Here is a 56,951-nt window from a genome sequence, read left to right as displayed (position 1 = left end):
CCAGCTAGCTTACTTTATGTGATCGAGCTGATTCAGGATTTATTACCCGCAGGGGTTTTAAATATTATCAATGGGTTTGGGGCGGAAGCAGGGCATGCTTTAGCGACGAACCCACGCATTGCAAAAATTGCTTTTACAGGGTCAACCGAAGTCGGACAGGTGATTATGCGCTCTGCGTCGGAAAATATTATTCCCGTCACCTTGGAGCTAGGTGGCAAATCGCCCAATATCTTTTTTGCTGATGTGATGGCAGCCGAGGACGATTTTTTAGAAAAAGCTTTGGAAGGCTTTACGATGTTTGCTTTAAACCAAGGCGAGGTTTGCACTTGCCCTTCACGGGCATTGGTGCAGGAATCGATTGCTGATGCGTTTTTAGAGCGCGCGATTGAGCGAGTGAAAAAAATCAAAACCGGGCACCCCTTAGATACCGAAACCATGGTGGGGGCTCAGGCCTCTCAGGAGCAGCAGGATAAAATCTTACGCTATATGAAAATCGGCAAAGAAGAGGGCGCGAAGTTATTAACGGGCGGTGAGCCGCGCCAAGAGGAAAATAAAGGCTTCTATATTGACCCGACCGTGTTTAAGGGCAGTAACGATATGCGTATTTTCCAAGAGGAGATTTTTGGGCCGGTGCTAGCCGTCACTACGTTTAACGATTTTGATGAGGCGATTCAGATTGCCAACGATACGATGTATGGCTTAGGCGCTGGGGTGTGGACGCGTTCCATTCATGAGGCATATCGCGCTGGGCGTGCGATACAAGCCGGACGAGTATGGACAAACTGCTACCATATTTATCCAGCACATGCTGCTTTTGGTGGCTATAAAAAATCAGGAATAGGCCGAGAAAACCACAAAATGATGCTTGCGCATTATCAAAATACCAAAAACCTATTAGTAAGCTACGACACTAAGCCGATGGGGCTGTTTTAATCTAAATTAGCGGCGTAAAAAAACAGGGCAGCTTTATTATGCTGCCCTGTTGTGATTTTAAGCCTCGTGGTAGAGCTTACCGCCTTTTTGTACAAACTCGATGGATTTTTCTTCCATTCCTTTTTGTAAGGCCGCTTCGGTATCTAAACCGTGCTCACGTGCATAATCACGTACGTCCTGGGAAATCTTCATACTGCAGAACTTGGGCCCACACATGGAGCAGAAGTGGGCGACTTTCATGGAGTCTTTGGGTAAAGTTTCATCATGGAATTCGCGTGCGGTATCTGGATCTAGCCCCAAGTTAAATTGGTCTTCCCAGCGGAACTCAAAGCGTGCTTTAGATAGGGCATTATCACGAATCGCTGCAGCGGGATGACCTTTGGCGAGGTCTGCTGCATGCGCGGCGATTTTGTACGTGATGATCCCATCTTTTACGTCTTTTTTGTTCGGTAGGCCCAAATGCTCCTTAGGCGTGACATAGCACAGCATGGCTGTACCGTACCAGCCAATCATGGCAGCACCAATCCCAGAAGTAATATGGTCGTAGCCAGGGGCAATGTCAGTGGTCAGTGGTCCTAAAGTGTAAAAAGGAGCCTCGTGACAATGCTCTAACTGCATGTCCATGTTTTCTTTGATTAAGTGCATGGGCACATGGCCTGGGCCTTCGATCATGACTTGTACATCATGCTTCCAGGCAATTTGTGTGAGCTCACCGAGGGTTTTCAATTCAGCAAACTGGGCTTCGTCGTTCGCATCGTAACCAGAGCCTGGGCGCAAGCCGTCTCCTAATGAGAAGCTAACGTCATAGGCTTTCATGATTTCACAGATTTCCTCAAAATTTTCGTAGAGGAAGCTCTCTTTGTGGTGCGCTAAACACCATTTGGCCATGATTGAGCCACCACGTGACACAATGCCAGTCATACGATTAGCAGTCATGGGGACATAAGCCAAACGTACACCAGCGTGAATGGTGAAGTAGTCTACCCCTTGCTCAGCTTGCTCGATTAAGGTGTCACGGAAAATTTCCCATGTTAGGTCTTCGGCAACGCCATTTACTTTTTCTAGGGCTTGGTAAATAGGTACCGTACCAACCGGAACGGGCGAGTTGCGGATAATCCACTCACGCGTTTCATGAATATTTTTACCGGTAGACAAATCCATGATGGTATCACCACCCCAACGGATAGCCCATGTCATTTTTTCGACTTCGTCGTGAATGCTGGAGCCTAGGGCAGAGTTACCAATATTGGCATTGATTTTGACCAGGAAGTTGCGCCCGATAATCATGGGCTCAATTTCTGGGTGGTTAATATTGGCAGGGATGATAGCGCGACCACGAGCGATTTCATCTCGGACAAATTCGGGTGTAATCACAGGTGGGATCGAAGCACCAAAGCTTTGGCCAGGGTGACTACGGGTTAGACGCTGAGCCATACGCTCGCCATCTGGACCACTGTTGCGCAGGGACTCAATATATTGTTCGCGGCGTAGATTTTCGCGAATTGCGACGAACTCCATTTCAGGGGTAATAATGCCCTGACGTGCATAGTGCATTTGGGTTACGTTTTTGCCTGGCTTGGCACGGCGAGGCTGACGGGTAAGCTCAAAGCGCATGGCTTTTAAAGCTGGATCGTCTTGGCGCGCCCGCCCGTAGTCACTGGAAAGTCCATCTAAGACTTCGGTATCGTTGCGTTCCTCGATCCATTTGGCGCGTAGGGCAGGAAGCCCTTTACGAATATCGATTTTGACCTCAGGATCCGTGTATGGGCCACTGGTGTCATAAACCGTGATCGGTGGGTTTTTCTCGTCACCAAAAATACCACCCGTATCGCTTTGAGAAATCTCACGAAAGGGGACACGAATATCAGGACGTGAGCCAATTTCGTAAATTTTACGTGAATTTGGTAAAGGCTTAATGGCCGCTTCGTCTACGGTAGCGGTTTGTGCGGAAAATTCAGGATTTTTAGTCAAGATTCGCTCCAAGGTGAATAAATGGAGCCGAAGGGGAGATATAAGAGTCGCTTATATTTTGGATAATGTGTGGTGCGACACGCTCCCAGCATCGGCATTATCCGTACTGGTACGAAGGGTTTATCTCAACCTAAAGCGCAAGTAGTTGAAAGCTCAACCATTTGCACAATAAGTACCCCCGCGTATCCAACAGTATATAAGATTTCTCTTGGGCTTTAAAATAAATTAGGGATAACCTTAGTTAATAGCATTAAGAAGCTCTCAGTACGCGTCTTAGTGTGCATATTTAGTAGTAGGATAATAAAAACATAGTGGCAGTTTTATTTCTGTTTTTCCCATGTCTCGATTAAGGTTTCAAGTACATTTTCTATTAAAATACGTTGCTGATCAGTTAATTGATTTATTTTATCGGGGCTTACCCGCGAAAAAGGCCACGTTTGACTGTAACTTTGATTCGATTCTTGTAGCGTAGGGTGCATTGCACCAATCCCCTGATCTAGCCAAAGTGGATTTACTCTTAGTGCTTTAGCAAGATTAAATAAATTTCGGGTGTGCAAGCGCGCCCCACTTTCATAGCTCGCAATTGTGCTTTGGGAAACCCCACACAAATTAGCTAATTGAGACTGGGTATAACCTCGTTGAGTACGAGCATACAAAAGGCGTTGAGCAAATGTGTTCACTCCTTTATTGAACGCTCAAAACTCATGACTTTGGTGATTGCTTCTATTACTATTGTGATATTTAAGCTATGTATGTAACGAATGGGTTCATTTGGTAAAAAAGGATGGGGAAATGCTGGCACAGTGTATTCCAACTCTTTACTGGTATGGTGCTGAACAGGCTGAAATGGAGCAAATCTATCAGGCTCATCAACAAGCGCTTGAAGCGACGGGTTTCCAGCTCCAAGTGTTATCTGACCACAAAGCCTTATTTCAAGCCCTCACATCCACACAAAGAAAAAATCATGGTCAGTTTTCCCCGGCAATTTTTCTACTTTCTGCACACTTAAAAGGTGCTTTGAGTCTAATTGCTCGTTTGCGAGCACAGGATCCTTATGTGCCCTTGGTGATTGTGCAGTCTGTTTGGGACGAGGCTACTTTATTGCCATTTTTGTATGGTGGAGTAGACGCATACTGCATTGGTACAGACAGTCCTGAGCTATGGGCTGCGAAATTTTCTAGTCTATTACGACGAATCAGGGTATCAGTGCCTATGTTAGATGTGACGAAAGTTTCTTCAGCGAAGTCGTTCTCTCCGCCTGATCCTATGTGGGCTTTAGCTAACGAGGGTTGGCAGTTATTTAGCCCCGATGGTCGTTCAATAACACTAACATCTACCGAGCGGTTCTTGTTATTAGAATTATGTCGGCAGCCGGATAAACGGGCCTCACATCAACAGATTTTGCGCGCGTTAAATGATGGAGAGGAGGACACCAGCGATCCTGTGATCGCACATAACCGACTAGGAGTCATAATTAGTCGTCTCAAGCGTAAAGGCAGCTTAGAGGGGGTTGCCATCCCCATCCGTTCTGTGCACAAATGGGGATATATGTTTAGTGCCCCCGTACGTATCGAATAGCTAATAGCGGCTTAGGTTTAAATCGTCAACGCGGATGGCAGGCTCTTTGCCGGAAATAATGTCGGCAATCAGTTGTCCACTACCGGCGCTCATGGTCCACCCGAGTGTGCCATGGCCTGTATTCAAATATAGGTTTTTAGCAGGACCTTGGCCAATAATGGGGGTGCTGTCGGGGGTTTTGGGACGCAAGCCCGTCCAGAAACTCACATTCTGCTTCTCTTTGCTGGCTTTGGGAAATAAGTCGTTAAGCACCATTAATAGGGTAGCTTTGCGTTTTGGGTTAAGGGTTTTATCAAAACCAGCGACCTCGGCCATGCCACCAACGCGAATACGCTGATCAAAGCGTGTTAGGGCAATTTTATAGGTTTCGTCTAGCAAAGTGGACTGAGGCGCATAGTCAGGCTCGTCAATGGGTACAGTAATGGAATAGCCTTTTAGTGGGTACACTGGAATGGGAGCAATATTACGCATCAGACGGGTAGACCAGGAGCCTAAGCAGATCAAATAGGCATCTGCGGTAATCAGTCGGTTATTACTAATAACCCCAGTGATCGTGTCCCCCTGACGTTGGATTTGCTGAATGGACTCATTGAAATGAAACTCTACACCTAGTTCTGTCGCTAATTGAGCCAGATTTTGTGTATAAAGATGGCAATCACCGGTCTCGTCTTCGGGTAAGCGTAGGCCTCCTACAAACTTGTCTTTTACTAGCGCTAAGGCTGGCTCGGGGGTGGAAAGTTGATCGCGTTGTAAAAGCTCAAAAGGTACTCCCATTTCTTCGAGTACGCGCATATCGGCCGCTGCCGCTTCCATTTGTTCTGCGGTGCGGAATAATTGTAGGGTGCCTTTTTGGCGCGCTTCGTATTGTATGCCGGTTTCTTCGCGTAATTGGGCCAAACACTTACGGCTGTAGTCTGCAATGCGCACCATGCGCTCTTTATTGATTTTATATCTGCTAGCCGTGCAGTTAGCCCACATTTGTAGCATCCATTTAAGCTGGAACAAGGTACCATCAGGACGAAAACTAAAAGGAGGGTGCTCAGCAAAAAGCCATTTTGCGGCTTTTAAGGGGATACCGGGCGCTGCCCAGGGTGAGGCATAACCAAATGATACCTGCCCTGCATTCGCAAAGCTGGTTTCCATGGCTGGAGCATCTAAACGATCAATCACCGTAACGCTGTGACCTTGTTTGGCTAAAAAATAGGCGCTACTGACACCGGTAACACCTGCGCCTAGCACAAGCACTTTCATGATTTTTCCTTAGTAGTTTGCGTTTATAAGGGGTAGTTAACCACCATATTATCCCGATGGATGAGCTCAGGATCAGACATTGAGCCTAGAATATCAGCAATACGGTGGGAAGGCTCCCCCATAATGCGCCGGGTATCGGCGCTGGAATAGTTGATTAACCCACGGCCGTGTTCTTTGCCGTCTGCATCGATGCAAGCGACGACGTCCCCACGGTTAAAATCCCCTAAGACCTCAGTAACACCAATAGCCAGTAGGCTTTTATGCCCATCGGTAAGGGCTTTGACGGCACCGGCATCTAAGCGAACTTTTCCGCGTACACGTAAATGGCTAGAGAGCCAACGTTGGCGGGCGGATTGTATTGGCAGCTCAGCTCGTAATTCGGTACCAATGCACTCACCGGCAGCCAGACGCACTAAGACATTTGGTTCATGGCCTGAGGCGATCACGGTATGGCCACCGCTATTGGCAGCGCGCTTTGCGGCTAAGATTTTGGTAATCATGCCACCCGTACCCACATTTGAGCCGGCTCCGCCAGCCATTTGCTCAAGTTCCGGGTCGCCGGCTTGTGCATGAGAAATAAAACGTGCTAGAGGGTTATTGCGCGGGTCGGCGCTATAAAGGCCTGCTTGATCGGTGAGGATAATCAGTGATTCCGCTTCGATCAGATTAGTGACCAAAGCGCCTAGCGTATCATTATCGCCCAAACGGATTTCATCGGTAATCACCGTGTCGTTTTCATTAACAATTGGCACCACGCCCAAGTTTAATAGCGTGTAGAGTGTACTGCGCGCATTAAGATAGCGTGTACGATCAGCGAGGTCTTCGTGTGTGAGTAGAATCTGTGCGGTACGAATGCCGTGTTCGGCAAAAGCGACCTCGTAGGCTTGCACCAAGCCCATTTGCCCAACGGCCGCTGCCGCCTGTAGTTCGTGCATCGCTGTAGGTCGGCGTGGCCAGCCTAGTCTAACAATGCCTTCGGCAATGGCGCCGCTAGAAACCAGAACCACTTGTTTGCCTTGGCGATGAAGCTGGGCGATTTGGGCGGACCAGTGCGCTACAGCAGCACGATCAATGCCTTTGCCTTGGTTGGTGACTAAAGAAGAGCCTACTTTAACGACGAGCCGATGCGAGTCGGCGACTACAGATTGTGCGGTGTCGGACATAGAAGAACCATAAAAAGAAAGCAAAGTCGCCTTATTTTACTCGAAATAAGGCGTTGCTTTGCTTGTTGAGCTGGCAATTATTGATCAAGATCGATGTTTTGACGGTTAGGTTTAAACCGAGGATCATCGGGCTCAAAGTCCGGTGCAGCCTCATCGATGGCTTGTTGCTCTTGGGCTTTTTGCTGATCCAACCAGCTTTGAATCTGTAAAACCAGAGGCTGTGTGCCCTGACCCGTTAGGGCGGAGATCCCAAAGACAGGACCTGTCCACCCTAAGCGAGCAACAAGTGCTTTTTTGAAGGCGTCGGGGTCCTCGACCATATCGAGCTTATTTAAAACAAGCCAGCGTGGTTTTTGATAGAGGTCTGGGCTGTATAAGCGCAGTTCTTCAATAATTGCGGCAATATCTGCGCAGGCTTTTTCGATGGGATCAATTTCGGGATCTAAATGACTGACATCGACGATGTGAAGCAGCAAACGGGTACGAGAAAGGTGGCGTAAAAATAAATGCCCAAGTCCTGCGCCTTCGGAGGCACCAGAAATCAACCCGGGTAAATCCGCCACCACAAAGCTATGGGCGGCAGAGCTGCGCACCACACCTAAATTGGGGTGTAGGGTAGTAAAAGGGTAGTCGGCAATACGCGGGCGCGCGTTAGAGACCTGACTGATAAAGGTGGATTTGCCGGCATTAGGCAAGCCGAGCAGACCCACATCCGCTAGAACCTTGAGCTCTAAGCGTAAACGACGCTGCTCGCCTTCCTCGCCGTAGGTAAATTGGCGTGGGGCACGGTTAGTACTGCTTTTAAAATGCAGATTACCGAGCCCGCCTTGCCCCCCTTTGGCTAGGGTGACCGTTTGCCCATGATGGTCTAGGTCAAAAAGGAGTTCGCCGGTGTCGGCATCATAAATGGTGGTGCCGACGGGAAAGCGCAAGGTAATATCAGCACCTGCGGCTCCATATTGATCTGAGCCGCGCCCATGCTCGCCATTTTTGCCTTTGTGTAGGCGCGCATAGCGATAGTCAACTAAGGTGTTAATGTTACGGTCGGCTACGGCAAAGATGGAGCCGCCGCGCCCACCGTCACCGCCGTCAGGGCCGCCTTTAGGGATAAATTTTTCACGTCTAAAGCTGGCAGAGCCGTTTCCGCCCTTGCCGCCCTGGACTTCAATGGTGGCTTCATCTACAAATTTCATAATTATTCCAATATACCGGTAGCGTATTTCCGTTTTGCCCCGTCTTGCCGATGCGCAATATGGCTTAATAACAAAAAACTGCACCAATTGCAGCGGACACAGGTTCCGACTACAAGGGTGCAGTTTTGGTGTTCAGTGTTTGAACGAGGGCTTATTCAGCAGCGATAACGGAGACCGTGCGCTTGTTCATAGCGCCTTGGATGCTGAATTTTACGTGACCATCTACCAAGGAATACAAGGTGTGGTCTTTGCCCATGCCTACGTTAGTACCGGGGTGGAATTGGGTACCACGTTGACGAACAATGATGGAGCCAGCTTGGATAGCTTGGCCACCGTAAACTTTGACGCCTAGTCGTTTAGCCTGTGAGTCGCGTCCATTTCGCGTAGAGCCGCCGCCTTTTTTCTGTGCCATGGTAATGCACTCCTATGGGTTGTATCCGTGATCGTGATCGATGTGGTTAAGGGGTTAGGCGTTAACCGCGTCGATACGAATTTCGGTGTAGTTTTGACGATGACCTTGGGTGCGACGATAGCCCTTGCGACGGCGCATTTTAAACACTTTGATCTTGTCGTGACGGCCTTGTGCAAGAACAGTAGCAGTTACCTTGGCACCATCAACAAAGGGTGCACCCAATTTAAGTGCATCGCCTTCGCCTACGGATAAAACCTGGTCTAGCGTGATTTCCTGCCCAATGTCTGCCGGTATCTGTTCTACTTTCAATTTCTGGCCGACGCAAACACGGTACTGTTTACCGCCGGTTTTTATCACCGCGTACATAGGGTATTCCTATTAAAAATTTAACTAATAATTGAGTCTTTTTTAGCCTAAATTTTGGCTAATTAATGATTATAAATAGCAAAGCCATTGAAATGCAAGCCTTTTTTCTGATTTTGCGACCCAATCACAACAGTTGCTGATCTGCTTCAAATGCAACCTTTTGTATGCGAAAACTCCCATTACCAGTGTGTAGCAAGGCAAGTCGTGAGCACTTTTCTTACATTTGAAATGCCTCGCGACTTCCGTGCCGCGCAAATCGGCGTAGGGTAGTAGTCATGCGGCCATATTTGGTTGTGACCGAATGAGCGCCGTTTTATTACTATGTAAAGGAGTTTTGTTATGAACAAAGACACCCTAGAAGGCAAATGGACTCAGCTCAAAGGTAAAGCTCGCGAAACATGGGGCAAAATTACTGATGACGAGTTTGAACAGGCCAAAGGCGATGCCCAGCAGTTAGCCGGTTTGGTGCAAGAGCGTTATGGCAAAACGAAAGAAGAAGCAGAAAAAGAAGTGAAAAACTTTTACGATAACAACCCTTACTAATTAGTAGGGGGGAGTCCTCCAGTGCAACCTGAGTGCTGGAGGTAAAAATAAATAGGGGGATATTATGCTGAACTATGCATTATTGTTTTTTATTGTAGCGATTGTAGCCGCCGTATTTGGATTTGGTGGCATTGCGGCTGGCGCTGCCTCCATTGCGAAAGTGCTATTTTTTGTCTTTTTAGTATTAGCTGTATTAAGTTTGATCCGCGGTATGATGCGGTAGCGATAAGAGTGAGTTAACGTGGTGGACTTTGAGCCCAAAAGCGAATACGTGGTTCGCTTTTGGGTTTTTTGTTGCGTGGATTAAGCCAGCCAGCGTTTACGGCGTCGATAATGCTTAACATTATGGTAGTCCACCCGATCGGCTCCCCCAAGATAGAATTCCTGCACATCTGGGTTTTCCTTGAGGACTTTGGCTTCACCGCTCATGACCACATTACCATTTTCAATCAGGTAGGCATGGTCGACAAATTCGAGTGCAGCCGCGGCGTTTTGTTCCACGAGCAAAACACTCATGTTATTTTCTTGATTGATCTTACGAATAATCCCAAAAATCTCTTGTACCAAGCGGGGCGACAATCCTAGACTAGGTTCGTCGAGCATAATGAGCTTGGGCTCGGTCATGAGCGCGCGCCCAATGGCAAGCATCTGTTGCTCGCCACCCGATAAGTAGCCCGCCTTGGTTTTTTGAAATTGGGTTAAACGAGGAAAATAATCATAGACCATATCGCGCAGTTGGTTTAAGCGCGCCCGCGAGCCGCCATTACGATAGGCGGCAAGTAAATTATCGTCTGGGGTCAAATGCCCAAAAATACGACGGCCCTCCATGACGTGTACTAGTCCCATGCCAACGCGTTTGGGTGCACCGTAGGGGAGAATATTTTCCCCTAGAAACTCAATGCTACCGCGAGTGACCTCGCCTCGCTCAGGGGCAAGAAGCCCACTGATGGATTTGAGCGTTGTGCTTTTACCCGCACCGTTGGAGCCAAGTAGGGCGACCATGCCGCCCTCATTGACTTGTAATGAGACACCGCGAATGGCTAAGAACACTTTGTCATAGACCACCTCCACGTTGCTCAGTTTAAGCATTAGCGACCCTCCTTAAAGGCGGCGGCATCTTGACGAATGGACTCCCAGACAATGTCTTGATAGGGGTTAGACCACTCATTTAAAGGTGCCCATTTTTCACCATCCCAATGGGATACGCGTCCAAAGCCACCCCCTTGGTGATCTTTTTCACTAAAGGATAGCGGGGGCAGTAAACCATTGGCGTCATAGTCTTTGATCATCTCAAAGCCTTTGCGTAGCTTTTCTCCATCTAAAGGAGCACCAAATTCTTTCATGGCTAAGCGAGCAGCTTCTACCGAGACCGCCATGGTAGCAACACCGATGTTGTAGTAAGAGCGGCCAACGTTTTCTTTAGGGCCGGATCCTTTACCTGGCTCGATGACTTTTGCCATGATTTCTTGAATCAAAGCAGAGTTTGTACCGTTGTCTGTGCCTTCAAATTTACGTATGCCTTTGGCGGTGTCTTTGCCAACGGATTCCATATCCGCTTCGGCGAGCCAAACTACCGAGTGAATTTTTTCAGGGGCAATGCCATTACGAATGGCTTCGCGTACAGAAACGGCTTGGCCGCCACCGGCACCCCAAATAATGACTTGATCAGGACGGAAGCGGCGCACCTCAGACCATGTGGAGGATTGCTCGTTACCTGGGCTGGCGTAAGGGAAGGTGCGCAAGGTAAACCCAAGCTTATCCGAGAGTTTTTCTAAGACGGGAATGGGCTCGCGTCCGAAAGGGGAGTCAATATAAACATGAGCAACTTTTTTGCCTTTTAAGCCGCCTTCGTGTTGCTCCATGTAATCAATCAGCGTAGCAGCTTGGGACCAATAGGTGGACATCACAGGAAAAACATAAGGGAAGGTCTCCCCATCACTGGCATCACCCCGCCCATGAAAAGCTGTAATCATCACCACCTTGTCATCAAGTACGCGGTTGACCATGGCGCGCGCAACGGGGGTACTGAGAAAGTCAAACCAAATAGCGCCATCACGTAGGGCACGGTTATAGGCTTCGATACCGCGTTGGGGCTGGTTACCGGTATCCGAGGTCATATACTCAATTTTATGCCCATCGATACCACCACTTTCATTGACCATGGTGACGTAGTCTTTTTGTCCTTGGGCGTACTCATTGGTTAAAAAAGTATAGACTGCGGTGTAGTCTAAGGGGGCCGCAAATTTAATGGGGTCTTTGGCATGCGCCACACCAAAAGAAAGCATGCCAGCGACTAAAGCGGCGCCCACGGTTAGTTTTTTCATCTGTTGTCTCATCGTTATCCTCCTAGAGGTATCGTTTTTACTTCGTTATAGGAATTACAGCTTTGAGTGGCGGAAAGGCCAAACCAGTAAATAATTACGGAAGTTATCGTAGATTTTGCCTAAGCCAAGGGGTTCAAAAAGCAAGAAGCCAATGATTAGTGCCCCGTAAATCATGAGTGGGATATGTGCTAAAAGGTTAGTGGATACATCTAACCAGCCCATCCCTGAGAGCAGAATCACACCGTTGGTCAGTAAGATGGGGACAAGCAATACAAAGCCGGCGCCTAAGTATGCCCCTAGTACACTGCCTAAGCCTCCCACAAGTACCATGGCGACTAACTGTACAGAGATATTAAAATTAAATTGCTCGGGGGTGACCGCTTGGTAATAGCAGAAGGCCAAGATAGCACCAGTGACACCACCTAAAAAGGAGCTGGTAAAAAAGGCGACCAGTTTATAACGTACAACGTTGACACCAATGACAGCGGCGGCATAGTCTTTATCACGGACTGCGACCAGAGCTCGGCCGATACTGGTGCGTTTGATATTGAGAATCAATAGCGTGACAAAAACTACCCAGAGCAGCGCTAAGTAATAGCGCGCCATATCGGTTTTTAAGGAGATAAAGAAAAAGGTGCTGGCAGGAGTTTGCAGCGTGGCTTGTGCGCCGCCGCTAATGGCGGGCACGTTGATAATGGTCCAGTCGACCAGATATTGCATTGCTAAAGTCGCCATCACCAAATATAACCCCTTGACGCGTAGCGCGGCTGCTCCAAAAACACTACCAATCAGTGCCGAGGCCAAGCCGGCACCAAGCAGGGCGAACTCTAAAGGTACTCCAGCCCGAGTCAGGTGAATACTCGTATAAGCCCCTATCGCCATTACGGAGGCAAAACCAAAGTGCAACTGACCAGCAATTCCCATTAACAGCGTCAGGGAAAGGGCGGCCGCACTGAGAATCAGCCAAGGCATGATGTAGCTAGTAAGATAAAAATTACTAAATACAAAAGGGGCGGCTAGGCCGAGTAGGAGTAAAAACCAAACCTGGCGTCGATCTGCGGGTATAGGCCAAAGACGACGAGCGGTTTCATAGCGAGTATGGTGAATGCCAGATAAACGATAAAACATAATTACACCCTTTCAATGTCTTCGCGACCTAAAATCCCATAGGGACGGAACATGATGGTGAGCAAAATAATGACAGAGGTCACCACATCGCGTGTGCCACCCCCTGCGATTTCGTCCAGGTAGCCAGGGATAACACTGCCTAAAATGCCAACGATTAGGCCGCCAATCAGCACCCCAAGCACACTGTCTAACCCCCCAAGGATGACGACGGCAATCGCAGGGAAAAGTAGTTCGGATAAGGTCCAGTCCACGCCTTGTACAGAGCCCCAGACCACCCCAGCAGCCAAGGCTGAAATTCCTGCAATACCCCAAGACACACCAATGGCACGCTCTACCGAAATACCTACGGACCAGCTGGAAATATGGTCATCGGATACCGCACGCAGTTTTGTACCGGTGCGAGTACGGAAAAACAGTGCAGATGCCCCGATCAGTAACAAGGCAATTACACCACCCACAAGATAGATTCGGTTGATAAACACATCGCCGATGATAATTGGAGCAAGCGAAACCCCAATGCTGATTTGTTTGGGCGCAGCACCTAAGATACCTGGACCAAAGCCGCGCAAGAAAATCTCGAGCCCTAGCGTTAACATCACGATCATGATGATGGGCTGCCCCACCATTTTGCGCAGTAAAAAGCGCTCGGCGAGCATGCCAAAAATGAACATGATGATCGCCCCGATCAGAATGGCAAGCAACATGGGCACGCCGTAGGAGCTTAAAACCCAAACAATGTAGGCGGCGGACATCACCATAGCGCCTTGGGCAAGGTTGGGTACCCCGGCGGATTTATAAATCAACACCACCCCTAGCGCTACGAGGCTGTACATCAAGCCAGTTAGCGCACCGTTAATCAAAAGTTCGAGGAAATACGCCATGGTTAATTCCTTTTGCTAGTCACGTCTTGAATCTGGAGGGTGCGTTTTAGTACACCAGTTTCCCCAGTCTCGTAGACAATAGGAGCTTCAAATTCAATGGATTCGTGGCCGTTATAGATAGCATCGATAATGGCTTTGTAGTTTTGGTCAATCACATTGCGACGCAGTTTACGTGTGCGCGTGACCTCGCCATCGTTAGCATCGAACTCTTTGTGCAAGTTCACAAAGCGACGGATTTGTAATGGCTCTGGGAGCATGTGATTGGTTTTGAGGATTTGTTCACGAATCAAGTCATAGACTTTGGGCTGCTGAGAAAGCTCGGCATAGGAAGAATAGGGCACCCCGTTTTCTGTAGCCCAATGCCCCACCGCCTGAAAATCAATACAAATAATGACCGTGAGATAATCACGATCCTTACCCAGAATGCAGGCGTCTTTAATGTAGTGACTAAACTGTAAGCGGTTTTCAATATAGGTGGGAATAAAGCGCTCTTTTTGGGCGGTGTACACTACTTCAGAGACACGCCCTAACACCACCAGCTGACCGTCCTCTTCGAGATAGCCCGCGTCACCGGTGTGCATCCAGCCATCGCGTAAGGTTTCAGCCGTGTCTTCGGGCTTTTCATAATAGCCGTCAAAAACGTTATCTCCCCGCATAAGGATTTCGCCATCATCATTGATTTTGATTTCTACTCCGGGGAAAGGACGTCCTACAGTATGCAGTTTGACCTCATCAGCGGATTGCGCCGCGGCCAAAGCACAGTTTTCGGTTTGTCCATAGAATTGGCGCAAGTTTAAGCCTAGCGCTCGGAAAAATAAGAACACATCTTCTCCGATGGCTTCTCCTGCGGTATAGGGCTTGGTAACGCGCGATAAGCCCAGATGGTCTTTGACCGGTCCATAAATAAGCTGCTCGCCGACCCAGTACCACAGCTTTTGCCCAAACGAAGGTTGTTTGCCATTCAGTCGTTTGCGCTCGAGCTCAAGGGCAAAATTCATAAAGTGGTGATACATGCGCTGCTTAAAGGGGGGGGATTCGTCAATGCCGACTTGGATACGAGTCAGCATGTTCGACCAAGCTCGTGGTGAACAAAAGTACAAGGTGGGGGCAATTTCGCGCAAATCGTGCTGAGAGGTTTCTTGGCGTTCGGGGATATTTACCACAAAGCGTAAGGCTAAAGCCGCCCCAATGGAGAAAATAAAATCCCCCACCCAAGCTATGGGGAGATACGCCATGTGTACTTCCCCCTCGGAAAAGTAGCCTGCATTCGCCGCATTCCGTGCGCCATATAAGATATGGCCGTGTTTAAGAGGGATTCCTTTGGGGACGCCGGTTGTCCCTGACGAGTGCAAGAGCGCCGCCGTATCATGAATCGAAGGGCGATTAATTAGGTCGTTAAATAACGCGGGTTCGGCGTTAAGGCGCGCTTGGCCGTTGGCAACCACCTCTTTAAACGCGATGGTCAGGGGGTGGTTCTGCTGCTCCAGCCCGCGGGGGTCATCATAAATAATACGGCGAATGCCGCTTTGATCCCCTTGGATTTTGACTACATGTAGCAGTTTATCCACTTGTTCCTGGTCTTCGGCCACCGCAAATGCAATGCGCTCGCGTTCGATTTGACCAGAGAGCTCTTCGGGGGTGGTGTCAGGGTAGGCTGGCGAAGGGATGGCACGCAAGGCAATAATGCCTAACATGGCGAAATATAACGCGGGTCGGTTATCGCCCAAAATCAATACGATGTCATTTTCTTTGACACCAAGCTGTTCTAAACCCGCCGCAAAACCGATGACATGGTCAAGGTAGTCTTGCCACGTATATTCTTGCCAAATACCGTGGTCGCGTTCGCGCATGGCGACTTGCTGAGGAAAATTTTTGGCATTTTCAGCCAGTAGCGTCAGTAAATGGTCTGTGTCCTCCCAGTGTGGGTGGAGCTGGCGCGATAATTCACGGGCATCAAGCTGCTGCATTATCAACCCTCCCAATGTAGGCAGCGACAACTGTGGGGTCGCTAATGGCTTCAAGCGGTTGGCCTTCTTTGATTTTTTCGCCGTTATTCAGCACGACGAGTCGATCACAAATGGCAGTAACTACATCCATATGGTGCTCAATGAGCAAAATAGTGAGACCCAGTGCTTCTTTAGCATCCAAAATAAAGCGAACCATGTATTCTTTTTCTTCTTGGTTCATGCCCGCCATGGGTTCATCAAGGATCAAGAACTGAGGCTCAGCGACCAAAGCACGGGCGAGCTCGACCCGTTTTTGGGTGCCTAGTGGCACTACGTCAACCATTTCATCGCGCACATCCTCTAATTGCAGCAAGTCGATAATTTCTTCGACTTTATAGCGGTTGCTGACCTCTTCTTTTTGTGCAGACCACCAATAGAGCATGGCGCGTAATACACTGGGTTTCATAAAGTTATGGCGCCCTAGCAAAATATTGTCTAAGACACTCATCCCTTTAAACAGAGCGACGTTCTGGAAAGTTCGTGCAATGCCTTGTTGTGCAATTTCATGCGGGCGCATTTTTTGGATAGGGCGCCCCATATAGAGAATCTCACCTTCTTGGGGTGGGAAAAAGCCAGTAATGGCATTTACCGTAGTGGTTTTTCCTGAACCATTTGGCCCCACTAATCCTAAGGTTTCTCCTTTGCGTATTTCCATCGTCACGTGCTTGACGGCGTGTAACCCGCCAAACCACCGACTGATGTTATGACACGCTAACACCACCTCGTTGTTAGGTGCTGTTGACGTTAACGTTGACGTTAAGCTCATGATGTCTTCCTCACAGTGCGACCTTTGGTAGCGTCGCCCAATCTAGGTATAAGTTTTCGGACTAGAGACCGAGTTTTTGAATGGCGTCTGCTTCTAACAGATCTTTAAGTGATTGATTTGGTCCTGCGCTGGGGAATTGGTCATAACACAACACATAACGAGGGATTTTGTAATGGGCGATTTGACCATGGCAGTACTGACGAAGGCCATCGGCGTCTAGCGTATGACCCTCGTGTAGGCGAATGGCTGCGCAGAGCTCTTGGCCCATGCGCGGATCGGGTACGCCAAAGAGGATAAGTTCGGCAATTGCAGGGTGCTGCCGCACAAAAGTGTGGACCTCGGCTAAATAAATGTTTTCCCCGCCGCGGATAATCATGTCTTTGATATTGCCCACGATTTGGCAGTAGCCGTCTTCGTCAAAACGCGCTAAATCACCGGTATATAACCAGCCTTCGCGAATGACTTGTTGGGTAAGATCGGGACGTTGCCAGTAGCCTTGCATGACGTGGTAGCCTTTAACACAAAGCTGACCTACAGTGCCAAGGGGAACGATTTGATTATTCTCATCGAGGATTTTGGCCTCGATATGGGGTTGAACCTGACCCACGGTGCTGACCCGTCGATCAAGCGGGTCATGAACAGAGCTCATAAAAGAAACAGGAGAAGATTCCGTCATGCCATAAGCAATGACAACCTGAGGCATATGGAGCTCTGTAGTGACGCGCTGCATTACCTCAATGGGGCAGGGCGCACCGGCCATAATCCCTGTACGTAGGGAGCTAACATCGCTTTGGGCCAGCATGGGATGATCAAGTAGGCTGACAAACATAGCCGGAACCCCGTATAAGGCTGTGCATCGTTCGGTGTGAATCGTATGCAATACCTTTTCAGGATCAAAGGCTTGATCGGGATAAATCATCGTCGCCCCATGGGCGATGGCAGCCATATTACCCATGACCATACCAAAACAGTGAAATAGCGGTACAGGGATACAAATTCGATCAGCGGGAGTGAGCTGAAGCTGCTGGCCAATAAAGTAGCCGTTATTGAGAATGTTGTGGTGGCTAAGCGTGACCGGTGCGGCTTCGGTACCAAGCGCACTACTAAATTGAATATTGCAGGGCTGATGGCAATGCAATGTGCGCTGAACGGTGTTTACTTGCTCGGCAGAAACGCGCTGCGCAAGCTGTTTGACCGTGCGTAAATCCCACATGCCAGTCGGGGCATCATCATCGATTTGGATCACATGCCGCAATGACGGGATGGCTTGGGCTTGTAGTTGACCCGCCTGGGCTTGGGCAAGCTCTGGCAGCAGCGTTTGCACCATATGGGTGTAGTCACTGCTTTTGAATTTTGCTTGAAATAATAAGGCCTTGGCTTCCACGGCATTTAGCTGTTGTGCTAGTTCGCTGCTGCGGGCAGAGGGGTTAATATTGACCAGAATAATCCCCGTTTTGGCGCAAGCGAGCTGGGTGATAAGCCACGTGCTGCTGTTTTGTGCCCAAATGGCGAGCCGGTCGCCAGTGGTTAGCCCCAAAGTAAGCAGCCCCGCAGCCAAGGTTTGAGTGGCTTGGTGTAGTTGTTGCCAATTGAGACGCAGGCCTTCAGCAGAACTGATGAGCGCATCATGGTTCGCCTGCTTTTGTACGATTTGATCAAAATAATCACCAATGGTTTGGTTGGTGAGTGCAACTTGGGTACTGCCGTGTACATAGCTACTGCGACTCATGCGCCTCCTCCTGCTACAAATACTACGGGTAGTGAATTACTGTTTAATTATGGTGTATTACAGTAACCCCCCAATGGATGTTGCTACATTGGGGATGAGATCTTTTAATTAGAATATCAATATATTGTGGGTTTGGGTATGGGCTTTTATAAGGGGATAATACTGATCGGGTTATAGCCTGTTGACATTTTTTTTTATTTGAAATCAGTAAAAAAAGACTGAATTTTCTCGGGGGTGACCGCCTCTAGCGTTGCGGGATTCCACACAGGTTTTTTATCTTTATCAATGCTCAGGGCACGAACGCCTTCCATAATGTCGCCTCGCTCAAACCAAATACTATCCATATAGAGTTCCATATCGAAACAGTCTTTTAGTGTCATGTGCTTGCCTCGTTGCTGTAATGCTAGAGCCATACACATAGCAATAGGCGAGCGGCTGGTGATGGTGGCTAAGGTTTGTTGTGCCCAGTTTTGGTACTCAGGACGGGATTCATTTTGTAGCGAAGCAACGATATCGGTGACGGTGTTGTGCTGGAAGTGTTGTTCAATAGCCGCCCAATAGGGGTTAAGTTCAGAATCAGGTTGTGTGGAGGGCTGCTGCAGTAGCAGACGTTGAATGGTTTCAAAAGCGTCTGCCTCCCAGTGGATTTGTTCTAGTTCGTGTTGCAGATGGGCCAGATGGGAAAGGGGTAAGCAGTAGTCCGCTAAACCCACGGTGAGCGCGTCGGTGGCATTGAGTGTATTACCCGTAATGCCCATATATGCCCCAGCTTGATGCGGTAAGCGTGATAAAAAATAACTGGCACCTACATCAGGGAAATAGCCGATGGCAACTTCGGGCATACCTAAGCGTGTTTGCTCACTGATTACCCTAAAGTCAGCGCCTTGGAGTAACCCCATTCCGCCGCCTAAAACGAGCTGGTGAGCAATAACTATTACGGGCTTTTTATACGTGTGCAAAGTGTAATCCAGCGCGTATTCTTCTTGAAAAAAAGTGACGTTTAAGGCCGGATCTTTAAGGTGGTTGTGATACATATCACGAATATCTCCGCCTGCACAAAACGCTTTTTCGCCGTTACCGCGTATACATATGGCATAAATATCTGGGTCGTGTTGCCAAGCGTCGAGCTGCTGTTGCATGGCTCGAATCATCTCGATATTAAGTGCATTAAAGGCTTGGGGGCGATTTAAAGTCAGGTAGCCAATATGATTATGAGTATGAGTGAGAATAAGATCGGTAGCCGTCACAGTGTTGTCTCCAGGTAAATAAAACACCTATCCCAATGGGGAGGATGGCACCGTGAGTGATATGCACTACTGCCCTGTTGTTACAGGGCAGGAAAAGCAGTGAGGATTAGGAGCGATAATCAGCGTTAATGCTTACGTAATCGTGAGAAAAGTCACACGTGTAAACGGTTTCACTGTGCTCGCCGCGGGCTAAGTCCACACGCACGAGAATCTCGCTTTGTTCCATAACACGTTTGCCATCGGCTTCAAGGTAATCGGGATTGCGCCCCCCGTCAATGGCAACCAGTACATCCCCTAGCCATAAGCGGAGCTGGCTGACATCCAGATCCGTGACACCGGCATAACCAATTGCTGCCAAAATCCGACCTAGGTTGGGGTCAGAGGCATAAAATGCGGTTTTAACTAAGGGAGAGTGAGCAATTGCGTAAGCGATTTTTCGTGCTTCTTCAGAGGTGGCGGCCTTTTCTACGGTAATGGTGATGAATTTAGTGGCGCCCTCGCCGTCGCGCACAATTTTCTGTGCTAAATCGATGGCGGCTTCCTTGAGAGCCTGAAAAACCTGAGCATAGTGCGGGTTGGCTACGCTATCAATATGGATGCCACTTTGACCCGTAGCGGCGATCACAAAAGAGTCATTCGTAGAGGTATCACCGTCGATGGTGATGCGATTAAAGGATTTGTTCGCAATAGCGCGTGTCATTTCTTGGAGTAGGTCAGGCGCAATGCCTACGTCTGTGGCCAAAAACCCTAGCATAGTGGCCATATTCGGGCGAATCATACCCGCCCCTTTACTAATACCTGTAATGGTGATGGTCTGGTCTTCGAGCTGGAGCTGTGTGGAATGGATTTTGGGTTGGGTATCCGTGGTCATAATGCTGTAAGCAGCATTAAACCAATTGTTATCCTGTAGGTCGGCAACCGCGGCGGGTAGGGCACCAAGTAGTTTTTCCATGGGTAAGGGCTCTAAGATCACGCCAGTGGAAAAGGGCAGTACCTGAGAGGGGCGTAGTTGTAAAAGCTCGGCTACGGTTTCGCAGGTTTTACGCGCATCGACTAAACCGGGCTCGCCCGTGCCGGCATTAGCATTACCCGTATTGATGACTAAGGCTTGAGGGTCTTTGTCAGAGGCCAAATGGGCTTCGCAAAGCTGAACGGGTGCGGCTTTAAAGCGATTGGTGGTGAATACGCCAGCAATGGCTGTATTCGGGGCAAACTGAAAAATCGTGATGTCTTTGTTGCCAGCCTTGCGGATACCAGCGGAGGCAATACCAATTTTTACCCCTTTGACCGCATGGATTTCTGATTGGGGCGGAATAACAAGATTAACAGCCATAACACACCTACAAAAGCGTTGATAATAGAGATGGATCTATATTACCGCGCTTTTAGCTTATTGATTAGGGGTTAGGCGTTGTGAAAAGATGAGAAAGCATTTTGAGCTCGTTTAGGCTGCTTAACATGTTTTGTACGGTTTGGTCAGAAAGTTGTCCAAAGAGATCACATACCCATTCATTGTGAGCAGCATTGATTTCTGCCAGGTGTACGCGCCCCTTTGCGGTGAGCTTAAGCAGGGAGCTACGACGGTCTTGTGGTAGTTTTACGCGCTGTACATAGCCATCTTTGACGAGCTGATCGGTAATGCCGGTGATGTTGCCATTGGTTACCATCATGTGACGCGACAAATCGCTCATCTTGATACCCTTAGGGAATTTTTCTAAGTGTGCCATCAAGTCATAGCGAGGTAGGGTCGTATTGAATTCTTTGCGTAAACGACTACGAATTTCATTTTCAATCAAGCGGTTGCAGCTTTGGAAACGTAGCCAAGTCCGTAAATGGTCGCAAGCGGTAGGATTTAAACGACTTTCAAGGTCAGGAAGCTCGGTAAGAGTGGTTTCGGCTGGAATGTCATTAATCATCATTATTATGCCCCCCAATATGTCATACCATTTTTAAATTGAACATGGTATTGATTCTATGGGGGGCAAAATGATTATGCCTTGCGAATAATCAAGAGAGAATCAAAGAGTTAGTCTTTAATCTGCTTGAAAACTTTAGCGGCGGCATCGAGCGTGGCTTGAATCACCTCGTCGGTATGAGCGCCGGAGGTAAACGAGGCCTCAAAGGCCGATGGTGCCCAATACACGCCCTCATCGAGCATGGCGTGAAAGAATTGGTTAAATTTTGTGGTGTTGCTGGCAGAGACTTCGGCAAAAGAGGTAGGTATGGTTTCGCTGAAATACAAGCCAAGCATGCCGCCGACGGAATCAGTACAAAAAGTGATGCCTTCGGCTTTGGCTGCGGCTTCTAGGCCTTGTGCTAATTTTTGGGTTTGTGCAGCAAGCTGTTGATAAAACGCCTCGTTATCTAGCAGTTTTAAGGTAGCGAGACCAGCAGCTACCGCCACGGGGTTACCGGATAGCGTACCGGCTTGATAAACGCCGCCCAACGGGGCAATGGCATCCATAATATCGGCTCGGCCACCAAAAGCACCGACAGGCATACCGCCGCCAATCACTTTAGCGAGGGTAGTCATATCCGGTTTAATGCCGGTTAGGCCTTGTACACCTTGTGGCCCTGCCCTAAAGCCGGTCATGACTTCGTCAAAAATTAAAACGGACTGGTGTTCGGTACAGAGCTCGCGCAGGGTTTCTAAAAAACCGGCGACGGGTTTGATTAAATTCATATTACCAGCTACCGGCTCAACAATGACGCAGGCAATATCTGAGCCATGCTCTGCAAATGCGGTTTTAACGGCTTCGATGTTGTTGTAGTCTAGAACTAGGGTATGACGAATAAAATCTTCGGGTACGCCTGCCGAGGTGGGATTGCCAAACGTTAGCAAGCCCGAGCCGGCTTTTACCAACAAGCTGTCCGCGTGACCGTGGTAGCAGCCTTCAAATTTAATGATTTTGTTGCGACCGGTATAACCGCGTGCTAAACGAATTGCACTCATGGTGGCTTCGGTGCCAGAGCTAACCAAACGAACTTTTTCAATAGAGGGCAAGCGCTGACAGATTAGCTCGGCCAGTTCCACTTCGCCTGCTGTGGGCGCACCAAAGGACAAGCCATCGGCAGCCGCTGTTTGTACGGCTTTTACCACGTCAGGATGGGCATGACCCAAAATGGCTGGCCCCCAAGAGCCAACATAGTCAATGTATTGTTTGCCTTCGGCATCCCACACATAAGCACCTTGGGCGCGGGCAATGAAGCGTGGTGTACCACCCACGGAGCCAAAAGCGCGCACGGGCGAGTTCACTCCGCCTGGAATATGCTGGCAAGCGCGATCAAAAAGTTCTTTATTGGTAGACATAAAAAATCCTGTTAATTACATTTGAAAAAGGCGGCTAAAGGCACGGGCTTCGGTGTAGATGTCTTCGGCTTCAAATAGACTGCTGATAACTGCAATGCTATCTACACCGGCCTCGATTAAAGGTGCGGCATTGGTTGAGGTAATCCCACCAATTGCCACTACCGCAGCACGTTCATTTTGAGCAAAGCGCTCGCAAAGCGCTCGCCCCTGTTGCAAAACAGTGAGCGTGGCACGTGGGGCGTTAGGTTTAACCTGTGAGGGGTACACCGCACCAAATGCCACATAGTCGACACCAATTTGCAGGGCTTGTTCGGCAAGGTCAAGACGGTCATAGCAGGAGCTACCCAGCCATTGCTGGGGAGCGAGCCCGGCTCGGGCATGACGCAGCTCACCGTCCTCGCGGCCTAAATGGGCCCCGGCCACACCGAGCTCGCGAGCGCTTTGCCAGTCGTCATTGATAATGAGCGGTAGCCCCAGTTGTTGACAAAGCGTTTGTACAGCCTGACGCTGTTGGTGGTGTAAGGCCGTTGGAGCGAGCTTACGACGCCATTGCAGCACTTGCATGCCCCCATCATAAGCAGCACGAATCGCGTCCAGTAGGCGCGCAGTATCCTCCCATTCGGGGGTGATACCGTATAAGCCACGTGGAAAGCGTAAGGGTAAAGAGGCTGTCATTCTAGTTCCGGTTCAGACCTTGGTTTATAATGCGAGCGCCCATTCCTGCTTGAAAAGCATGGGGAATGGCATCATGTATATGGTGGATTGCTGCAGCACAGGCCTCGGCCATTGGTAGTCCTTTGGCCAAAAAAGCGCAGATGTTGGTGCTTAATAATCCTTCGGTGTCTTGCAGCCGTGCTGATGGCACAGGGCTTTGCCATTGCTGTTGTAAACCATCTTGATTATAAAGCTGGTGCAAAACTGTAACGGACTCAGGCTGGGGCAGTGAGCAAAATACCCATTCGGTACCACAGTCCAATAAACTGTTGATCGGGTTGTTTTGCTCGGGCAGCAGCCCGTCTGCCTGCCATTGCATCAGAAGGGTCTGGTCAGCCACGACCAAATCGGCTTGTGGGACGACGAGCTGACAGATGGCGTCGGTAATCTCATCCACATCGGCATTATTGCTTAAAATACTGTCGTCAGGGATGGATTGTAGGTGGAGCACCAAGGGCAAATCCGGGTAGTCCGCTGCGATTTGCGCTAACACGCTGGCGGTATCAATGCTATAAATAGGACCGGCTTTGATACTATGTACCGACATATCCTCAAGTAAGCACCGCATTTGATCATACAGAATATCCGGTGCTGTAAGGGTGATTTGTTCCGTGTGAGTCGTATCTTGAACATGTGATGCGGTGACGATACTCAAAGCGTGACAACCGACAGCGGCGCAGCTGATGGCATCGGCAGGCAGATACATAGCCCCCGTTGGGTCTAATGGTGCAAAAATCAATACGGTGGGCGGAGGGGTTGCAGTCATAGCAGCCATGAAAATGAAAAAATGCGAAACGATTAGCGTGAATCAAAAATAAACAGGTACTATCTTTTGTTTATTTTCAGTATTATCAGTTCATTTTAATAGATTGCCTCTTGTTTCGGGCAATCCTTGTTTTTTAGTGAGTTTTATTATGAGTACATGGATGTGTTTGATCTGTGGATGGATCTATGATGAGGAAGCCGGTTTACCCGAAGAGGGCATCGCTCCAGGCACCAAATGGGAAGACGTCCCCCCTAACTGGGTGTGCCCTGAGTGTGGTGCGCGTAAAGAAGACTTTGAAATGATTGAAGTCTAACGTATCCATGTCTTTAACGCCTTATTCCCTTGGTTGTTTTGATTCCAGGAGATTGTGATGCCAACCACAACAACATCGTCTCACCTACAGCGCGTGGATTTTTCGCGGCAGTTGCTGGTCGCCATGCCCGGCATGGTGGGAGGAAGCTTAGCGGATACGGTCATCTATATCTGTGAGCATAACGAAGAGGGCGCTTTAGGGATTGTGATCAATCGACCGACAGATTTAACTTTGGGCGACCTACTTCAGCGCATTGATTTAGACCTATCACTAGAGATTGGGGTGCGTCAAGACACACCGGTGTTTTTTGGGGGGCCGGTACAGACCGATCGTGGTTTTGTGCTGCATCAGCCTGTAGGGGATTACAGCTCGAGTATTCGTATGGGGGATGTGGCGTTAACGACTTCGCGTGATGTATTGCAAGAGGTGGCAGCTGGTGGTGGTCCTGATCAGCTGCTGGTCACTCTGGGTTATGCAGGCTGGGGCGAGGGGCAGCTTGAAGAGGAAATGGCCCAAGGGGCTTGGCTCCATGTGGAGGCCAATGTGGATATTTTGTTTACTATCCCCGCTTCGGAGCGTTACCAAGCCGCGTTAGCGCAGCTTGGTATTGATCCTATTATGTTGACAGGAACTGCAGGTCATGCCTGAGGCTGCAACATTACTCGGCTTTGATTATGGCCTTAAAAAAATCGGTGTGGCCATAGGCAATACCCTAACCGCACAGGCGCGTCCGTTGACAATTTTACGTCCTGTGACAAAGCAAGAACGTTTCGCTCAAATCGAGCAGTTATTAGAGGAATGGCAACCTGATGCTGTCGTAGTGGGGCTGCCATTAACCTTGGATGGGCAGGAGCAGTATAGTTCGCTGCGTTGTCGGCGCTTTGCGCATCAACTGCATGGGCGCTATGGCCTGATGGTGCACTTAGTCGATGAACGCGGCTCAAGTCTAGAGGCACAGGCTATTTTAGCGACGCATGCTGACGATGATGCAGTGGCAGCGGCGGTGATATTACAACGGTGGTTGGATCAAAAAGCAGAATGAGCGTGTGGCGATTTGTATGGCGCCTTAGCGCGCTTTTTTTGTGGGTAGGGCTGGGGCTGCTTTTACTTGCTTTAGTTTTTCCTTTTTTGCAGCAAGCAGGGCGTAATCAGCAAATTCGGTGGTGGTCCCGTGGATTATTGCACTGGTGCGGAGTTCGCGTGGATTATATAGGGCAGGTGGTGACGGCCACACCGGTGTTATTTGTGTCTAATCATGTGTCATGGTTAGACATTTTTATTTTGAATGCTCAGCGTGCAACGGCTTTTGTGGCAAAAAGTGAAATTCGCCGTTGGCCGGTATTGGGTTGGCTAGTAGCGGGGGCTGGTACGGTGTTTATCGAGCGCGGGCAGCGCCAAGCCATTAAGTATGTATCAGAGCAAATGCAGGCGTTGTTTAGACAAAATCAAGCGATTGGATTGTTTCCTGAGGGCACAACTTCTGATGGTTTGGCAGTGGGCAGTTTTCATGCAAGCTTATTTGAAACCGCATTGAGCACAGGGGTGGATATTCAGCCCTTAGTGTTGCGTTTTTATGATGGTGAACAGCGCAGCCCCCGAGTGGCGTTTGTCGGGGAACAAAGTCTTTTGCAAAATATGTGGTTGCTTTTAAGTCGCCCCGGAGTGCGGGTGGAGTGTGAGTTTTTAGCCGTATTGCCGCATGCGCAGAATCGACAGCAGGGGCGCGTGGAAACAGCACTTCAAGCTCAGACCGCTATCCAAAAAGCGCTTTAGCACTATGCTAGTTTGGGCGTAGGGGACCGTCTTGGTTGGCGACTTGTACAATTTGGCGTGTACGTAAATCCACCGCCGTGAGCTGCCCGCCCCATAAGCATCCGGTATCAATCCCCATCACATCGGCACGCATATATAAGCCTAGTGTCGACCAGTGGCCAAAGATTACAGGTGTTTCGATTTGGCGGTTTTCCATATCAAACCAGGGCGTGAGGCCTAGTTGGGCTTTGGGGGCGCCTTTATATTGATGGTCGATTTCACCTTTGGCTGTAAAATGCCGTAAGCGTGTTAGCGCATTAACGGTGTAGCGTTGTCTTGCGATGGGCTCCAAATCGTTTGCCCACTGGCTGGGCTGATTGCCAAAGAGTTGAGCAATATGGTCCTGCCAATGAGGGCTTTGTAATGTTTGCTCAACCTCATGGGCTAGGTGTAATACTGTCTGCAAGGACCAAGCAGGGTGTAGCCCTGCATGAATGATAAGGTGACCGGCATGGTGCAGCGCTAAGGGTTGGTGGCGTAACCAGTGAATCAGCGCATCGGCATCGGGAGCGGTTAGCACCGAAGACAATGTATCCGATCGATTACATTTGCGCTGACCAGCCGCTACACCAAGTAAATGCAGATCATGGTTGCCGAGTACCGTTTGTGCGCGTTTTCCTAGAGCTTGAATTTGACGCAATACTCCGACAGAGTCAGGACCTCGATTGACCAAATCCCCTACAAAAATAAAGTGAGCGTTGGGGTCTTGCAGTGCAGGTTGTTGGAGTAAGTGACGTAGGCTTTGTGCGCAGCCTTGTATATCGCCGATGACCCAAATAGAAGAACGGTGTGTCATGCCGCATGCTCCGAAGTGATTTTTTTACGCCAGCGGTGCTTATTTTCAATAATAAACAAAGCCAGTAGCGCCAAACACAAAGCCAATAAGCTGGGTAGTAAAGCCGTAACCCAAGGTTGCCAACGGCTTAGCATGCCAACGTTTAAGGCGAGCTGGTTCATCATAAAAAAGCCGACCCCGATTAAAATGCCAATAAAGATTTTACTGCCCACACCACCACGGCGTGTCTGCATAAAGCTAATGGGCGCGGCAATGGTAATCATGACCAATAGCGAAAAAGGGTAGGCAATTTTGCGCCATAAGGCCACCGTTTGGCGGTCGGATTGCAACTGGTTACTGTCTAAGTAATCAATATAATCCATCAGGTCATTGATCGTCATGCGCTCAGGAGTGAGAATACGAGCGAGTAAGCGCTCTGCACTTAAGCTTGTGTTTAAACGTAGATGGTCAATGCTTTCACGAATGAGTAAGGGTTCAGTACGTACGTATCCTTGCTGTAAGGCATCTAAGACATTTTCAGGAAGCTGTGCATGTTGCACTTGTTGTAGATGCAGTTGACCGTCTTGGAAGTAACCGCTTTTTGCTTGAATATAAGCGCGTAGATGCTGTTTTGAGTTAAATTCAAAAACCGTAATTTCTTGCACCGTGGATTTATCGGCTAAGCGACCGATATTGATGAGACGCATTGTGTCTTGGCTCTCGTTTTCTTTAAACCAGTAGCCACTATGTAAGCGCCCTCCACCCGCACGCCCCAGCAGTTTTAAACTGCTTTCGCTGGCTTGGATTTCCGCGCGTGGGGTGATGTATTCGGATAGGGCTAATGCCCCTAGCATGGCTGGAATCGTGATCACCCACAAAAGTAATAGCAGCTGTAAACCACTAACACCCGCAACACGCAGCACAACAAGCTCATTCCGTTGTGCTAGTCCAGCCAATGCTAATACCGCACCGATGAGCAACCCAATGGGTAAAAGTTCATAGAGTTGGCTAGGTAAGCTAAGCGCTTGTAGATATAACAGATTGGTTAGGCTAAACGTGGCGCTTAATTTGTCTAAATCCTCGATTAAATTAAAAAAGCTAAATAAACCAATCAGAGCCAGTAAGACGACTGCACTGGAGCGGTAAATTTCGGATGCAATGTAACGGCGAGCGGTGCGCATAAAGTAAATCCATTAAGGTATGCGAACTTGGCGCATACGTTGCATGATGGTGTTAGTGCGGCGTTGTAAATAAGGGGTGTTGCCATTCCTGTCATAAAAAACAGGGTTAGGTAGCATAGCAGCAAGCCGCGCCGCTTGGCTAGCGTTGAGCTGTTTGGCATCTGTTTTAAAATAGCGCTGTGCGGCGGCTTGGACGCCAAAGTCTACTTGCCCCCACTGGGCCATATTTAAATACAGTTCTAATATACGTTGCTTAGGCATCACGTATTCGATCATATAGCTTAAGATAAGCTCTTGGCCTTTACGTGTATAGCTACGGGACGTAGAAAGAAAAAGATTTTTAGCCAATTGTTGCGTTAGGGTAGAGCCACCACGACGTCGTTCGGACCCCTGAGCCGCCTGTTTTTTATTGTATTCCCACGCTTGGCGTATGGCCTGCCACTCGACTCCGGTGTGATCCAAAAAATTGGCGTCTTCGGAGCTAATCACCGCGCGTTTAATATGTGGGCTGATTTGATCATAATCCACCCACTCAAAACGTAGCTGTACGTTTGGATCGTCTTTGCGTAGCTCGCTTAGGGTCTGACGCATCACGGCACTGGAGTTAGGATTATAAAAATTAAACCAGACGATACGCACCAAAAAGCTTAGCTGATACAGCAGTACCAGCGCTATGGAGACGAGTAAGACAACGGCGAGCCGTTTGGCAGGGCTAGGGGATGTGTGTTTCATGACTCCAATTGTTGGCGTAAAAAGGTCAGTACTGGGGCAGGATCTGGACGTTGTCCATGCCAAATCGCAAAGCTTTCTGCTGCTTGGCCAACGAGCATACCTAAGCCGTCAGCACTGTGGCTGGCGCCTTGTTGTAAGCAGCTTTGCATAAATGGCGTAGGCTGAGCCCCATACACCATATCGTAAGCCAACGCCTGTGAGCTAAAACTAAGGGGTACGTCTAATGGGTGGCGCGCTTGTAGGCTGCTCGAGGTGGCATTGATAACGATATCCCAGATGCCCTGGGTGTTGTCTAAACCGCCGGCCTCTAAAGCTGAAGTCGTATGTGCTAAGGGGCTGATGAGTTGTTGGGCTTTGGCTGCTGTGCGATTAACCACACGTAGTTGCTTGACCCCTGCTTCGATAAGAGGAAGAAGCACGCCGCGCGCTGCACCACCCGCACCAATCAGCAATACACGTTGCTGCTTTGGATCAAAACCTAAACGGATTAAGTCTTGTACTAAGCCAATACCATCAGTATTACAACCATGCAGTTGGCCATCTTGCATCCAGAGAGTATTGATTGCACCTGCTTGTTGGGCACGGGGGCTGATTACATCTGCTAAAGCAAAGGCCTTTTCCTTGAAAGGGACCGTGACATTTAAGCCCCGTCCACCTTGAGCAAAAAAACCACGCACATGATCAGAGAAATCATTGTCATTTGCTAAGAGACGCTGGTACTGCAGAGCCAATCCACACTGCTTGGCAAAGGCATGATGAATCTCTGGAGAGCGGCTATGCGCAATGGGATTGCCGATGACGGCACATTGTAAGGGATAAGAAGTCATGGTGATTGCGTACTAAGTTGACCTTGGGTGAAATGCCAGCTCCGTGTGATCGCAAGCACATCAATCTCTGCTTTCATTTCTGGACTAAATGCTTCAAAAGGAGCAGCTAAACGAATAATGCGCTGAGCCGCTACATTAAATAGCGGATTGTGAGCTGGCTGATGAATATCGACCTTGAGTAAATGTCCTTCATTATCTATGTATACCGTCATTTGTAAACGGTCAGAGAGCTGTCCCTTGGCTTGTTCCGGATAATGCTCTGTGCCTAAGCGTTCGACTTTAGCGCGCCAAGCCTCGATATACGCCGCATAGGGCGAGGCTTTGGTCGTAGGTGCATCAAAATGAATGCGTGGTTGGGCATTATGGTGTTCGATCTTGGCTTTAAGCACATGAATTTTTTGTGCAAGCTCATTTTGATGAGTGGTTTCCTGAGCGGCGTGAAGGGTTTCAGTCTGATTTTGGGCAGACTCTTGTTGCGCATGCTGCCACTCGGACTCGAGTTGCATCAGCAATTGTAGTTGTTCTTGTTCTGCTTGGCGCAAGCGCTCGCGTAGCGCTTGTAGCACGAGCTCATTGGGGGTGGGTAGGGCTTGCCCACTAAATGGTGCGCTGGCGGCATTGGTAGGCTGCCCGCTCCCTCCACCAGCGGACTGCCATTGTGCTAACAGCAGTGCTTCAAGCACAGGCTCATCATTTTTGTAGTTAATGAGAGCCACTTCTGGTTCGTTGGATAAGCGTAAGGAATGGTTGGTGGGCCAAAAAAGATAAAAAAAAGCGCCATGAATGGTGAGCGATAAGGCAATAGCTAACCAAAGGTAATCAAAAGGAGATAAGAGGCGCTTTATCATCATTCGAGCAAAGGAGCCTGATCGGGTTCAGGTAGAGGAAGAATTTCACGAACGCGACAGCTAACGGTAAGCGTTAACTCGTCGGTGGTGAGTAAGTCCAGTATAACTTTTTGCCCACGTGTCACTTCTGTTAGGCTAGGCACACGCGTTATAAAAGGTGCAATATCAAAGCGTACAAGATCCTCTTTGATGACAGTGGCGGGGATTTGTTCAATTTGTTGCTGTTTTAGCCAACGTAATACCCAGTAGCGTTCAAGGCGTTGTTGGAATTCATTCCATGCCGTATATTGCGCATCAAACGCCCCAATAATTGCAAATAAATCGGCTTCTTTAGGTTTAAAAGGCGCAACAAGCCGCGCCGATACCCCATGTTCAGCCGCCGCCATAATTTGCCACTGATTGACTAAATCCACATAGCGGCGTAACGGAGAGGTTGACCAGGCATATTGTGGCACACCAATGCTTTCGTGAGGCAGGGCATGGGTCGACATGCGGGTACGCATATTTTGTTGTGAGCGATAAATCCCAGGTACATCGTATTGGGCGAGTAAGCCACCCCAAAGATTATTAGCCAAAATCATCATTTCAGCGGTGATTAAGCCCAAGGGGGCATTGCGCACACGTGGTATGAGGTGCACGATGCTATCGGGGTTGTCGGGCTCCCCTTCGAGTTCAAATAAAAACTCAACCCGATTATTGTTCTCGGGTTTGCCTCGAATCTGTTCACGCTGCTTGGCTAAAAACTGGGTCACGGCCCATAAGGGGCGTATCCAGTCGGCATAGGGCAGGTCCTGATTAGGGTCATTAAGCGCTTCTAGGGTAACGAGTGGATCAAGATCGTTTTGCCGTAGATTTTCTTTGACTTGAATTCGTTCCAGGCGTGTATGGTGTTGGAGAATTAGGCCTTGCTCCAGATCAATGTCCACGTATAAGGACACAGCAGGGCGCTCTAACCCAGCATCCAAAGAAAACTGACGAATCACATTTTCGGGCAACATGGAAACTTTTTGCCCGGGGGTATACAGAGTGGATAAGCGTTTGCGCGCTAGTTGATCTAGCTCGTTATCACGCTGTACTGCTAACCCTGGGGTAGCAATATGAATACCTACGCGCCACTGCTGTGAGCCAATGGCTTGAATAGAAATAGCATCGTCAATCTCGGTGGTGTTAGCGTCGTCTAAAGAGTAGGCTTGTACTTCGGCCAAGGGGAAGTCCTGCCCCCAACCATTTTTTAGCTCGATTTCAGGAAAATCGGTGCCCTTAGGAAAATAGTGTGAGAAAAACCGATATCGATGAAGGGCTAAGGGGCTAGACCAGGCATTTAAATCCAGCAATAACTGTTCTGGGCTAATCGCTAAATGCTGTACGGCAGCATCAAAGGCTTTCCACTCTATACTATTTTTATCGGGTGAAGTGAGCAGGTGATTGGCAACAGCGGCGATCTCGGCGGGTAGCTCGCCAGCGATCATGGCTTGCGTCCAAGCTTCTTGTTGTTCTGCTTGCTGACGTTTTTTTTCTATAGCTGCCAAAGCGGCTTGAAGAATGTCCTTGGGGGCGGCTCGGTATAAGCCTTTGCCCCGTCGGTGGAAGTAAGCGGGCGCACTATGCAAAGCCAAGATCAAAGCCGTTTTCTCGACGGCGCTAGGTGGGTGACCAAAATATTCTTGAGCAAAATCCACCGCATGGAACTCGTCTTCGGGTGCGCACTCCCATAAAAAATCAATATCAAAATCCGCAGCGAGTTGTTCTGCTTGTTCTAACAGTAAAGTGGGTTCAGGCGCACTAAATTCAAAAAAAACATTATTTTTACGAATTTTACTGCGTTTGCCAGTGGCTGACTCTACCTGTAACGTGGTATCAGCTTGAGAAAAAATTTTTTCGGCTTTGAATTTGCCGTTGTCTTCAAAAAGGACGTACATAAGAACCTTGGGTGTTAGAACAAAAAGCAGAGTGTCAGCTACACAGGGTAGGGTCTATAAAGTGTAAAACAGGGTGTAGGTAAAGATCAAAATCCGCGATACCGTGATCACTGCCAAAAATGAGTAGGCCTTGGCTGCCATGAAAGGCCTGGAGCATTTCTTGGTGGTTTAAGACCTCGTCACCACTGGCCGCGAGTAAATAATAACGTTGAGGGCTGCTAACCTGCTGTGGTTGCATGGCGGAGAGCTCATCAACATACTGTGGCAAAAACTCAAAAGGCTCATCAGAGTGGTACATTGTGTGGGTACCCACCTGCGTGGCTAAATCACGAGGAGCGTGAACCGCAGGATTAAGTAGAACGGCCTTGCAACCCCATTGCTCTGCGAGTACATGAGCATAAAACCCACCTAATGAAGAGCCGATGATTACGAGCTCTTGGCTCGGATTGGTGAGTTGGGCTTTTTGGATCAAGTCATTACACAGGGCAATAGCGGCCGCTGGGCTTGCCGGTAACTGGGGGCAGACCCAACGATGGCTTTGGTTTTTAGCCTGCATTACATGTGCTAGTACTTGCGCTTTATAAGACTGGGGAGAGGAGCGAAAGCCGTGAAGATAAAGAATCATATCAACCTTTACTCTGAAAAACGGTGGTCTAAGCCATTGAGAATATGGTCATGCACACCCCCAAAGCTGCCATTACTCATAATTACAATATGATCATGGGGTTGCGCGTGAGCCACCACGGCTTGGACCAGCTGATTGAGATCCTGATATACCGTGGCTTTGCTGCCTAAAGGGGCAAAGGTAGCGTGGGCATCCCAGTTGAGCGCGTGCTTACCTTGGGATTCGCTATAGCAAAAAGTATGATCCGCATCAGCTAAAGCGCCGGGCAAGCGAGCCGCCATGGCGCCGAGCTTCATGGTATTGGAGCGCGGCTCAAGCACGGCAATAATGCGCTCTTGATCGGTTATTTGTTGGCGTAAACCGGCCAGCGTTAAGGCAATCGCCGTGGGGTGGTGAGCAAAATCATCGTATACACGGATATGATTTACTGTGCCGCGTAGTTCCATGCGTCGCTTAATACCCTGAAAATGGCTAAGCGCCTCGCAACTTTGTTGAGGGGAAATTCCTACATGGTGGGCGGCGGCAATGGCGGCAAGCGCATTGAGCCGATTATGCTCACCGCTTAGGTGCCAATGAATGTGACCTTGTGGTTGCTGATTAAAATCAACGCGTACAGACTGTGGGTCGATTTGTTCGGCGTACCAACCAGTGGGGGAGTCCAAGTAACTGACGGGTGTCCAACAGCCGCGCTCAAGCGCACGGTCTAATGCAGGGCTGTCTTGGGGACGAATAATCAGACCATGGCTAGGAATTGTACGCACCAGATGATGGAATTGGGTTTCGATAGCGGCCAAATCCGCAAAAATATCCGCGTGGTCAAATTCTAAATTGTTTAAAATGGCAGTGCGCGGTCGATAGTGGACAAATTTAGAGCGTTTATCAAAAAATGCGGTATCGTATTCATCCGCTTCGATGACAAACAACGACTGTTTGGCATCAAAACGAGCGGATACCCCTAAATCAGGTGCGACGCCACCGATTAAAAAATTAGGTTGGCGCTGATGGTACTCCAGAATCCAAGCTAACATGGAACTGGTGGAGGTTTTACCGTGGGTGCCAGCGACAGCAAGCACATGCTGTGAGCGTAGTATATTCTCGCCCAACCATTGTGGCCCAGAGGTATAAGGTAAACCTTGGTCTAAAATGGCTTCCATCAGTGGGTTGCCACGACTGACTACATTACCAATCACGAATAAATCAGGCTTGAGCTGAACTTGATCGGCATCATAGCCTTCGATTAAATCGATCCCTTGCTCTTGCAGCTGGGTACTCATTGGGGGGTAAACACCCGCATCGCAGCCTGTAACACGATGCCCAGCAGCACGGGCTATCAGTGCTAAGCCCCCCATAAACGTACCGCAAATACCTAATATATGAATATGCATAAAACCTCCATTTGCTCCCATTTTAGACAACATTTGCTTGCTATAAAGCAAAAATGGAACTTTTTATAGAACCTCAGTTCTAAATAGAGCAAAAACCAAAGGAAAGGATACTGAGATCGTCATGTTTTTACGCCGTTTAGCTGCTTTTTGGATCACCATTCTCTTTGCGTTGGGGCTAAGACCTGCGTTAGCACAGTCTGTGTTCGAGTTAAGCGTTGATGACCTGAATGGCGAAAGCACCGCGTTATCACAATACACGGGAAAACCCTTGGTTGTTAATTTTTGGGCGACATGGTGCCCGCCTTGTGTAGAGGAAATGCCTGACTTAGAGGCGCTGAGTCAATCGCATACAGATGTACAGTTTGTTGGTTTAGCCATAGATACACAGCGTAATGTCAAAAGATTCTTACAGGAAATACCCGTTTCGTATGATCTTTATGTGCCGGGGCATAGTGGCGTCAAGCATATGCGTGCGCTCGGTAACCCCAAAGGGGGGCTGCCTTTTACTTTGGTGATCTCGGCAGATGGTACGGTGGTGCATCAGATTCTTGGTCAGATCGACAAAAAGGATTTAGATAGCAAAATCAATAATTTGAAAAAAACCCCTTAACTTGCCGGCAAACAACGGCTTTTTCGTTTAAACTACAGCCGTATCTTGGGCTTTTTTATGTTAAAAATGCTTGTTTTTATAGACAAACAGGGCTTTTTGGCGTAAAAAAGCGATCTATAATTATCACGTTATTAAGCCATGGCTCGTCATATACTTGTGATACATGGACCCAACTTAAACTTGTTAGGCCAGCGTGAACCGCATATTTATGGTTCACAGACCTTGGATGATATTAACCAGCATCTACGGCACGTGGCAGCAGACTTAGGGGGTACGTGTAGCACTTATCAAAGCAACTCCGAAGGCGCTCTGGTGGATCGTATCCATCAAGCGCGTCATGAACAGATCGATTACATCGTAATCAATGCTGGCGCGTACACGCATACGAGTGTGGCGATACGTGATGCTTTGGCGGGCGTTGCTATTCCCTTTATCGAGGTACATTTATCTAATGTGCATCAACGCGAAACCTTTAGGCACCATTCCTATTTATCGGACTTGGCTAAAGGTGTTATTGTGGGTTTAGGGGCTTATGGCTACGAAGCCGCATTGCGTTATGCTATGGCTTAATCTTTCATCCAATTTTAACAGCACCCTGACCGTTTTTAGTGATACACGGCAGTGGTGTGGCAGGAAACATGCATGGATCTTAGAAAACTTAAAACCTTAATTGACCTCGTTGCAGAGTCTGATATTTCTGAACTCGAAGTCACCGAGGGTGATGGCAAGGTCAGAATTGTTAAGTCGGCCCCTGCTGCACCTCAACAAATGGTATACGCCACAGCGCCTGCTGCGATGCCGATGGCTGCACCAGCTGCTGCCGCTCCCGCCGCAGCACCCGCCGCAGAAAGTGCTCCTGCTGTGCCCGAGGGCCATGTGGTAACAGCACCAATGGTGGGTACATTTTATCGCGCTCCGAATCCTGGAGCAGCTCCATTTGTAGAGGTAGGCCAAAGCGTTCAAGAAGGTGACGCGCTCTGTATCATCGAGGCGATGAAGCTGCTTAATGAAATCGAAGCAGATAAAGCCGGTGTTATTAAAGAAATCCTTGTTGAAAATGGTGCGCCCGTCGAATACGGTCAGCCCTTGTTTGTGATTGGCTAATTTCATGTTTGAAAAGATCCTTATCGCTAACCGGGGGGAAATCGCCCTACGCATCCAGCGCGCTTGTCGCGAAATGGGTATTAAAACCGTAGTGGTGCACTCCGAAGCAGACCGTGATGCCAAATATGTACGTTTGGCCGATGAATCGGTTTGTATTGGTCCGGCGAACCCCCGCGAAAGCTATTTAAATATGCCCGCTATTATTGCGGCCGCCGAAGTCACGGATGCAGAAGCCATTCACCCTGGATATGGTTTTTTGGCTGAGAATGCAGACTTTGCTGAGCGTGTCGAAAAAAGTGGTTTTGTGTTTATTGGTCCTCGTGCTGATACGATTCGCCTGATGGGTGACAAGGTCACTGCGAAAAAAACCATGATCGAGGCTAATGTACCGGTGGTACCAGGCTCGGCAGGGGCATTGCCCGATGACCCAGAGGAAATCATTCGCATTGCTCGTGATATTGGTTACCCCGTCATTGTCAAAGCTTCCGGTGGCGGAGGCGGGCGCGGTATGCGTGTTGTTTTCACCGAGGGGGCTTTATTGAATGCGGTGGCGACAACTCGTGCTGAAGCCGAAGCGGCATTTGGTAACCCTGACCTCTACATGGAAAAATACCTGCAAAATCCTCGCCATATCGAGATCCAGGTGTTAGCCGATGGTAATGGTCATGCAGTTTGGCTCGGTGAGCGCGATTGCTCTATGCAGCGCCGTCACCAAAAAGTGATCGAAGAAGCACCTGCTCCCGGTATTCCGCGTAAGCTGATCGAACGCATTGGTGATCGCTGTGTGGATGCATGCCGTAAGCTCAACTATCGCGGTGCGGGGACGTTTGAGTTTCTCTACGAGGATGGTGAGTTTTATTTTATCGAAATGAATACGCGCATTCAGGTAGAGCACACCATTACCGAGATGGTTACCGGTATTGATTTGGTGCAGCAGCAGATCCTGATTGCTGCCGGTGAAAAATTCACTTTGCGCCAGCGTGACATCCAATTCAAGGGGCATTCTATCGAATGTCGTATCAACGCCGAGGACCCATTCAAATTTATTCCTAGCCCTGGACATATCTCCAAATGGCATACACCAGGGGGCCCAGGGATTCGCATGGACTCGCACGTGTTTGCTGGCTATACCGTGCCTTCGAACTATGATTCCATGATTGGTAAGCTGATTAGCTATGGCGAAACGCGTGAGCAGGCGATTGCTCGCATGGACATTGCTTTATCAGAAATGATCGTCGAAGGGGTGAAAACCAATATTCCACTTCATCGTGAACTCATGCAAGACCCACAGTTTCAGTCGGGCTCGTTTAGTATCCACTATCTTGAAGAAAAATTGGCAAAACGCCCTTAATGGCGAACTCGCGGTAAAATATAAAGCAGAGGCTTGCCTCTGCTTTTATTTTTTGGAAAACACCTTATGCGTGAAATCGTTTTATTATGTGCGGAAGAGCAGGCAGAACAGGTTTCTGATGCCTTGCTTGAACTAGGCGTTTTGTCTGTTTCAGTAGAAGACGCTGATGAAAATACCGATGCGGAGTCCCCGCTTTATGGCGAGCCTGGTTTAGAACCCGAGGTCTTTGCTTGGCGACGTAATCGGGTAGTGGCGTTGTTGCCCGAGGACGCGGATGCTGCCGAAATGGTTCAGCAGTTGCGCGACCACCAGATCTTAGATATCGACGAGGGAGACTGGCATGTACGAGATGTACCAGATAACGACTGGGTCCGCTTAACGCAGTCCCAGTTTGGTCCGATCGAGGTCGGTGAGCGTATTTTGATCGTACCGAGCTGGCACGCCGAAGACGCTGTGGCGCAACAAGCGCAAAGCGAAGGCAAAGTGTGTATTCAGCTGGATCCAGGCTTGGCTTTTGGCACAGGGAGCCATCCCACCACACATCTATGCTTAGAGTGGTTATCAGAGCATTTGCAAGCCGGACAAACCGTTTTAGACTATGGGTGTGGTTCAGGCATTTTAGCGATTGCAGCAAAGAAGCTGGGTGCTGGACATACTGATGGGGTGGATGTGGATGAACAAGCGGTGTTTTCCACACAGGCAAATGCGCAAAACAATAGTGTGTATGTGAATGCGATGTTGCCAGGAGACCTGCCCGAGCAACAATATGATGTAGTGGTAGCGAATATTTTAGCTAACCCCCTGAAAATCCTTGCGCCGATGTTAGCAGCACGCGTTAAACCCGGTGGTTTTTTAGTGTTGGCCGGTATTTTTGAGTGGCAAACGGCAGAGATGCAAGAGGCTTATAGCGATTATCTGCATTTAACCCCTTGGCGTGAACGCGAGGGTTGGATTGGTTTGGTGGCGCATAAGCAAAACTAATCGTTAGGCTAAGGGCTCATGATCGAGTTAACTACCCAATGTCCGCAATGTCATACACGCTTTGATTTAACGCTGGCGCAGCTGCAACAGCGTAAGGGATTATTTCGTTGTACACATTGTGCGTATATTTTCGATGCGTATGATTCGGTGGTGGAGCCACAGGCAGCAACCATAACAGAGCCGACAGCTGTTACCCCACCGTCATCGCCGAGTGGTCTTAGGCACCATTTTATCGGGGAGGCCCCCTTAGCCTCAGGCGTACCCCTGCCTCAAAAAGCATCGGCTCCTGAAACGCGTGTTCCTCTATCCGAGCCACAGCGGCATGGCGCGCCACCCAAAGTGGTAGACACAGAGCCCACAGAGTCGCCGGTGCGGGTGGTATTGGATCACTCTGAGCGGCGCCAACAGTTAACTGAACCCGAATGGTATGTAGGCGAGCGAGTCGAGCTAGACGTTCCCCGTCGGTCTTTGCCAAGTGCCGCGCCTGTCTCGGTGTGGGGGCGTTTATTTTGGCAACTGTTGGTTGGCGGATTATTTATCATCACCGTGATGCAGTTGGTTTATGTGTATCGAGCCCAGATAGCAAATAGCGTGGCATTTACACGACCAGTCTTACAGACCCTATGCGATGCGGTGGGTTGTGATGTGCCTTATATGCGCGAAGTCGAAGCCATCGAGGTTTTGCATAGTGCTTTGCAGTTGCAGCCAGCTACTGAGCCTTCTAAAAAAAGCACTTACTTACTACAGTTACAACTAAAAAATCATCTCGCATGGCCGCAAGAGTGGCCGACATTGGTGCTAAGTTTTACGGATGCTTCGGCGGCAGTGTTAGCGACAATAGCTGTTACACCGGAGCAGTATTTGCCAGCTAGCCAGCGTTTACGTCCTTTTGCAGCAGGGCAGCAATATGCTGTACGACTACCTGTGACCATTCCTAATAAAAAAATTAACGGTTTTACCGTGGAAAAATATTATCCATAAAGGTTTTTATATTTATGTCTAAGCGGATTTTAGTATGCGGGTCTTTGGCGTTTGATTCGATTGCTGTCTTTGAAGGGCACTTTAAAGATCATATTTTGCCAGATAATGTGCAAGCGCTCAGCGTGTCTTTTTTTGTGCCTGCGTTACGTAAAGAGTATGGAGGGTGTGCGGGTAATATAGCGTATAACCTACACCTATTGGGCGCTCAAGCGGTGCCGGTAGGGGTGGTTGGAGCCGATGGCATCGAATATGTTGAGCGCTTTAAACAGCTGGGTATTGATACGAGTATGATGCAAGTGCGCGAGGACTTATTTTCTGCCCAGTGCTTTATTACGACAGACTTAGATAGTAACCAAATCGCTTCATTTCACCCTGGGGCGATGCTGCATTCGGCGGCCAATGATTTATCTGGTCAGCAGGCGGCGTGGGCGATCGTGGCACCAGACTCCAAAGACGGGATGTTTGCTCACGCAGAACGCTTACACGCCCAAGGTACGCCGTTTATTTTTGACCTTGGGCAAGCCATGCCTTTATTTGAGGGTGAGGACTTAGCGCGGATGTTAGCGTTATGCTCTGTGCTAACCGCTAATGAGTACGAGGCTGAAGTGATTGTGCAACGGACGGGGCGCTCCATGGCGGATATTGCCAAAAATTTACAAGCTGTTGTTGTCACTAAAGGCGCTAAAGGTGCTACGCTATATGTGAATGGTGAAACCGTGGAGATTGCACCGGTTCCTGTGTCAAAGGTAGCCGACCCCACAGGGTGTGGTGATGCGCATCGGGCGGGCTTACTGCATGGTCTGACCGAGGGCTGGGGCTGGTATGAGTCCGCTTGCTTGGGCAATGTAATGGGTAGTTTGAAGATCTCCTCTAAAGGCCCACAAAATCATCAGCCGACAGCGGCACAGATTCAGCAGCTTTTGCAGCAGCACTATGATATAGAAAAAACCATCGGTGCGTAATCAATAGGGCCTAAAGGCCCGCTGGAGTTGTTATATGATGGAACAAACACAAAAATCGCGTTGGCGTATGCTGTGGTTAGGTATGGCTGTCGCTAGTGCGGTATTGGTATCGGGTTGTGCGAATCAATCCGCTTCGGGTTCAGTGTATACCTATGGTCAAGCACAAAATGAGCAAATTGTGCGCTTAGGTACGGTACAGTCTGTGCGCTACGTTACGATTCAGTCAGAGCAGCCCTCGGGGTTTGGGGGGGTGTCCGGTGCCGCTGTGGGCGGGGTGGCTGGTAGCACAATTGGCGGTGGGCGCGGTAATATTCTTGCTACGATGGGCGGTGCCATCCTTGGTGGGCTTGCTGGAAATGCGATTGAGAATAAAACGCAAAAACGTCAGGGCATAGAGATTACAGTGCAGATGGATAATGGTGAAACTCGCGCTATAGCCCAAGAGGCCGATGTGATGTTTACGGCTGGCCAGCGTGTCAGAGTGCTTAGCGGGAACGGCCCGACACGTGTAACGCCGCTTTAATCGCGTTCTTATTTGCCATGAAAAATCGCCCTATGTAAAGGGCGATTTTTTTATTCGGGTTTAGAGCCCGCCTAGGGCCATGCTTAACCGCTGCACCACCATATTGGCGACTTGTAAAACGAGTAAAACAATCAGCGGAGAAAAATCGATAGCGCCCGTAGCAGGAAGATGGCGACGTATGGGTTCCATAATCGGTCGCGTCAGTGCCTGTAATAAAGGCATAGCAGGAGCAGTGGGATTAACCCAAGATAAAATCACCTGGATCAATATCAACCACAATGCTGTATTTAGCCCCCATTTAATCACGGTGAGCACGCCAGCTAACGCAAGGCCGACAAGCTGAGAAGCAGCCACAATAGACTGATGTAAAAGGAGCAAACTCACAACCAAATACACTACAGCACAAAGCCAGGCAGCCAGCAAGCTAGGAAGATCCAGATAGCGTCGAGGGGATACGAGCTTTTTTAAAGGTTGCACAGCCCAGTCTGTGACTTGAATAACCGCTTGTGAATAGGGGTTAAAGGGAGGCATTCTGACGGCAAATAGCCAGGCTCGGAAGATAAATGCAATACCTAGCAGTGATAAGCCGATATGCACAATAAAGTACAAAATATCATTAAACATGCTGTAAGTGTCTATGGTTAGTCTTCGTCTTCATTACTGTATGGGTAAGGCCAGTGTCCGGCGGGGTTCGGTTCGGTTTTTACTGGTTGGGCAGGGGGTAGTTCAGAAACCGTCATGCTTGGTTCTCCTTTTTAATAAAATAAAAAAGCGTAGATATAGTATACCTACGCTTATGGGCTCACGTCAGTTAATTGATTAAGCGGGAGCTTGGGTTAACTGGGGGGAAAAGGGAGCATTTTTGGATTTTTCGAGTAATTGAACGAGTGCGTCATGTTTAATCGGGCCAAAACCACGAATGGTTTGCGCATGACGTACATAAGTTAGACACTGCTCAAAGTTATGTGTGGAAAGTTGTTGAGCGATGTCCTCAAGGCGCTGCATAAAAACATCGCGTGCTTGGCGCTCTAAACGTCGTTCAGCTTGGTAGCCAAAGGGGTCGAGCCAACTACCGCGTAGAGCTTTGGCTTTGGCAAGAACAGGGAATAGGGCTTGTACCCATTGCCCGAGCTGACGTTTAACTGGGCGACCGTGACTACCTAAACGGCTGATCCAAGGGGGAGCCATATGAAAGTTCAATTGAAAATCTCCCTCAAACTGCTCTTGGAGCTGCTGTTTAAAAGAAGGAGCACTGTATAAGCGTGCTACCTCGTATTCATCCTTGTAAGCCATGAGCTTATACAAGCTGTGTGCTGCTTGTAAGCTAAGCGTCTCTGACGTGGGGTTCAGGCGTTGTTCGGCTTGTTGCAAGCGCTCAATCAGCGTTTGAAAACGTTGGGCGTAGGCCGCATTCTGGTAGGCTTGCAAACGTGGTACATACAGGGCTAAAGCTTCAGCCACGGTGGTCGGGCGTTGTGTGTGACTAGGGGCTGGAGCGAGGAGCTGTTGCACTTGCTCTGGCGCAGCGACCCATAAGCGCCCTACATCAAAAGCAAGTTGATTGGCTTGTACGGCAACCCCATTTAGCTCAATGGCGCGCTCAATAGCTGCCAGTTGTAAAGGGATGGCGCCGTGTTGCCAAGCAATGCCAAGCATTAGCATATTAGAAAGAATGCTGTCTCCAAATAGTTGTTGTGCCAGGTCGTGGGCATCGACATGGATGCTGTTTTGGGCGCCGCCGTGCTGTACGAGCTGCTCTACGAGCGCTTTTCGTGGGAGCTGCACATCCGGTTGCCGTGTAAATTCAGAGGTGGGCGCTAAATAGCTATTGATAAACAGTTGCGTTTTGTTGGGGGCAATACATTGGGACGCTGCAGGATGGCTGGCAGCAACACTATCGCATAAAACGGCCACATCCGCTTGCTGTTGATCAATGCGTACCACACCTGCCGGATGTTGGTCTTTGGATAAACGGACATGACTAATCACTGTCCCGCCTTTTTGAGCTAAGCCTGTCATATCTAAGACCGAAGCCGCACGTTGCTCTAGGTGGGCGGCCATCGCGACAATGGCTCCAATCGTAATCACACCTGTGCCGCCAATACCGGCAACGATCAAGTTACAGGAAGCAGGAGCAATGGTGGGCACTGCCACGTGCTCAAGCGCTTGCTGGATATGATGATGTAAATGCTGGCTGTCCATGGTAGTGGCTTTTTTAGGCTCGGCATTTAGCACGGAAACAAAACTGGGACAAAAGCCTTCCACACAGCTGTAGTCTTTGTTGCAGCTCGATTGGTCAATTGCACGTTTACGACCGAGTTCAGTTTCTAAGGGGATAATAGATAAACAGTTGGATTGCACACCGCAGTCACCACAACCCTCACAGACCTCTGGGTGAATATAGATACGACGTTTAGGGTCAGGGTACGCCCCTTTTTTGCGACGTCGACGCTTTTCTGCAGCGCAGGTTTGATCGTGGATTAATACGGTTACCCCTGGAATTTCACGAAGCTCGCGCTGCAAGCGGTCCAGCTCTTGGCGTGGATAGACGTGAACACCAGCCGGCAAAGGCACACCCTTGTAGCGGCTAGGTTCATCTGTGGTGATGACCACTTTTTGGACACCCTCACCGATCACTTGCTGACAAATCCGTGGTACCGAGATAGGACCATCTACGGGTTGGCCCCCCGTCATGGCTACCGCATCATTAAAGAGGATTTTATAGGTGATATTGGTTTTAGCGGCAACGGCTTGGCGAATAGCCAGATAGCCAGAATGAAAATAGGTGCCTTCACCCATGTTTTGGAAAATATGAGCTTGATCCATAAAAGCAGAGGCACCTATCCAATCTGTTCCCTCGCCCCCCATCTGTGTCAACCCCTGTGTGTCTCGATCCATCCACGATGCCATGTAATGACAGCCCACACCTGCTAAGGCTTTGCTACCCGTTGGGACTTTGGTGGAGCTGTTGTGGGGGCAGCCAGAGCAAAAATAAGGGCGGCGGCTGAGTCCAAAATGATCTAAAGCTTTAACGGTGGGGGTAGGGCAATGCGAGTGAAGTTGATGATCCCATTGGACCAGCTGATAATGGTTAAGCCATTCACCCAGAGCATTTTCAACAATAGATGGACTTAATTGTCCAAAACTGGGGACAAGTGGCTTATTTGTGGCGAGCTGCTTGCCATGGATAGTAGGCCGCTCTGGTAGATCGAAGAGAAGACTTTTGATTTGCGCTTCGATAAAATCGCCTTTTTCTTCGATAACAAGAATATGGTCCAAGCCTTGGGCAAACGCATAGAGGCTATCAGGCACCATAGGCCACATCAGCCCCACTTTATAATGCCGGATTGGGGGTAGCTGATGCTGAGCGCGTAGCTGTTGTATGGCTTCTAGGGTGTCCAGCGTACTTTTGCCGGTGGTGATAACACCGATTTTTGCATCGGGTGCTGGATCAAGTAGTTTATCTAAAGGGTAGTGGCGCGCAAATTCTTGTACGGCTTGTAAACGATTTTCTATATGTTGCTCAATGGTGGGCGTTAAAAAATCGCGAGCATTATAGCTACGGGCAAACTTAGAAGGGGTGTTCACCAAATCAAAGGTTGGCACCTCTAAAATGGGCACAGAGCGTCCGCTTTCTACAGTTTCTGTAATGGCTTTAAAACCAACCCAGGCCCCCGAGTAACGGGATAAAGCCCAGCCCCATAAGCCAAAATATTCGTATTCCTCCACGGAGCTAGGGTGCACAATGGGCATACGCAAATGACGCAGCGCCTGTTCGCTACTATGAGGAATGGAAGAGGAAACTCCAACATGGTCATCGCCAACGACCACGAGCACGCCCCCCTGATGGCTTGCCCCCGCGGCATGCCCATGATGCAAAGCGTCGCCAGCACGATCCACGCCAGGCCCTTTGCCATACCACATGCCAAAAACACCATCGACTTTTTTTTCTGGGTGGGTGTCAAGCTGTTGGGTGCCCATCATCATGGAGGCGGCTAAGTCTTCGTTAATCGCAGGTTGAAAGCGAATGCGTGCTGCATCTAATTCTTTTTTAAAACGCCACATGGTGGTGTCTACACCACCTAATGGCGAACCACGATAGCCCGAAACAAAACCAGCGGTATGACGCCCCTCGGCGTGGTCGCGACGAGCCTGACTCAGTAACAGGCGCACTAATGCCTGGGTGCCTGTTAAAAAAATACGCCCCGAGGTCGCCGTGATCGAGTCTTTTAGTTGATAGTCTTGATTGATGTTATTTTGCATGATGAAAACCTCCACTCCTATAGCTTTCATCATAAGGATTTACCTGTAGATTATTTTTGCGTTGTTATTGCGTAAAATCCCTATAAAACGAAACAAACATTTCAAAAAGGAGGGAATATGGATACGATCAATTTAAAAATCTTGCAATGCTTGCAAAAAGATGGTCGTGCCTCGGCTCAGCAGGTGGCCGATCAAGTGGGGTTGTCAACGGCACCGGTATGGCGGCGTATTAAAGCGCTCGAAGAACAAAAGGTCATCACTGGCTATCATGCTGCAGTAGATAGAAATAAAGTAGGGCTCCAAAGCTGCATGTTTACTCAGATTAGTTTAGATCGGCATTCAGCAACGATGGTTGATACATTTATTCAAGCCGTAAAAGACACACCAGAAATACTGGCTTGTTATGCGGTAACAGGGGATGCGGATTTTCTGTTAAAGATTGTGGTTCCCAGCCCAGAAAGCTATGATGATTTTATGCACCGGTTTTTTTTCAATCTGCCTGGTGTGAGACAGACGCGTACGATTGTGGCGCTTAAAGAAATCAAAAATCAAATGCAGTTACCTTTGTTTTAATGCCGTCCCCCACTTTTTATAGGGCTAGGTTAGAATTTGATTTTCTCATGGATTTTTAATAGGACAGGGTATGATGCCGTTACGTATGTTGCGAGGCTTAGGTGTAATCATAGTTGGCGGCGTGGTGGCAGCGTGTGGTTCGTTTCCGCCTCCTCCTGCACCAGCGCCTGAAACGGATCCCACGCAGGTTTGTCAGCCTGTGGCCGCGGAGGATCCCTTGGTGGGCAATTGGCTCAGCAAACGGAGCCAAAAAGGGGTGGTGGGTGAGCTGCGTACTTTATTTACTCTGCAGGCCGATGGCCGCATGCTGTATACAGAACAGCTTAAGCGTCCGCGTCAACCATCACAGGGGCTGAGCGAAAGCGGTTGCTGGTGGCGAGACGGTGATGTGTTGGTGTTAAAAACTTTAGAATCAAATGGGGTGCCGGTTGATGCAGACGATCCGATTTACACCAATACGTATGCGATTAGTCATAGCAGCACGGACAAGCTACGTTTGCGTGGTAGCGATGGCATAGAGCACAGCACAGAGCGTACCTCACAAGGTTATCGGTTACCTTTTTAATAAAAATAGGCGCTGTGTTCAGCGCCTATAACACCACGACGCGATTAAGCCGTGATCTGGTGCAGACGCGCTAAAACGGCCTCTTTACCAATCAGTGCCAATACAGCATCAACCGCTGGGGTTTGTTTTTGCCCTGTCACCGCGACACGTACTGGGATACCTAATTTTGGCATTTTAATATTATTGGCAGCCAAGGTCTCTTTGATAACAGCGGCGATGTTCTCTGTGTGCCAATCTTCTACAGCAGTCAAGCGTTGCGCAAAATCACGCAAAATGGCTTTGGCATCCTCGGTGAGAATCTCAGCTTGGAGCTCTGCGCTAGCGGGGCTAAAAGGCGCACAAAACAGCATGGCACCCTGAGCAAGATCGTTTAGGGTCTCGGCACGACCTTTTAACAGATCCATCACAGCGGTTAAATTGACCGCGTTGGGGCTACCACCTAGCTTTTCAATACGGGGAGCAACCAAGTCGGCTAGCTCGGCGCTGTTGCGCTGTTTGATATAGTGCGCATTGACCCAATTGAGCTTTTTGGGATCCCACTGCGAAGCCGATTTACTGAGACTTTTGGTGTCAAACCATTCGATGAATTGCTCTACGGAGAAAATTTCATCGTCCCCATGGCTCCAGCCTAAGCGGGCCAGATAGTTCACCATGGCTTCAGGTAAATACCCTTGCTCATGATAATCCATAATATTGACCGCCCCGTGGCGCTTGGAGAGTTTTTCACCATCTGGGCCCAAGATCATGGGGACATGACCATACACGGGAACCTGAGCGCCCAAGGCCTCGAGAATGACGATTTGCCGTGGGGTGTTGTTGACGTGGTCGTCACCACGAATAACATGGGTGATGCCCATATCCCAGTCATCGACCACAACACAAAAGTTATAAGTGGGGGTGCCATCGGCGCGAGCAATAATCAGGTCGTCGAGCTCTTCGTTGGCAATGGTGATACGCCCTTTTACCAAATCATCCCAGCTTGTGACCCCGTCTTTGGGGGTTTTAAACCGCACAACCGGTTTGCGGTCTGCAGGAATAGGGGGCAAGGTTTTTCCGGGCTCTGGGCGCCATGTGCCATCGTAGCGGGGTTTTTGACCCAATGCGCGGGCTTTTTCGCGCATGGCCTCTACCTCTTCGGGGCTGCTATAGCAATAATAGGCATGACCGCTCTCTAGGAGCTGGTCAATGACTTCGCGGTGACGGTCGGTGCGTTGCATTTGATAGAAGGGGCCTTCATCTGCATGCATGCCTAGCCAGTCCATACCCTGTAAAATGGCTTGCACAGCTTCAGGAGTAGAGCGCTCAAGATCCGTGTCCTCGATACGTAGCACAAATACCCCATTGTGGTGTTTGGCAAAAGCCCACGAAAATAAAGCAGTACGAGCTCCGCCCAGGTGCAGGAAGCCTGTGGGCGAGGGAGCAAAACGAGTACGAATAGTAGTAGTCATAAATCTAATAGCAGCCAAAAGAAGAGAAAATCCACCTTAAGGGTGAATTGATATGGTCTTATTTTAATAGACTGTGGCAAATCTCGCAGAACTAACTGCTTTGATAAGGGAATGGTTATGGTGTTAACACATCGTTTCGCCGCATTGTTTGATCCGAAAACGGTAGTGACCGTGTGTAGTCCCGATTGTGCGGAGCATTTGAGCTTTCATGAAAACGCGGCCGTATATCGGGTATGTGCGCCCGCAGGGCAAGGGAAACCTCTACAGGGACTAAAGGCCATCCATAGTGAGCGAGTGGATTTGGGGGTGATATGTGTGCCGGCCGAACAGCTACTCGAGGTATTAAACCAGCTAAGCCCCTATCAACCGCGGTTTTTGGTGCTGTTAACCCACCCAAGTAGTCAGCTCTATAGTGCAGAGATGCAAAAGCATTTGGGCGCGTGGGCTAAACAGCAGCATTGCAAAGTGTTGGGGCCACGCTCTTTGGGTTTGATACGACCGCCTGTAGCATTAAATGCCAGTATTCAGCCACGTTGGCCCAAAACAGGTAAAGTGGCTTTGATCTCGCAATCACGCACTGTTACTACAGCGGTGTTAGATTGGGCTGAAGATGCCAACGTTGGGTTTTCCACCGTGGTGGACCTTGGCGAAGAAACCGATATTGATTTGGCGGATATGTTGGATTTTTTAGCCACGGACAAACAAACCGATAGTTTGGTGTTGTACTTACATAGTTATCCCACATCACGCCGTTTTGCTAGCGCCCTGTATGCTGCTGCGGCCACAAAGCCTATTATTGTGCTAAAAGCAGGGGGGCAGGATAACAGTGTGGCGCTGCGAGCCCGTGAAGAGGTGTTTAATGCGTTAATGCGACGTGTGGGCGCTATCCGGATTCGCTATCTGATGCAGCTTTTTGCTGCAGTTAAAATCCTTAGCTTAAAAAGACGGCTAAAAGGTTCACGCATTGCGATTATTGCCAATGGTGATGGGATTGCCCAGTTAGCATTAGCGATTATGCGCCATAATGCTACCGTTCACTTAGCACCATTAAGTGCAGAAACCCAAGCGGCTTTAGCTGCGGTGACCCTGACAACTGACCAAATCACAAACCCCATTATTCGTTATGCTCCGATCACGGTGGATGTGGTCGAGCAAGTCATCCCAGTGTTGATTAAAGATAAGCAGGTAGACGGGGTATTGGTGCTCATTGCGCCAGACCCTTATGCTGACCTAGAGGCTGTGACCGAAGCACTGATTTCCATCAGTCTTAAGCAGTATAAGCCGGTGGTCAGCTGCTTGTTAGGGGAAAAAACCATGCGCCCATTACGACAGCGTTTGGACCAGGCGGGGATCCCCGCTTTGCGCACTGCTGATGCTGCCATGGAAGCCCTTAATATTTTGGCTTCGTATCATTATAACCAGCAGCTTGCTCAGCAAATTCTGCCAGCGTATCCGCTGGGGCGTCCAGCGAATATCGAGGCTGCTAGGCAGCTTGTACAGTCGTTACAAGAACACGGAGTGCGGCATCTGGATGAAATGGACAGCGCCCAGCTTTTAGCGTGCTTTCATGTGCCGATATTAACGCAAGCCAGTCCCTATACCGTACCCACTCTGCCGCCGGTCTGTATTCACATGTATACCGATGCCCAGTATGGGCCGTTTATGGTGTTTGGGGCCGCCTATGGGGATTTGGATTTTATTAGTCAGCGCACGGCCGTGGAGCTGCCTCCTCTAAATCGAAATCTAGCTCGATTGTTGATTGAGCGGGCGCCGATTTGGTATGAACGTTTACACGATATCGCCGGCGAGTCTATTTTTACGCAGCTACAGCAAACCCTAGAAAAAATTTCCGAGCTCATCAGCGAATTGCCCGCGATCAAAAGTATCCAGATTGACCCGCTGTGGCTTAGCCCTAGTGGTTTATATTGCTCGCAAATTAAAATTGAGCTGCACCCGCAGGTGTCATGGTTAAGTCCAGAAAATCTCGGCTACCCGCATATGGCCATTCACCCGTATCCTCGTCATTTAGTGCAGCATCACCATTTTGATGATGGACAGCCGTGGGTTTTACGCCCAATTCGCCCCGAGGATGCGCAGCCCCTACAAGACTTTGTGCGGGGTTTATCGGCAGAGTCCCGTTATATGCGCTTTGTGTCAATGATGAAAGAGCTGAGCCCATCGATGTTAGCGCGTTATACCCGCATTGATTATGATCGCGAGCTGGCCCTGATAGCAACCATTGATAGTGGGCAGGCGGGCACGGAGCAAGTCATTGCTTTTGTGCATTATTTACGTAATAGCGACGGTCGTGGGGCGGAATATGCGTTGGTTGTTGCCGATGACTGGCAGCGCTATGGATTGGGAACGCAGCTGATGCGAGCCTTAATACAAGAGGCCAAACAACAGCGATTGAGCTACATAGATGGTTATGTATTGGCGACCAATGATGGCATGTTGGGGCTATTAGCCAAACTCGGCTTTAAAAGCGAGGTGGATCCTTATGATCCGGGTTTGCGCCGAGTTTGGTTGGATTTAACGAGTTAGTCTACACGGACTAAAACACGCTTTAAAAACTGGGAGATGGCGCTGACCTCCTCGGCGCACACCGAGTGCGGCATAGGGTAGGTATGCCATTCGATGTCATAGCCTAGCTCGTTAAGACGCTGACGTGATTCTTCGGCACGTATTAATGGAACCACGGGATCCTGCTGCCCATGAGCCATAAAAATAGGCGTGTTTTGGTTGGCAGCGTGGCGCTCAGCAGCGACCTTATCGGCCAAGGGAAGATACCCCGATAAACACACCATCCCAGCGAGTTTTTCCTCAAGGCGTAAGCCCGTCTGTAGTGTCATCGCACAACCTTGTGAAAAACCCGCCAGTACTATGCGCTCAGTGGGGATACCCCGTGCGTTTTCACGGGCGATCAATGCTTGTACAAGCTGTTGCGACTCGCGTAAGCCTTTTTCGTCCTCGTGGCGTACTAAGTCCATCATGTATAAATCATACCAAGCGCGCATGGGCATGCCGCCGTTGATCGTGATAGGCATAATGGGGGCGTGAGGAAACACAAAGCGGATAGGAATATCATCGACCTTGAGTTCGGGCACAATAGGGGCAAAATCATTGCCGTCAGCGCCTAAACCATGTAGCCAAATAACAGAAAACTCAGGTTGATTTGAGGTGGTAATTTCAATACATGCTAATTCGGTACTCATGCCTTCTCCGCTTGTTCAACAATGGTTTTAATCGTTTGAAAAAGTTGACGATAGTGCTTACGGCTGGGCGCTTTGTTTTCGGGCAGGGTGGCATTTTGTTGTGCCTCTTTGCGTGCGCTACGTACCGTGGTCCTAAAGGATTGAGGATCAGCCAAAGGGAATTCGTCAAAAAATTGGGTAAGCGCCTTATCATCGCGTAACAGCAAGTCGCGCAAGGCTTCGATGCGGTGCATGGCTTTAGCCTGTTCTTTGGAGCCATTTTCCCAAATATCGAGCTGGTGTCGAATGGCATCAGCATCTTCATGGCGCATTAACTTGCCCACGTATTGTAATTGGCGTCGTTTGCCCTCACGTGCAGTAATACGTTGCGCATCCTTGATGGCAACCCGTAAGGTCTCACTTAGGTTAAGCTTATTAAGTTTTTCATTTGATAACTCGATGAGTTGTTTGCCCAACTCTTGTAGAGCATGCATATCACGCTTTACTTGTGATTTGCTCGGGCCATAATAGCCATTTTCATCGGGTTCTAAGTATTTTTCGGTCATAATAAAAATAAGTACCAGCGGAAATTGAATGCCGCTTTATTTTAAAGAGTATCCATGAGCCAGTCTTCTATTTCTTCTTTGCCCATATCTGAAAACCAATCTCGTTTTTGTCAGCTCGCTGAAGACGTTTTGGTGTATGCAAAACAACTCGGGGCTTCTGATGCCGCCGTGGAAATTGCTGAAAACCAAGGTCTATCTGTGGCCGTGCGTCACCAAGAGGTGGAAACGGTGGAGCAAACCCGAGATCGCTCCCTTAGTGTAACGGTTTTTGCTGGCAATAAGCGTGGTTCGGCGTCGACGTCGGATTTTTCCCCTAAAGCTATCGAGGATACCGTAGCGGCGGCTTGGCATATTGCGCGTTACACGGCCGAGGATCCGATGGCTGGTTTACCAGACCCCGAGGATCTGGCTTTGGACTACCCAGACTTATCTTTGTTTACCCCATGGCAGATTGATGCAGGCTTAGCCGCGCGCTTGGCTGTGCGCGCAGAGCGAGCGGCGTTGCAAGCTAGCCCGCTCATCACCAACAGCGAAGGGGCGTCGGTAGATACTAATGTGGGACATTTTGTGATGGCCAATAGCCATGGGTTTTTAGGTGGCTACCCGTATAGTCGTTACAGTATTTCAGCTACGCCTATTGCCGAAAATGATCAAGGGATGCAAAGAGACTATTGGTACACTGTAGCGCGTAAGCCACGTTTGTTGGATACGCCGGAATCGGTAGGGCGTATCGCCGCTGCACGTACCGTGGCCCGACTGGGGGCAAAACGACTTAAAACGGGTAAATACCCGGTGCTTTTTGATGCCTCGCTAGCAGCGGGGTTACTGGGCTCTTTTGTCCGAGCGGCAAGTGGGGGAGCTTTGTACCGTAAGACTTCTTTTTTGCTCGATCAACTCGGTAAAGCGGTGTTTGCTCCTCACATCCAAATCGTGGAGCGTCCCCATGTTGTCGCTGGTTTGGGTAGTGCGCCGTTTGATTCCGAGGGGGTAAAAACTACTGACCGCGTGATCGTAGACCAGGGGGAGCTCCATGGTTATTTTCTGTCTTCGTATACGGCGCGTAAACTTGGGATGAAAACAACGGGTAATGCCGGAGGCGCCCATAACTTGCGTTTACTATCGTCCTATACCCAAGCGCAGGATGACTTAGCAGCCATGCTTAAAAAAATGGGAACTGGGCTGTATGTGACGGAACTGATCGGACAGGGTGTTAATTACGTCACCGGTGATTATTCTCGTGGCGCTTTTGGTTATTGGGTTGAAAATGGGGAAATCCAGCATGCGGTTGAGGAAATTACTATTGCTGGCAACTTGGCGCAAATGTACCAGCAAGTGGTTGCAGTAGGGGCAGACGAGTTGATCCGCGGTGGCAAACAAACCGGTTCGATTTTGATTGGACAGATGGCTGTTGCGGGGAACTGATGTTACATTTAGCTCATAGCACAACCTAATTACCCTGTGCAAACCCTAGTTACAGATCATATTGGCACGGTGTATGATCAAAGATCGGCCGTGTCATTTCCGGTCATTTATTAACTTGAACGCCACGGAGGATCTACGCGATGCAGCGTCGTTCATTTCTTAAAAAAGCCGGCTTGACCGCCGTCGCAGGCTCTGCCGCGGTAGCTGCGCCAGCTATTGCCGAAAGCCTACCTAAAATCAGCTGGAAGATGACTTCCACTTATGGCCCTTCTTTGCCCGCTTTGTACTCTGCCGCTGAGCTTTTTGTCAAAATGGTCGAAGAGGCGTCTGATGGTAATTTCTCCATCCGTCTTTATCCCGCTGGGGAAATTGTTCCCGGTTTCGAAGTCATGGACGCAGTAGAAAACCGTACAGTAGAAGCCGGTCAAACCGCTTCTTACTACTTCTACGGCAAAGACCCTTCTTTCTGTTTTGATACCGCTGTGCCGTTTGGCTTAAACTCACGCCAAATGAACGCTTGGATGCACGAAGGAGACGGGCTAAAGCTAATGCGCGAGCTTTTTGCTACGCGTAATATTGTTAACTTCCCATTTGGTAACACGGGTACCCAGATGGGTGGTTGGTATCGTAAAGAAATCAAATCCATTGAAGACCTAAAAGGCTTGAAAATGCGCACGGCCGGTTTTGCGGGCGAGGTCTTAGCGCGTCTGGGTGTGGTGCCTCAGCAGGTTCCACCAGGGGATATTTACCCCTCTCTAGAAAAAGGGACATTGGATGCGGTAGAGTTCGTTGGTCCCGTGGACGATGAAAAGCTCGGCCTGCAAAAAGTCGCTAAGTATTACTATTACCCCGGTTGGTGGGAAGGCTCTGCTCAAGTATCGCTCTATGTAAACAACGATGCTTATAACGAGCTACCTAAGGCGTATCAATCCTTAGTAGAAACGGCTTCTCGCGCTGCCGGTGACAAAATGCTTACCGTTTATGACTCACAAAGTCCAGGTGCATTGCGTCGTCTGATCGCAAGTGGTGCTGTATTAAAAGCCTTCCCTCGCGATGTTATGGATGCATCTTTTGCCGCTGCCAACGAGCTATATAAAGAGTTCTGCGACAAAGACGAGCGCTTTAAACGTATTTACGAAAACTACATGAGCTTCCGTGATGAGCTTGTGCCATGGTTCCGTGTTGCTGAAGGCTCTTACGATAACTACTTAGGTATCGCTCTGGCGAACCGCAATAAATAAGCCCTTTGTGGTCAAAAACCCCCATTCGTTATGGAATGGGGGTTTTTTTATTGTTTTTGTTTTTTTTGTGTTAAAATTTTGTGTTTACTCTTTAATCGTGTTGGCACGGGCGAATCATAACGTCTTGGCGAACAAGATTAAATATGATTGTTTATGGCGTAATGCCTTTTTATTAGGAACCTATCATGAAGACCTTTGTGGCCAAACCCCATGAAGTCCGTCGTGAGTGGTTTGTGATTGATGCCAAGGACAAAGTCCTCGGTCGTGTGGCCAGCGAAGTTGCACGCCGCCTACGTGGTAAACACAAACCTGAATACACTCCGCACGTTGACACGGGTGATTATATTGTTGTGATTAACGCAGCAGAACTACGCGTTACCGGCAATAAAATGCAAGACAAAAAATACTACCGTCATACCGGTTATGTTGGTGGTATCAAAGAGACCAACTTCGAAACCATGCAACAGCGTTTCCCTGGTCGTGCTTTAGAAAAAGCCGTCAAAGGTATGCTCCCCAAAGGCCCATTGGGTTACGCCATGGCCAAGAAACTCAAGGTTTATGCTGGCGCCGAACATCCCCATGCGGCCCAACAGCCTAAACCCCTGGATATCTAAGGACAGGTCATGATCGGTAATTGGAATTACGGTACCGGGCGCCGCAAATCTTCGGTGGCTCGTGTTTTTATCAAAAAGGGTACAGGTGCTATTGTTGTAAACGGTAAACCTGTAGACGAATACTTTGCTCGCGAAACCGGCCGCATGATTGTGCGCCAGCCTTTGGTTTTGACTGGGCTACTAGAAAACTTTGATATCAAAGTTAACGTACACGGTGGCGGCGAAAGCGGTCAGGCAGGTGCTGTACGTCACGGTATTACCCGTGCTTTGATTGATTTCGACGAAACGCTCAAACCTACACTTAAACAAGCTGGTTTGGTTACGCGTGATGCTCGTGAAGTCGAACGTAAAAAAGTCGGTTTCCACAAAGCACGTCGTCGCAAACAGTTCAGCAAGCGCTAATTTTTTGCGTATGCGCCAGCTTTGGCTGGTGTATGTACAAAACCCCGACTCTGGTCGGGGTTTTGTTTTTTGATCTCTATGCTGAGAAATCCCCAAAAAAATCACAGATCCTATATCATAAACAGATGATTGATTTATTTTTTCTCATATAAAAAGGGGAACCATGTCCACATCTGCTCAGCCTACAAAAATAAAAGTTGGTATTGTTGGCGCCACGGGTTACACCGGTGTAGAACTATTACGTTTACTTGCTCAGCACCCGCATGCTGAAATCACGGCGGTGACTTCCCGCCAAGAGTCCGGTATGCCTGTAGCAGATATGTTCCCTAGCCTGCGCGGCCATGTGGATGCGGTGTTTAAAACACCGGACGAGGCGGCCTTGGATCAGTGTGATGTAGTGTTTTTTGCCACGCCTCATGGGGTGGCCATGAAAGAAGCGCAACAGCTTGTAGACAAAGGGGTCAAAATCATTGACTTAGCAGCGGATTTTCGTCTGCAAGATACCGCACTCTTTGAAAAATGGTACAAAATGCCGCATGCTTGCCCTGACATTTTAAAAGAGTCGGTTTACGGACTGGTCGAAATCCATAGAGAAAAAATCGCGCAGGCTCGTGTCGTGGGGAATCCGGGCTGCTACCCCGTTACCGTTTTATTGGGCACCGCACCGCTTTGGAGCCCTGAAAAAGCGTTGGTCGAGGCCCGTGTAGTGGCTGACTGTAAATCTGGGGTATCTGGCGCAGGGCGCAAAGCCGCTGTAGGCAGCTTGTTTTCCGAAGCCAGCGATAACTTCAAAGCTTATGGGGTAGCAGGGCATCGCCACCACCCAGAGATCTCTGCACAGTTAAAAGCACTCAATGGGGGCAAAGACGTCCACTTAACCTTTGTTCCGCACTTGGTGCCAATGATTCGTGGCATGTTCTCTACGTTGTATTTACGTATTTTGCCAGAGGCCATGGGTACAGACTTTCAGGCGCTTTACGAACAGTTCTACGCTAATGAGTACTTTGTTGATGTCATGCCAGCGGGTGCTGTACCAGAAACCCGCTCTGTACGCGCCTCAAATAAAATCCGCATTGCTTTGCAGCGTCACGATGATCAGCTTATTGTGATGGTGGCGCAAGACAACCTCGTCAAGGGGGCATCTGGTCAAGCCGTACAGAATATGAATTTGATGTTTAACCTGCCTGAGCAAACAGGGCTGGAGCACGTGGCAATTTTGCCTTAAGTCTTGTTGCTATTTGATTGGAACTAAATCAGGGGCAAGGCGTCATAATAGTAAGACGTCTGCCTCTTTTTTTACTTTTCTTGTGAAGCCATTTTCTTTTTTTTTCTTTATCTTTGGGCTCCTGCTCGGTGCGACGGGAGTGGGTCTTCTAGGCTGGAAGGACGATGCTGAAAGCGGTGCATTACGCGATCAATTACAGCAAGTCCAGCAGGATTGGCAGCAAGCTCA

At 49.1% G+C, this 56,951-nt stretch carries 58 protein-coding genes (2 of these 58 only partly in view); 25 read left to right on the top strand and 33 right to left on the bottom strand.

The genetic code is table 11. The features are described from left to right. Positions 1-933, top strand: the 3' portion of a protein-coding gene (gene exaC / locus ABD980_RS00820; RefSeq protein ID WP_345368908.1) for an acetaldehyde dehydrogenase ExaC. The gene continues 579 nt to the left of window position 1, outside the view; 933 of the gene's 1,512 nt are visible here — the last part of the coding sequence; its start codon lies off the left edge, out of view; its stop codon occupies positions 931-933. Positions 934-990: 57 nt separating this feature from the next. Here the strand turns inward: exaC and thiC are convergent, their stop codons facing one another. Together thiC and ABD980_RS00810 are read right to left on the bottom strand one after the other, a co-directional pair. Continuing rightward, on the bottom strand, positions 991-2,904 hold the full coding sequence (thiC, locus tag ABD980_RS00815) for a phosphomethylpyrimidine synthase ThiC (RefSeq protein ID WP_260650012.1): 1,914 nt from the start codon (positions 2,902-2,904) through the stop codon (positions 991-993). Positions 2,905-3,224: 320 nt separating this feature from the next. Further along, positions 3,225-3,584 (bottom strand): helix-turn-helix domain-containing protein, encoded by a 360-nt coding sequence (locus ABD980_RS00810; protein WP_300647161.1) that lies wholly within the window; start codon positions 3,582-3,584, stop codon positions 3,225-3,227. A gap of 112 nt (positions 3,585-3,696) precedes the next feature. Between ABD980_RS00810 and ABD980_RS00805 the strand changes: the two genes are divergently transcribed. After that, positions 3,697-4,482, top strand: a complete 786-nt coding sequence (locus ABD980_RS00805) for a winged helix-turn-helix domain-containing protein (protein WP_345368906.1) — start codon at positions 3,697-3,699, stop codon at positions 4,480-4,482. Here the strand turns inward: ABD980_RS00805 and ABD980_RS00800 are convergent, their stop codons facing one another. From ABD980_RS00800 to rplU, 5 genes are all read right to left on the bottom strand, one after another. Next, complete coding sequence (locus ABD980_RS00800) at positions 4,483-5,733, bottom strand: D-amino acid dehydrogenase (RefSeq protein WP_300647163.1); 1,251 nt, start codon at positions 5,731-5,733, stop codon at positions 4,483-4,485. Between the two features lie 23 nt (positions 5,734-5,756). Beyond that, positions 5,757-6,896, bottom strand: a complete 1,140-nt coding sequence (proB, locus tag ABD980_RS00795; protein WP_300647164.1) for a glutamate 5-kinase — start codon at positions 6,894-6,896, stop codon at positions 5,757-5,759. A gap of 77 nt (positions 6,897-6,973) precedes the next feature. Next, positions 6,974-8,089: a GTPase ObgE gene (gene obgE / locus ABD980_RS00790; protein WP_300647165.1), complete on the bottom strand. Its 1,116-nt coding sequence runs from the start codon at positions 8,087-8,089 to the stop codon at positions 6,974-6,976. Positions 8,090-8,240: 151 nt separating this feature from the next. Continuing rightward, positions 8,241-8,501: a 50S ribosomal protein L27 gene (gene rpmA / locus ABD980_RS00785; protein WP_260650018.1), complete on the bottom strand. Its 261-nt coding sequence runs from the start codon at positions 8,499-8,501 to the stop codon at positions 8,241-8,243. Positions 8,502-8,555: 54 nt separating this feature from the next. Then, positions 8,556-8,867, bottom strand: a complete 312-nt coding sequence (rplU, locus tag ABD980_RS00780; RefSeq protein ID WP_260650019.1) for a 50S ribosomal protein L21 — start codon at positions 8,865-8,867, stop codon at positions 8,556-8,558. Positions 8,868-9,206: 339 nt separating this feature from the next. On the opposite strand from rplU, the gene ABD980_RS00775 reads away from it, so the two are divergent. Both ABD980_RS00775 and ABD980_RS00770 read left to right on the top strand, forming a co-directional pair. Continuing rightward, positions 9,207-9,410: a CsbD family protein gene (locus ABD980_RS00775; RefSeq protein WP_300647166.1), complete on the top strand. Its 204-nt coding sequence runs from the start codon at positions 9,207-9,209 to the stop codon at positions 9,408-9,410. 64 nt (positions 9,411-9,474) lie between these two features. Continuing rightward, positions 9,475-9,633, top strand: coding sequence for a DUF1328 family protein (locus ABD980_RS00770; RefSeq protein ID WP_260650021.1), 159 nt, complete (start codon positions 9,475-9,477; stop codon positions 9,631-9,633). Positions 9,634-9,713: 80 nt separating this feature from the next. Here the strand turns inward: ABD980_RS00770 and ABD980_RS00765 are convergent, their stop codons facing one another. The 13 genes from ABD980_RS00765 to thiD all read right to left on the bottom strand — a co-directional run bounded on the left by ABD980_RS00765 (position 9,714) and on the right by thiD (position 24,281). Then, on the bottom strand, positions 9,714-10,499 hold the full coding sequence (locus ABD980_RS00765; RefSeq protein WP_260650022.1) for an ABC transporter ATP-binding protein: 786 nt from the start codon (positions 10,497-10,499) through the stop codon (positions 9,714-9,716). Further along, the gene (locus ABD980_RS00760; protein ID WP_300647167.1) at positions 10,499-11,746 is read right to left on the bottom strand and encodes an ABC transporter substrate-binding protein; all 1,248 of its coding nucleotides are present in this window, start codon (positions 11,744-11,746) and stop codon (positions 10,499-10,501) included. Before ABD980_RS00760 ends, ABD980_RS00765 begins: the two co-directional genes overlap by 1 nt. 42 nt (positions 11,747-11,788) lie before the next feature. Continuing rightward, complete coding sequence (locus tag ABD980_RS00755) at positions 11,789-12,862, bottom strand: branched-chain amino acid ABC transporter permease (RefSeq protein WP_300647168.1); 1,074 nt, start codon at positions 12,860-12,862, stop codon at positions 11,789-11,791. Between the two features lie 2 nt (positions 12,863-12,864). After that, positions 12,865-13,743, bottom strand: coding sequence for a branched-chain amino acid ABC transporter permease (locus tag ABD980_RS00750; RefSeq protein ID WP_260650025.1), 879 nt, complete (start codon positions 13,741-13,743; stop codon positions 12,865-12,867). Positions 13,744-13,745: 2 nt separating this feature from the next. Continuing rightward, entirely contained in the window at positions 13,746-15,710 is a 1,965-nt protein-coding gene (locus ABD980_RS00745) for an AMP-dependent synthetase/ligase (protein WP_300647169.1), read from the bottom strand. Next, a complete protein-coding gene (locus tag ABD980_RS00740) occupies positions 15,697-16,515 on the bottom strand; it encodes an ABC transporter ATP-binding protein (protein ID WP_260650027.1) in 819 nt (272 codons plus the stop codon). Before ABD980_RS00740 ends, ABD980_RS00745 begins: the two co-directional genes overlap by 14 nt. 61 nt (positions 16,516-16,576) lie before the next feature. After that, a complete protein-coding gene (locus tag ABD980_RS00735; protein ID WP_345368896.1) occupies positions 16,577-18,244 on the bottom strand; it encodes an AMP-binding protein in 1,668 nt (555 codons plus the stop codon). A 194-nt stretch (positions 18,245-18,438) separates the two neighbouring features. Next, entirely contained in the window at positions 18,439-19,491 is a 1,053-nt protein-coding gene (locus tag ABD980_RS00730; protein ID WP_300647173.1) for an enoyl-CoA hydratase/isomerase family protein, read from the bottom strand. A 106-nt stretch (positions 19,492-19,597) separates the two neighbouring features. Further along, positions 19,598-20,824, bottom strand: coding sequence for a bifunctional glutamate N-acetyltransferase/amino-acid acetyltransferase ArgJ (argJ, locus tag ABD980_RS00725; protein ID WP_300647174.1), 1,227 nt, complete (start codon positions 20,822-20,824; stop codon positions 19,598-19,600). 64 nt (positions 20,825-20,888) lie between these two features. Continuing rightward, on the bottom strand, positions 20,889-21,410 hold the full coding sequence (locus ABD980_RS00720; protein ID WP_300647175.1) for a MarR family winged helix-turn-helix transcriptional regulator: 522 nt from the start codon (positions 21,408-21,410) through the stop codon (positions 20,889-20,891). Between the two features lie 107 nt (positions 21,411-21,517). Then, complete coding sequence (hemL, locus tag ABD980_RS00715; protein ID WP_345368893.1) at positions 21,518-22,801, bottom strand: glutamate-1-semialdehyde 2,1-aminomutase; 1,284 nt, start codon at positions 22,799-22,801, stop codon at positions 21,518-21,520. Positions 22,802-22,816: 15 nt separating this feature from the next. Then, complete coding sequence (gene thiE / locus ABD980_RS00710; RefSeq protein WP_345368891.1) at positions 22,817-23,476, bottom strand: thiamine phosphate synthase; 660 nt, start codon at positions 23,474-23,476, stop codon at positions 22,817-22,819. A 1-nt stretch (position 23,477) separates the two neighbouring features. Further along, positions 23,478-24,281 carry a bifunctional hydroxymethylpyrimidine kinase/phosphomethylpyrimidine kinase gene (gene thiD / locus ABD980_RS00705; RefSeq protein ID WP_345368889.1) on the bottom strand — a complete coding sequence of 268 codons (804 nt, stop codon included), beginning with the start codon at positions 24,279-24,281 and terminating at the stop codon, positions 23,478-23,480. Between the two features lie 148 nt (positions 24,282-24,429). Between thiD and ABD980_RS00700 the strand changes: the two genes are divergently transcribed. From ABD980_RS00700 to ABD980_RS00685, 4 genes are read left to right on the top strand one after another with little or no spacing between them, the layout of a single operon-like run. Beyond that, positions 24,430-24,594, top strand: coding sequence for a rubredoxin (locus ABD980_RS00700; protein ID WP_077733889.1), 165 nt, complete (start codon positions 24,430-24,432; stop codon positions 24,592-24,594). Between the two features lie 57 nt (positions 24,595-24,651). Next, positions 24,652-25,242, top strand: a complete 591-nt coding sequence (locus ABD980_RS00695; protein ID WP_260650035.1) for a YqgE/AlgH family protein — start codon at positions 24,652-24,654, stop codon at positions 25,240-25,242. After that, positions 25,235-25,636, top strand: a complete 402-nt coding sequence (gene ruvX, locus ABD980_RS00690) for a Holliday junction resolvase RuvX (protein WP_300647178.1) — start codon at positions 25,235-25,237, stop codon at positions 25,634-25,636. The genes ABD980_RS00695 and ruvX overlap by 8 nt, the downstream gene beginning before the upstream one ends. Then, entirely contained in the window at positions 25,633-26,367 is a 735-nt protein-coding gene (locus tag ABD980_RS00685; protein WP_345368883.1) for a lysophospholipid acyltransferase family protein, read from the top strand. The genes ruvX and ABD980_RS00685 overlap by 4 nt, the downstream gene beginning before the upstream one ends. Positions 26,368-26,374: 7 nt before the next feature. Here ABD980_RS00685 and ABD980_RS00680 read toward each other — a convergent pair whose 3' ends face one another. Genes ABD980_RS00680 through mpl form a run of 8 tightly spaced genes read right to left on the bottom strand, consistent with a single transcriptional unit; the run spans position 26,375 to position 34,698 of the window. After that, the gene (locus tag ABD980_RS00680; protein WP_345368881.1) at positions 26,375-27,202 is read right to left on the bottom strand and encodes a symmetrical bis(5'-nucleosyl)-tetraphosphatase; all 828 of its coding nucleotides are present in this window, start codon (positions 27,200-27,202) and stop codon (positions 26,375-26,377) included. Next, on the bottom strand, positions 27,199-28,362 hold the full coding sequence (gene lptG / locus ABD980_RS00675; protein ID WP_345368879.1) for an LPS export ABC transporter permease LptG: 1,164 nt from the start codon (positions 28,360-28,362) through the stop codon (positions 27,199-27,201). The genes ABD980_RS00680 and lptG overlap by 4 nt, the downstream gene beginning before the upstream one ends. A gap of 12 nt (positions 28,363-28,374) precedes the next feature. Then, positions 28,375-29,094, bottom strand: a complete 720-nt coding sequence (gene mtgA, locus ABD980_RS00670; protein ID WP_345368877.1) for a monofunctional biosynthetic peptidoglycan transglycosylase — start codon at positions 29,092-29,094, stop codon at positions 28,375-28,377. Next, positions 29,091-29,921: a shikimate dehydrogenase gene (gene aroE, locus ABD980_RS00665; protein ID WP_345368875.1), complete on the bottom strand. Its 831-nt coding sequence runs from the start codon at positions 29,919-29,921 to the stop codon at positions 29,091-29,093. The genes mtgA and aroE overlap by 4 nt, the downstream gene beginning before the upstream one ends. Beyond that, complete coding sequence (locus ABD980_RS00660; protein WP_345368873.1) at positions 29,918-30,772, bottom strand: energy transducer TonB; 855 nt, start codon at positions 30,770-30,772, stop codon at positions 29,918-29,920. The genes aroE and ABD980_RS00660 overlap by 4 nt, the downstream gene beginning before the upstream one ends. Then, positions 30,769-32,688, bottom strand: coding sequence for a ribonuclease catalytic domain-containing protein (locus tag ABD980_RS00655; protein ID WP_345368871.1), 1,920 nt, complete (start codon positions 32,686-32,688; stop codon positions 30,769-30,771). The genes ABD980_RS00660 and ABD980_RS00655 overlap by 4 nt, the downstream gene beginning before the upstream one ends. A 34-nt stretch (positions 32,689-32,722) precedes the next feature. Then, complete coding sequence (locus ABD980_RS00650; RefSeq protein ID WP_345368869.1) at positions 32,723-33,313, bottom strand: YqiA/YcfP family alpha/beta fold hydrolase; 591 nt, start codon at positions 33,311-33,313, stop codon at positions 32,723-32,725. 8 nt (positions 33,314-33,321) lie between these two features. After that, on the bottom strand, positions 33,322-34,698 hold the full coding sequence (gene mpl / locus ABD980_RS00645; protein WP_345368867.1) for a UDP-N-acetylmuramate:L-alanyl-gamma-D-glutamyl-meso-diaminopimelate ligase: 1,377 nt from the start codon (positions 34,696-34,698) through the stop codon (positions 33,322-33,324). A 121-nt stretch (positions 34,699-34,819) separates the two neighbouring features. Here mpl and ABD980_RS00640 point away from each other — a divergent pair, with 121 nt between their 5' ends. The 8 genes from ABD980_RS00640 (at position 34,820) to ABD980_RS00605 (ending at position 41,210) form a co-directional block, all read left to right on the top strand. Next, positions 34,820-35,308: a TlpA family protein disulfide reductase gene (locus ABD980_RS00640; protein WP_345368865.1), complete on the top strand. Its 489-nt coding sequence runs from the start codon at positions 34,820-34,822 to the stop codon at positions 35,306-35,308. Positions 35,309-35,446: 138 nt separating this feature from the next. Continuing rightward, on the top strand, positions 35,447-35,878 hold the full coding sequence (gene aroQ, locus ABD980_RS00635) for a type II 3-dehydroquinate dehydratase (RefSeq protein WP_260650047.1): 432 nt from the start codon (positions 35,447-35,449) through the stop codon (positions 35,876-35,878). Between the two features lie 72 nt (positions 35,879-35,950). Then, positions 35,951-36,412 (top strand): acetyl-CoA carboxylase biotin carboxyl carrier protein, encoded by a 462-nt coding sequence (gene accB / locus ABD980_RS00630; RefSeq protein WP_300646724.1) that lies wholly within the window; start codon positions 35,951-35,953, stop codon positions 36,410-36,412. Positions 36,413-36,416: 4 nt separating this feature from the next. Continuing rightward, positions 36,417-37,763, top strand: coding sequence for an acetyl-CoA carboxylase biotin carboxylase subunit (accC, locus tag ABD980_RS00625; protein WP_260650049.1), 1,347 nt, complete (start codon positions 36,417-36,419; stop codon positions 37,761-37,763). 66 nt (positions 37,764-37,829) lie between these two features. Next, on the top strand, positions 37,830-38,744 hold the full coding sequence (gene prmA, locus ABD980_RS00620; protein ID WP_260650050.1) for a 50S ribosomal protein L11 methyltransferase: 915 nt from the start codon (positions 37,830-37,832) through the stop codon (positions 38,742-38,744). An 18-nt stretch (positions 38,745-38,762) separates the two neighbouring features. Further along, entirely contained in the window at positions 38,763-39,725 is a 963-nt protein-coding gene (locus tag ABD980_RS00615; RefSeq protein WP_345368861.1) for a zinc-ribbon and DUF3426 domain-containing protein, read from the top strand. Between the two features lie 14 nt (positions 39,726-39,739). Further along, the gene (locus ABD980_RS00610; RefSeq protein ID WP_345368859.1) at positions 39,740-40,687 is read left to right on the top strand and encodes a carbohydrate kinase family protein; all 948 of its coding nucleotides are present in this window, start codon (positions 39,740-39,742) and stop codon (positions 40,685-40,687) included. A 67-nt stretch (positions 40,688-40,754) separates the two neighbouring features. Beyond that, on the top strand, positions 40,755-41,210 hold the full coding sequence (locus ABD980_RS00605; protein ID WP_377536191.1) for an outer membrane lipoprotein: 456 nt from the start codon (positions 40,755-40,757) through the stop codon (positions 41,208-41,210). A gap of 60 nt (positions 41,211-41,270) precedes the next feature. Here the strand turns inward: ABD980_RS00605 and ABD980_RS00600 are convergent, their stop codons facing one another. Together ABD980_RS00600 and ABD980_RS00595 are read right to left on the bottom strand one after the other, a co-directional pair. Beyond that, on the bottom strand, positions 41,271-41,834 hold the full coding sequence (locus ABD980_RS00600; RefSeq protein ID WP_345368857.1) for a YggT family protein: 564 nt from the start codon (positions 41,832-41,834) through the stop codon (positions 41,271-41,273). Positions 41,835-42,029: 195 nt separating this feature from the next. Beyond that, on the bottom strand, positions 42,030-45,473 hold the full coding sequence (locus ABD980_RS00595) for an indolepyruvate ferredoxin oxidoreductase family protein (RefSeq protein ID WP_345368855.1): 3,444 nt from the start codon (positions 45,471-45,473) through the stop codon (positions 42,030-42,032). Positions 45,474-45,590: 117 nt separating this feature from the next. Between ABD980_RS00595 and ABD980_RS00590 the strand changes: the two genes are divergently transcribed. Together ABD980_RS00590 and ABD980_RS00585 are read left to right on the top strand one after the other, a co-directional pair. Further along, the gene (locus ABD980_RS00590) at positions 45,591-46,046 is read left to right on the top strand and encodes an Lrp/AsnC family transcriptional regulator (protein WP_300646718.1); all 456 of its coding nucleotides are present in this window, start codon (positions 45,591-45,593) and stop codon (positions 46,044-46,046) included. A gap of 70 nt (positions 46,047-46,116) precedes the next feature. After that, on the top strand, positions 46,117-46,611 hold the full coding sequence (locus tag ABD980_RS00585; protein WP_345368853.1) for a hypothetical protein: 495 nt from the start codon (positions 46,117-46,119) through the stop codon (positions 46,609-46,611). A gap of 44 nt (positions 46,612-46,655) precedes the next feature. Here the strand turns inward: ABD980_RS00585 and gltX are convergent, their stop codons facing one another. Then, positions 46,656-48,059: a glutamate--tRNA ligase gene (gene gltX, locus ABD980_RS00580; RefSeq protein WP_345368851.1), complete on the bottom strand. Its 1,404-nt coding sequence runs from the start codon at positions 48,057-48,059 to the stop codon at positions 46,656-46,658. Between the two features lie 117 nt (positions 48,060-48,176). On the opposite strand from gltX, the gene ABD980_RS00575 reads away from it, so the two are divergent. Next, the gene (locus ABD980_RS00575; protein WP_345368849.1) at positions 48,177-50,603 is read left to right on the top strand and encodes a bifunctional acetate--CoA ligase family protein/GNAT family N-acetyltransferase; all 2,427 of its coding nucleotides are present in this window, start codon (positions 48,177-48,179) and stop codon (positions 50,601-50,603) included. Here ABD980_RS00575 and ABD980_RS00570 read toward each other — a convergent pair. Continuing rightward, positions 50,600-51,274: an alpha/beta hydrolase gene (locus ABD980_RS00570; protein WP_260650059.1), complete on the bottom strand. Its 675-nt coding sequence runs from the start codon at positions 51,272-51,274 to the stop codon at positions 50,600-50,602. The two genes, ABD980_RS00575 and ABD980_RS00570, sit on opposite strands and share 4 nt — an antisense overlap. Further along, positions 51,271-51,819, bottom strand: a complete 549-nt coding sequence (gene yjgA, locus ABD980_RS00565) for a ribosome biogenesis factor YjgA (RefSeq protein ID WP_260650060.1) — start codon at positions 51,817-51,819, stop codon at positions 51,271-51,273. Before yjgA ends, ABD980_RS00570 begins: the two co-directional genes overlap by 4 nt. 54 nt (positions 51,820-51,873) lie before the next feature. Here yjgA and pmbA point away from each other — a divergent pair, with 54 nt between their 5' ends. The 6 genes from pmbA to ABD980_RS00535 all read left to right on the top strand — a co-directional run. After that, the gene (pmbA, locus tag ABD980_RS00560) at positions 51,874-53,241 is read left to right on the top strand and encodes a metalloprotease PmbA (protein ID WP_345368846.1); all 1,368 of its coding nucleotides are present in this window, start codon (positions 51,874-51,876) and stop codon (positions 53,239-53,241) included. Between the two features lie 140 nt (positions 53,242-53,381). Then, positions 53,382-54,482: a TRAP transporter substrate-binding protein gene (locus ABD980_RS00555; RefSeq protein WP_260650062.1), complete on the top strand. Its 1,101-nt coding sequence runs from the start codon at positions 53,382-53,384 to the stop codon at positions 54,480-54,482. A 185-nt stretch (positions 54,483-54,667) separates the two neighbouring features. After that, the gene (rplM, locus tag ABD980_RS00550; protein WP_260650063.1) at positions 54,668-55,096 is read left to right on the top strand and encodes a 50S ribosomal protein L13; all 429 of its coding nucleotides are present in this window, start codon (positions 54,668-54,670) and stop codon (positions 55,094-55,096) included. A 9-nt stretch (positions 55,097-55,105) separates the two neighbouring features. Beyond that, positions 55,106-55,498: a 30S ribosomal protein S9 gene (gene rpsI / locus ABD980_RS00545; protein ID WP_260650064.1), complete on the top strand. Its 393-nt coding sequence runs from the start codon at positions 55,106-55,108 to the stop codon at positions 55,496-55,498. 163 nt (positions 55,499-55,661) lie between these two features. Beyond that, on the top strand, positions 55,662-56,723 hold the full coding sequence (gene argC / locus ABD980_RS00540; protein ID WP_345368843.1) for an N-acetyl-gamma-glutamyl-phosphate reductase: 1,062 nt from the start codon (positions 55,662-55,664) through the stop codon (positions 56,721-56,723). Between the two features lie 139 nt (positions 56,724-56,862). Continuing rightward, positions 56,863-56,951, top strand: the 5' portion of a protein-coding gene (locus tag ABD980_RS00535) for a DUF6776 family protein (protein WP_345368841.1). It continues 481 nt past the right edge of the window; only the first 89 of its 570 coding nucleotides appear in the window; its start codon is at positions 56,863-56,865; its stop codon lies beyond the right edge, outside the window.

Source organism: Paenalcaligenes hermetiae, from assembly GCF_039543645.1.
GTDB lineage: Bacteria > Pseudomonadota > Gammaproteobacteria > Burkholderiales > Burkholderiaceae_B > Paenalcaligenes > Paenalcaligenes hermetiae.
The sequence above is the reverse complement of the archived record's forward strand: the minus strand, read 5'-3'. Positions and strand labels throughout refer to the sequence as shown.

Bases quoted from the DNA above. Each gene is read 5' to 3' on its own strand.
- ABD980_RS00805 (WP_345368906.1), top strand. From the start codon at position 3,697: ATGCTGGCACAGTGTATTCCAACTCTTTACTGGTATGGTGCTGAACAG.
- ABD980_RS00800 (WP_300647163.1), bottom strand. From the start codon at position 5,733: ATGAAAGTGCTTGTGCTAGGCGCAGGTGTTACCGGTGTCAGTAGCGCC.
- proB (WP_300647164.1), bottom strand. From the start codon at position 6,896: ATGTCCGACACCGCACAATCTGTAGTCGCCGACTCGCATCGGCTCGTC.
- obgE (WP_300647165.1), bottom strand. From the start codon at position 8,089: ATGAAATTTGTAGATGAAGCCACCATTGAAGTCCAGGGCGGCAAGGGC.
- rpmA (WP_260650018.1), bottom strand. From the start codon at position 8,501: ATGGCACAGAAAAAAGGCGGCGGCTCTACGCGAAATGGACGCGACTCA.
- rplU (WP_260650019.1), bottom strand. From the start codon at position 8,867: ATGTACGCGGTGATAAAAACCGGCGGTAAACAGTACCGTGTTTGCGTC.
- ABD980_RS00775 (WP_300647166.1), top strand. From the start codon at position 9,207: ATGAACAAAGACACCCTAGAAGGCAAATGGACTCAGCTCAAAGGTAAA.
- ABD980_RS00770 (WP_260650021.1), top strand. From the start codon at position 9,475: ATGCTGAACTATGCATTATTGTTTTTTATTGTAGCGATTGTAGCCGCC.
- ABD980_RS00765 (WP_260650022.1), bottom strand. From the start codon at position 10,499: ATGCTTAAACTGAGCAACGTGGAGGTGGTCTATGACAAAGTGTTCTTA.
- ABD980_RS00760 (WP_300647167.1), bottom strand. From the start codon at position 11,746: ATGAGACAACAGATGAAAAAACTAACCGTGGGCGCCGCTTTAGTCGCT.
- ABD980_RS00755 (WP_300647168.1), bottom strand. From the start codon at position 12,862: ATGTTTTATCGTTTATCTGGCATTCACCATACTCGCTATGAAACCGCT.
- ABD980_RS00750 (WP_260650025.1), bottom strand. From the start codon at position 13,743: ATGGCGTATTTCCTCGAACTTTTGATTAACGGTGCGCTAACTGGCTTG.
- ABD980_RS00745 (WP_300647169.1), bottom strand. From the start codon at position 15,710: ATGCAGCAGCTTGATGCCCGTGAATTATCGCGCCAGCTCCACCCACAC.
- ABD980_RS00740 (WP_260650027.1), bottom strand. From the start codon at position 16,515: ATGAGCTTAACGTCAACGTTAACGTCAACAGCACCTAACAACGAGGTG.
- ABD980_RS00735 (WP_345368896.1), bottom strand. From the start codon at position 18,244: ATGAGTCGCAGTAGCTATGTACACGGCAGTACCCAAGTTGCACTCACC.
- argJ (WP_300647174.1), bottom strand. From the start codon at position 20,824: ATGGCTGTTAATCTTGTTATTCCGCCCCAATCAGAAATCCATGCGGTC.
- ABD980_RS00720 (WP_300647175.1), bottom strand. From the start codon at position 21,410: ATGATGATTAATGACATTCCAGCCGAAACCACTCTTACCGAGCTTCCT.
- hemL (WP_345368893.1), bottom strand. From the start codon at position 22,801: ATGTCTACCAATAAAGAACTTTTTGATCGCGCTTGCCAGCATATTCCA.
- thiE (WP_345368891.1), bottom strand. From the start codon at position 23,476: ATGACAGCCTCTTTACCCTTACGCTTTCCACGTGGCTTATACGGTATC.
- thiD (WP_345368889.1), bottom strand. From the start codon at position 24,281: ATGACTGCAACCCCTCCGCCCACCGTATTGATTTTTGCACCATTAGAC.
- ABD980_RS00700 (WP_077733889.1), top strand. From the start codon at position 24,430: ATGAGTACATGGATGTGTTTGATCTGTGGATGGATCTATGATGAGGAA.
- ABD980_RS00695 (WP_260650035.1), top strand. From the start codon at position 24,652: ATGCCAACCACAACAACATCGTCTCACCTACAGCGCGTGGATTTTTCG.
- ruvX (WP_300647178.1), top strand. From the start codon at position 25,235: ATGCCTGAGGCTGCAACATTACTCGGCTTTGATTATGGCCTTAAAAAA.
- ABD980_RS00685 (WP_345368883.1), top strand. From the start codon at position 25,633: ATGAGCGTGTGGCGATTTGTATGGCGCCTTAGCGCGCTTTTTTTGTGG.
- ABD980_RS00680 (WP_345368881.1), bottom strand. From the start codon at position 27,202: ATGACACACCGTTCTTCTATTTGGGTCATCGGCGATATACAAGGCTGC.
- lptG (WP_345368879.1), bottom strand. From the start codon at position 28,362: ATGCGCACCGCTCGCCGTTACATTGCATCCGAAATTTACCGCTCCAGT.
- mtgA (WP_345368877.1), bottom strand. From the start codon at position 29,094: ATGAAACACACATCCCCTAGCCCTGCCAAACGGCTCGCCGTTGTCTTA.
- aroE (WP_345368875.1), bottom strand. From the start codon at position 29,921: ATGACTTCTTATCCCTTACAATGTGCCGTCATCGGCAATCCCATTGCG.
- ABD980_RS00660 (WP_345368873.1), bottom strand. From the start codon at position 30,772: ATGATGATAAAGCGCCTCTTATCTCCTTTTGATTACCTTTGGTTAGCT.
- ABD980_RS00655 (WP_345368871.1), bottom strand. From the start codon at position 32,688: ATGTACGTCCTTTTTGAAGACAACGGCAAATTCAAAGCCGAAAAAATT.
- ABD980_RS00650 (WP_345368869.1), bottom strand. From the start codon at position 33,313: ATGATTCTTTATCTTCACGGCTTTCGCTCCTCTCCCCAGTCTTATAAA.
- mpl (WP_345368867.1), bottom strand. From the start codon at position 34,698: ATGCATATTCATATATTAGGTATTTGCGGTACGTTTATGGGGGGCTTA.
- ABD980_RS00640 (WP_345368865.1), top strand. From the start codon at position 34,820: ATGTTTTTACGCCGTTTAGCTGCTTTTTGGATCACCATTCTCTTTGCG.
- aroQ (WP_260650047.1), top strand. From the start codon at position 35,447: ATGGCTCGTCATATACTTGTGATACATGGACCCAACTTAAACTTGTTA.
- accB (WP_300646724.1), top strand. From the start codon at position 35,951: ATGGATCTTAGAAAACTTAAAACCTTAATTGACCTCGTTGCAGAGTCT.
- accC (WP_260650049.1), top strand. From the start codon at position 36,417: ATGTTTGAAAAGATCCTTATCGCTAACCGGGGGGAAATCGCCCTACGC.
- prmA (WP_260650050.1), top strand. From the start codon at position 37,830: ATGCGTGAAATCGTTTTATTATGTGCGGAAGAGCAGGCAGAACAGGTT.
- ABD980_RS00615 (WP_345368861.1), top strand. From the start codon at position 38,763: ATGATCGAGTTAACTACCCAATGTCCGCAATGTCATACACGCTTTGAT.
- ABD980_RS00610 (WP_345368859.1), top strand. From the start codon at position 39,740: ATGTCTAAGCGGATTTTAGTATGCGGGTCTTTGGCGTTTGATTCGATT.
- ABD980_RS00605 (WP_377536191.1), top strand. From the start codon at position 40,755: ATGCTGTGGTTAGGTATGGCTGTCGCTAGTGCGGTATTGGTATCGGGT.
- ABD980_RS00600 (WP_345368857.1), bottom strand. From the start codon at position 41,834: ATGTTTAATGATATTTTGTACTTTATTGTGCATATCGGCTTATCACTG.
- ABD980_RS00595 (WP_345368855.1), bottom strand. From the start codon at position 45,473: ATGCAAAATAACATCAATCAAGACTATCAACTAAAAGACTCGATCACG.
- ABD980_RS00590 (WP_300646718.1), top strand. From the start codon at position 45,591: ATGGATACGATCAATTTAAAAATCTTGCAATGCTTGCAAAAAGATGGT.
- ABD980_RS00585 (WP_345368853.1), top strand. From the start codon at position 46,117: ATGATGCCGTTACGTATGTTGCGAGGCTTAGGTGTAATCATAGTTGGC.
- gltX (WP_345368851.1), bottom strand. From the start codon at position 48,059: ATGACTACTACTATTCGTACTCGTTTTGCTCCCTCGCCCACAGGCTTC.
- ABD980_RS00575 (WP_345368849.1), top strand. From the start codon at position 48,177: ATGGTGTTAACACATCGTTTCGCCGCATTGTTTGATCCGAAAACGGTA.
- ABD980_RS00570 (WP_260650059.1), bottom strand. From the start codon at position 51,274: ATGAGTACCGAATTAGCATGTATTGAAATTACCACCTCAAATCAACCT.
- yjgA (WP_260650060.1), bottom strand. From the start codon at position 51,819: ATGACCGAAAAATACTTAGAACCCGATGAAAATGGCTATTATGGCCCG.
- pmbA (WP_345368846.1), top strand. From the start codon at position 51,874: ATGAGCCAGTCTTCTATTTCTTCTTTGCCCATATCTGAAAACCAATCT.
- ABD980_RS00555 (WP_260650062.1), top strand. From the start codon at position 53,382: ATGCAGCGTCGTTCATTTCTTAAAAAAGCCGGCTTGACCGCCGTCGCA.
- rplM (WP_260650063.1), top strand. From the start codon at position 54,668: ATGAAGACCTTTGTGGCCAAACCCCATGAAGTCCGTCGTGAGTGGTTT.
- rpsI (WP_260650064.1), top strand. From the start codon at position 55,106: ATGATCGGTAATTGGAATTACGGTACCGGGCGCCGCAAATCTTCGGTG.
- argC (WP_345368843.1), top strand. From the start codon at position 55,662: ATGTCCACATCTGCTCAGCCTACAAAAATAAAAGTTGGTATTGTTGGC.